Source organism: Pseudohaliea sp., assembly GCF_040217025.1.
Classification (GTDB): domain Bacteria; phylum Pseudomonadota; class Gammaproteobacteria; order Pseudomonadales; family Halieaceae; genus Pseudohaliea.
Genome location: NZ_JAVJOA010000010.1, coordinates 279932 through 335741, shown reverse-complemented (window position 1 = coordinate 335741; position 55810 = coordinate 279932). Strand labels below are relative to the sequence as shown.

The window sequence follows — 55810 nt, the reverse complement described above, 5'->3', positions numbered from 1 at the left end:
CACGGACCGGGTCGCTGCGGCCCTGCGGAACAGCCTGGGCGGGGGCTGGCGGGTGCGTGACTGGCGCGCGCTGAACCCCTTCTACCGGCAGACGGTGCAGCTCTACCGGCAGCAGTTCGGCTTCCTGGTGGTGGTGATCCTGCTCGCGGTGCTGCTCTCCGTCGGCAACGCGGTGAACATGGGCGTGCACGAGCGCGCCGCCGAGTTCGGCACCCTGCGCGCCTGCGGCTCCCGGGGCACACTGGTACGCAACCTGGTGCTGGCGGAGAGTGCGATGCTCGGGCTGGCGGGCGCGCTCCTCGGCGTCGCGCTGGGCAATGGCCTGGCGCTGGCGATCTCGGCGGTGGGGATTCCCATGCCGCCGCCGCCAAATTCGGACATCGCCTATGTGGCGCTGGTGCGCCTGAGCCTGCCGGTCAGCGCCCTGGCGGCGCTCACCGGCTTCCTCGCGCCGGTGCTCGCGGCGCTGGGTCCGGCGCGGCGGGCGGCGCGGCGCGACATCGCCGACGCCCTGCGCCAGGCGGTGTAGGCGCGTCCGGGCCCGGTGCGCCGAGCGCTTACAGGCGCTGCAGGTACTGCTGCGTAAACAGCTTGTCCGGGAACTCCCGCAGCACCATGGTCTCGTACTCCAGCACCGAGTACTCGCCTTCCTTGACGGCGTCCTCGATGACCAGGCGCGTCGGCCGCAGGCGGCCTGCGAGCTCCCGGAACCGGTCGTAGCGGGCGGTTTTCAGCAGCCGCCCGGAAACGGCGTAGAACTCGGCCTTCACCGGGCGGCTGTCGTCGGCGGCGACCCAGTAGCGCACGCGGGCGTAGGTCACGTCCCGGCCCGTGGCCGCCAGGTCGAGCACGTGGCAGGCGACGCCGTCCACGCTTTCCTGCCCGGCCAGGGTCGCGTCGTAGTCGCCGGCGAAGTTTGCGCGGGCCAGGTCGCCGTTGGCCACCTGCCCCGTGAGCCGCTGCGACAGGGACAGGCGCACCGGCTGAGAGACGGCGGGCAGGAAGATCCACAGGTCGCGCTCGCGCATGAGCAGCGCCTGGCCGCGCTCGGCCGCCGGCTCCGCCGTGAGCACCACCGTGTAATCGTTACCCCGGGACATGACGCGGTAGACGCGGGGAATACCGGCCGCTTCGCCCTCGTAGTTGACCACGGTGAGCCGTGTTTCGAAGCTCTCCCGGGGAAAGCGGATGGCGTCGGCCTCGGCGAGCAGGGCAGACGCGTCGGCCGACGGCGCCTCGCTGCCGGCCGTTGCAGCCTCGTCCTGCCCCAGGGCCGTGCCCGGGACCGTGATGCAGGTCAACAACAGTGCCCTGCACAGCGCTCCAATCCAGCGGTACATGTCTGTTATCCTTGAAGATTCCAGTGGATTCTGGCGCGGTGCCATGGCCCTTGTAAAGGTCGAGAACGTCCGCAAGCGATATGCGCTCGGGGCGGCGAGCGTGCTCGCCCTCGACGGTGTCAGTGCCGAAGTCGAGGAGGGCGCCTTTGCCGCCATCGCCGGTCCCTCGGGTAGCGGCAAGTCCACGCTCCTGAACATCATCGGCTGTATCGATACGGCGGACGAGGGCTCGGTGACGATCGACGGTATCGACGTCTCCGGCGAGGACCCGGATGCTCTTGCAGACCTGCGGGCCAGGCGCATCGGCTTCATCTTCCAGACCTTCAACCTGCTGCCGGTGCTCTCGGCGCAGGAGAACGTCGAGTTTCCCCTGCTGCACCTGCCCGAGCTGTCGCGTTCCGAGCGCCGGGAGCGCGCGGCGCACTACCTCGAGGTGGTCGGTCTCGGCGACCGCGCCGGTAGCCGGCCGAACCAGCTCTCCGGCGGCCAGCGCCAGCGGGTCGCCATCGCCCGCGCCCTCGCCACCCGGCCGCGCCTGGTGCTGGCGGATGAACCCACCGCCAACCTCGACCAGGCGACCGGCCGCGAGATCCTGGACCTGATGCAGGGCATCAACCGGGACACGGGCACGACCTTCATCTTTTCGACCCATGACAGCCAGGTGATGGCCATCGCCGACCGGCTCCTGCACATGGTCGACGGCCGCCTCGCGGAAGCATCCAGCGCAGAGGCTGCGTCGTGAACGCCAGGCCGTCGGCGCTGGTCGCCGTGCTCCTCGCCGCGCTTGCCGGGCCGCCCCCGGCCGCCGCGGACCCGGCCGAGGTGCGCGTCGGTCGCGAGCCGGGCAGGACGCGGGTGGTGCTCGACCTCGACGCGCCGCCCCGCTACCGGCATTTCATGCTCAGCGCGCCGGATCGCGCGGTGTTTGACATTGAGGGTGTGGTTCTCGCCGAGCCACCGCCTGCCGCCGAATTCATCGGCTCGCCGGTCGCGCAGCTGCGGGCCGCGCCGCGCGGGGACGGCAGCCTGCGCATCGTGCTCGACCTTGCCCGGGAGGACCTGCGCATCGAGCATTTCACGCTGCGCCCCTACGCCGGGCGCGGCGACCGGCTGGTTATCGACATCTATGAACCGGAGGTTGTCGCCGAGGCAGTGGCCAATGCTGCAGGGGGCGGGACAGAGACCGGGGCGACCCCGTCAGAGGAACCGCCACCGGGCACGAGTGCCGGGGAAGACGTCGTAGCGGCAGCCGCCATGGCGCCGGTTCCCGCCGCGGCATCGGCTCCGACGACGGCGGAAGCCTCCGCCGCAGGGCCTGCCGCCGCTGCAGGCAGCGCAACGCAGGCGGCGGATATCGGCGCAGCGCTGGAACCCCTCCCGGGCCTCGGCGGCGACGAAGCCTTCAGCCTGCGGCCCCGGGGCTACGCGGAATTCTCGGCGGCCAGGACCTGGCCCGGCGAAGACCGCTGGTCCAAGCTGCGGGCGCGGGTCGAGTACGGCGCGGATGGCCGCTTCGACAACGGCGCCCGCTTCCGCCTGGTCGCCCGCGCGGAGACAGATGCCGCCTATTTCATTGAGGACGATTTCTATCCAAAGCCCGTGCGCGATGACCAGGAGGCGGAGGTCACCCTGCGCGAGGCGTACCTGGACCTTCCCCTGGGCGACTGGGAACTCCGCCTGGGCCGGCAGCACGTAGTCTGGGGTGAGATGGTCGGCCTGTTCCTGGCCGACGTGGTGTCCGCCAAGGATACGCGGGAGTTCTACCTGCAGGAATTCGAGGCGATCCGCCTACCGCAGTGGGCGGTCCGCGCCGAACGCTTCGGCGCCAACAGCCACCTCGAGCTGCTCTGGGTCCCCTGGCCGACCTACGACAACGTCGGCAAGCCGGGGGCGAACTTCTATCCCTTTCCCGGGCTCGATGGGCCGGTCCCGGACGTCACGCCGGACCGGGATGACCCCGAGAACCACGGTTTCGGCGCCCGCTACTCGCTGCTCGTCGACGGCTGGGACCTGTCCGGCTTCTACTATCGCAGCACGGACGTGGCGCCCACGCTCTACCTGCCGGCAACGGGGCCGGAGCTGCGTCACGACCGCATCCACCAGCTGGGCGCCACTTTCTCCAAGGACCTGAGAGGTTACGTGCTGAAAGGCGAGGCCGTGTACACCGCGGGCCGGGCCTTTACTTCGCTAGACCCGCTCGCCGAACTCGGCGTCGAGCACAGCGACGCCCTCGATTACATCGTCGGCGTCACCCTGCCGCGCGATGACTGGAACTTCGACTTCCAGCTCTACGGCAGCCATCGCTTCGGCCACGAGGAGGGCATGCTCTACGACGCGCATGAGTTTGGCGCCACGGTGCTCGCCGGCTACCAGTTCGATGAGCGCCTGGAGGCGCAGGTGCTTTACCTGGCCGGCTTCAACCGCAGTGACCGGTCATTCCAGGGCTGGCTGGGCTGGCGTTTCGCGCCGTCCTGGCGGTTGCGTGTCGGGGTGGACTGGTTCGACGGCGAGGAGATCGGCTTCTTCGGTCGTTACGACGACCAGGACCGGGTCTACCTCGAGCTGAAGCGCTGGTTCTGAGCAAGGCCCGGGGGAACTGTGAACTGCGACGCATTTTGTGCCTTGGCCGCCGGGAGGCCATGGCCTAGAGTGATGATGATAAGCCCGCAAGGAGTGCTCTCATGTCCCAATCGCGTTTTGCCGTGACTTTCCGGCGTACCCTGCTTGCCGCAAGTCTTGCGCTGCTTGCCGCGTGCGGTGAGAACCTCAGCCGGGAGGAGCTCCTGGACCGGGCCCGCGAGGCTCTTGCGGAAGGCAGGATGAACGCTGCCGTCGTGGACGTGAAGACGGCTTTACAGGAGTCACCGCGCGATGCGGCAGGCCGGCGCCTATACGGCGAGATCCTCCTGCAGCAGCGCAACCTGCCGCAGGCGGCGGAGGAGTTCCGGCGCTCGCTGGACGCGGCCTTTGACCCACAGGTGGCGGTGCTATACGCAAGCACCCTGGTCGATGCCGGCGAGCCGCAGGAGGTCGTCGATCTCGCGGCCGAAGGCTTCTTCGACGCCGTTGCCGAAGAGCCGGCCTACCTGGCTGCGCGGGCTCGCGCCGAAGCCGGCGACGGCAATTTCTTCGCCGCTGCCGATACTCTCGACCAGGCCGAGGCCATCGACGCGGTCCTTCCGGCCGTTCGCCGCGCCCGCGCGTTGGTGCTGGCACAGCACACGGGGGACCTGGCAGGTGCCGCTGAGCTGCTTGAGGATCTCGTGGCGGAGCACCCGGATGATGCGGATGCGTGGAGCCTCTACGCTTCAATTCTGCAGGCACAAAGCAAACTGCCGGAGGCCGAACAGGCCTTCGCGCGCGCCGGGGAGATCAACCGCTTCCGCTTCCCCGACCGCCTCAATCACATGGTCCTGCTGATCGAGCAGGAGAAGTACGATGAGGCGGAGGCCGTGCTCGCAGAGCTCGACAAGCTGTTGCCGGACAACCCGGGCGTGAACTACGCCCAGGCCCGGCTCGCCATGGCCGGTGGCAACCCCGACAAGGCGGTGGAGGAACTGGACGCGGTGCTCAAGGTGTCGCCGCAGCACACGCCCAGTCTCTATCTCGCCGCCAATGCCAACCTGCGCCGGGGAAACCTGGCCACGGCGCAATCGCAGCTCGAGTCCTTCCTCGCCGTGCGTCCGCGCAATATCAATGCGCGTCTGATGCTGGCGACGATCCACCTGCAGCAGGGACAGGCGGGCAGGGCCCTTGCCACGACCCGGGAGGTACTGGAAGCCCAGCCGGAGAACGAGACCGCGAGGATTCTCTACGCTCGCGCGCTCGCCGCTGAGGGGCGCTACGAGGAGAGTGCCACGGCCTATGCAGACCTCGTCGCCGTAAAGACCGACTCTGCACCCTTGCGTGCCGAGTACGGGGAAGCGCTGCTCCGCGCCGGTGAGGCCGAGCGCGGCGCCGCGGAAATGGCCAGGGCTATCGAACTGGCTCCGGATGACGCCAACCTGCGCAGCCGCCTGGTCAACGCGCGCATCCAGCTAGGGGAGGCCGATGCCGCGCGGGAGGATATCGCTGCCTTCAGTGCCGCTTTCCCGGGAAGCCCCGAGCCCGCGCTGCTGCTGGCCCGGGTCTCCCTCAGCGAACAGGACACCGAGGGTGCCCGCCGGCACCTGCAGGATGCGCTGGATGCCGACCCCGGCAATGCCGCGGCGCGCCGTGGCCTCGCGGGGCTCGCCATGCTCGAGCGTGACCCGGAGAAGGCGGCTGCCGTGCTCAGTGAAGGGCTCGATGAGGAGAGGCCGGACCTGCAGAATCTGCTCAGCCTCGCCGCCGTGGAGGAGAGCCGCGGTGATCTCGCGGCAATGGAGCAGGTGCTGCGCCGGGCCATCAAGGCCTACCCGGATGAGCTGGCGCCGCGCCTCCTGCTGGCAAGACGCGCCTTTCAGGACGACCGCCCGGGCGAGACCGTCGATCTGCTGACCACCGTGCGTGACCGCTACGCGGAGGACCCGCGGCTGCAGCAGCTGCTCGTCGGCGCTTTCCTCAAGCTGGAGCAGCCCGGCGCCGCCGTCAATGCCGGCCGTCAGCTGGCCCGCCTGCTGCCTGACGACCCGCTTGCCCTGCGCCTCGCCGCCCAGGCCGAGCGGCTCGACGAAAACCTGCCCGAGGCGGCGGAACTGCTGCGCAAGGCGGCGAAGCTGGCACCGGACGATATCCAGACACGCAAGCTGCTCATCGAGACCCTGTTCCTGCAGGGCGACCTCGAGGGCACCAGCGAGGAACTCGCGAAGCTGCCGGAATCCTTCTCCGGCGCCGACCTGATCGACTTCGCCCGCGGCCGCCTCGCCCTCAGCCTGGGCGACGCGGAAGCGGCGGAGCGCCTGCTGCGCCGCGCTCACCAGCGCGAGCCGAACAGCGCGAGTATGCTGTTCCTGAGCTCAGCCCTGCTGCAGGCCGGCAAGGGGGATGAGGCCCTGGAGATGCTCGAGAGCTGGGGGAAGGCGAACCCGGAGGACGGCGTGATCCTGAACCAGCTCGGCTCCCTGCGCGCCGTTCGCGGCGAGGACGAGGCCGCGGCGGCTATCTACGGCAAGCTGCTTGAACTCTACCCGGATGATGTTATCTCCATGAACAACCTGGCCTGGTCGCTTCGCGAGCAGGACCCGGACCGGGCCCTGGCGCTGGTGGACAAGGCACTGGAGAAAGCCCCGGGTAACCCGGCGATCCTCGACACGAAGGCGATGGCGCTGATGTATGCCGGTGAGTTTGAAGCGGCGCTCGCCGCGTTAGACGAGGTGGCCGGCAGTGCAGGAGAGGTACCTCCCGTCACCTTCCACCGAGCGCAGGTGCTGGTTGCGGCCGGGCGCAAAGAGGAGGCCAGAGTGCTGCTGGAGAAACTCGTGGCCGGCCAGCCTTTCGCTGAGCAGAAGAAAGCGCAGGCCCTGCTCGAGACGCTTTAGGTAGTAGGTAGCAGAGCCAGGTCGGCTGCTCGGCGGATAATGCTGTGTCAGTCCGTCTCGCACCTGTCGAGAAATTTTACAGGTGATTCGGGTGTTCCGCCGTCCGGCCTCGTAAGGTATTGAAAAATAAGGCATATCACCCCGCCAGTTTGTTGGCACGTGAATTGCAAACGTGTGACTCTAGAGAATGTTTATTGCCGGAAAGCGCGATCAGCCCGGCTCGCACCTTACGGAGAACCTCACCATGCCGTCACACTCCATCCGCAAGAAGCTCCTTACCGGCGTCGCCGCGCTCGCTATCGGCCTGGGCGCTGCGAGTGCCAACGCTGCGCTGCTGGGTGTCAGCTCGATTCTCATCAGCAACGCGGGCGTTCCCGATGGATGGCTGCAGGTGGCCGAGTTCGAGGCTTATCAACTGGGCACAGGTACTAATGCCGCGCTGGCGGCAACGGCCTCGGCGCCAGACTCCTGGAATGCCTTCTCCACACCGGACAAGGCCATTGATGGAAATACCGACGGTAACTTCTTCAACCAGAGCGTGTTCCACGAAGGCAACCCGCGCACCGGCGACACGCTGACGATTACGCTGGCGGCCGTTACCGACCTGAGCGGCTTCGCCATCTACGGGCGTACTGACTGCTGCTCTGCGCGGGATGTCTACAACATCGATTTCCTGGATGCCGCGGGCGCGACGCTGTTCTCGGCTACCGATGTGGATGCCACGGCGGGCAGCGATCATGTGGCGCGTTTCCAGTTTCCCTCCCAGCAGGTTCCTGCGCCGGGTGTGCTGGCTCTGTTCGGCCTGGGTGCCCTTCTTCTCGGTGCGCGGACGGCTCTGCGCCGCGCCCGGCTTTCAGCCTGAGCGACTATCGGCCTGAATTACCGGGGCCCGGCGGCTCGCCGGCCCCGGGCCGAGATAGGGTAGCGCGGGGTAGGGCGGGACGCGCAGCGACTCGCGCGCCTGCCCCCGGTCTCCGCTGCGCAGCTTGATCCCCACGTAGATGTTTCCCACCGCCTGAACGGGCGCCTTTAGTCCCAGCCGCAGTAGCCGGCTTCTGTAGGGCCGGTCGTTATAGAAGGTAACGTCCCTGAGGATGACCCGGTCCCCTGGCTTTGCCTTTCTTGCCTCCGGCAGCTCGAGGCCGTAGCCGATCAGGTCGCCGTTCTCACTGAGCGGGCCCTCGCCCAGCACCGAGCGCTCGATCTGCAACAGGCCTGCCTCCGGCACATCGACCAGCCGGCTGTCGCGGGCATCGAGAGAGGCGATCAGGCTGTCGATGATCAGCGTTCGCGATGCCCGGCTCTTGAGTTCGTGGCCGGCGTTCCGCGCGCGCAGGCTCCAGCTGCGAACAAACTCCAGCTCACCGCTATTGACGTAAACGTTGTGGCCAAGGGTCCCGCTGCCTTCCACGCCGTTGTCGTGGAGGTAGCTGTCGATGATGCGGATACGCCCGCCGGCGTGGCCCGTCAGTACGCCCATCTGCGCATGGTGGAAATGCACGCCGCGGAGGGTCACATCGCCCCGGTCCTGTCGTACGCAGGCACCGTTACCGTCGCTGACCCGGATGCCGTGACACGCGAGCCCGTCGATGGTGACGTCGGCCCGGACGACGATGGCGCCCTTGCCGCCGGTGCTGGTCTCCACCAGCGTCGCCCCTGGCTCTGCGACCAGGGTCAGACCCGGCTTGCCGATCGTCACTGCCTGGCGGTAGTCGCCGCGCCTGAGCAGGATCGTGCCTCCGGGGCGGGACTGGCGCACCGCCTCGGCCAGGCTGTCGGTAGCGCAGCCCTCGTTATCCCCGCTCTGCGGCAGGGTTTCACAGGCGATGACGACGCTCGGTGCTTGCAGCAGCGCGAGCGCCCGGTTGCCCTCGCTGCGGATACCGCGGTCTGCGCTGACTGCGCTCCCACCGACGATGGTCACGCCGTCGAGCAGTGCCGCGGGGTTCGGCGCATCGCCGCCGCGGGTGCTGGCCAGCTGTCGCACGGTTGAGGCAAACACGTTGCTGGCGACGAAGCCGCCCGCGCCCGGGTCGAGTTCGACCGGGGGCGGGCAGGCGCGGCCGGCGCAGCGGGTGCGGATAACCAGGTTGCGCATCGCCCAGTAGGCGCCCTCGACGCTGATAGCGCCGGGAGCGGTGGTCACCAGCACGCTATTGCCCAGGCGCTCGCTGCCGAGTACGACCGGGGCGGCGGCGCTGGCACCGGCTTCTCCCAGGCGCAGAGGCTCGGCAAGGCGATAGCTGCCGGGCGCGAGCAGAATCAGCGTCCCCGGCGTCGCTTCGGCAACGGCACGCCGGAGTGCAGCTGTCGACGCGACGCGCACCTCCCGGGCATGATCCGGCGGCTCGGCGAGCTTCCAGCGGTTCTCGTCCGTGCGTGATAGCGGGCTGCCGTGGCGGTCATAGCGCGGCCCCACGTCCCCGCGGAGGGAGCTGGCGCCCGCGCCGCGCCATGGGGGCAGGATGCGTTGGAGATCGACTGCGTTTGGTTCCGCCTGTCCATTGCTCAGGCTGGCCGGCAGGATGCTGCGCAGGGTGGTGGCGACGTCCACGCCAGCGTGTTGCTCGACGGCTAGGATCAGCTGCTCGCCGTAATAGCTTGGCGTTACACCGGTTGAGCGGAAATGTCCGTAAAGCAGCCCTGCGCCAAGGGCAGGCAACACCAGGAGCGAGGCGACGACGACCCTGGACATCCTCGCAGCCTGGCTAACGCGTGTTGTCACCTGCCTCTGTCGCTGCAGACGCGCGGGTAGGGATGCTGCGGCCGCGCGGGGAAGAAGATCCCCGGCGCGTCAAGCGCCGGGGCGTTTCTCAGATCGTCACCGCTTCAGGCGTGTTAACGAAGGTACACTCCGCGGTCTGCCCCTCGGCCAGCGAGATCGTGATGCTGTTGCCGTTCTGCACGAATTCGACCTCGGTGCCGCAGTCAACGGACTCCAGTTCCCATCCATCGGCCGGGACTTCGCTGATGGTGTAGTCGCCGGGTTCCAGCGGGCTCAGCGTGAATGAGTCCCCGTCCTCGAGGTCTTCGGTCGCCCCGGACGGCTTGGTAAACGTGAACGTGATGCCTTCGAGCTCGGGATCCGGAACGGCATCCTTGGTGATGATGATCGAGCCCGGCGAATCGGGGATGTCGCCAAATACCGCTGTCGTGTGCGAGATTTCCTTGCAGTCACGCCCGGTGCCGCCGCCCGAGATCGTCACGCTCTCGCAGCCCTCGCCCCAGGCGACGGTGTAGCAGCCGTCCGTCACCGGCTCTTGACCGCAGTTCAACGAACCGTCCGGGTTCCCGGCATCGAAGTAGAATCGATCCTGCCCCGCCTTGATGCAGACCTTGGTGATCTCGATCCCGCTGCCCGGATTGTAGGTCTGGTTACCCATGCCCTCGATTTTCTGGTCGCCCTGGCAGACCTGGTCGGGATTGCCTCCGGCACGGTTTTCGGCCTGTGCCCTCTCCGCGCGCTCCGGTTTGCCCTTGGCTGCCTCGGTCACGGCTGTGCCCCCCAGGGCGAGCAGGATAAGGCAGGCGCCCGCCGTCGCCCTGTGCAGGGCCGCCGGCTTTTTCTTCTGTTCACTATTCATTGTCATTGTCGTACTGCTCCCTCGGCTGTTCCTGCTCTGCTGGCAGGAGTAAAGAGGACCAATGCCCGTCGAGCGGGTAGTGGCCCGATCAGCCCTTGTAAGCGCTCGCAGTGATCGGCATGCAACATTCAAGCCTTTGTCAGAAAATCAATGGGTTAGGTGTGTCGTGGCAGCCGGGCAGGGCCCCGTGTGTCAAAAAAGCCGACGCCTGCGCCCGGTTGCAGGCGCAGCCGTCGGCCTGGACACGGGACAGCCGCGGCAGCGGTGCCCCTGCTCAAGGTCAACCGCGGCGGCGCAGAGCCAGCATCACCAGGCCCAGCCCGAGGAGTGAAAGGATCCCCGGCGTCGGAACCTGGCCGACGAGGACCCGGAACTCGCTCGGATAGATCCCGCCATCGACCTGGTAGGGGCCGGTGAGGTCACCCTCGCTCGCAAAAGCCCAATTGGTCATGTTCAGGCTGAAGTCGACGCTGTAGAAGCCCTGGTTGGCCGGGCTGGTCTGGTTCTCCGTGATTTCGAAGATCCCCGTGAAGCTTCCCGTTACACCCGTCGGGTGATTGCCTGCCTCGATAATGTTCGGTGCCGTCATCTGACCCTGCAGCCCGGTCGCGGTCAGGCTGAGGGCGTAGCTGTACCAGGCGCCGCCGTCATTGACGTTGTCATAGGTGCTGAGCCGGGCAAAGTCATCCGCGCCGGCGTTCTCCCCGCTCAGGCTGAGGTTGAAATCGGTGTAGTAGGTGCCGTCAAAGTTGCTGAAAGCCATGGAGACCGCGGTGTCGGTGCTGCCGTCATCATCGAACAGCTGCATGAAGCCGACACCGGTATTGCCGGTCGTGTTGCCCCAGCCGGCGCGCCCCTGCTCGTCGGTGGTGTACCACCAGGAGCCCATCAGGATGTTCGCGTCCGCGTAGTCGCGGTCATCGTGGGTGACGGACAGGGACAGGTCCCGGTTCTCGACCTCGATGCGATCGATGCTGTCGATGCCGTCGCGCGCATCGGCGAGGGTGTCGTAGCGGAGGATCGTGCCGCTGTAGCCAAAGCGGTCCGTGACGGCCGCGCCGCCGCCGAAAGGCATGGCGTGGGCGCTGGCCGCAGCGAGGCTGGAAACCGTGGCGAGGGCGGCGAGTTTGCCGACCGCGGTGAGCGTTCTTGGATACATGCTTATGGTTCCTTGCGTTGCTTGTGGATGCCACTGCGGCCACGCAAGGGTAGTTCCGAAACCGGAAAAAAATGCTCGTTTCAGGGTTTTGGGATATTGCCAGCGGAGCTGCGAGAGCGGATTGTAAAAGCCTTCGACAGCGGGGCGCGGACGCTGCCCCGGTACTAGCCCTCTCCGCCCCCTGGTAGCCGCTCCGGCGGAATCAGCGTCCGCACGCGCTGCCCCGTCGCCGGGTTCGCCCAGGCCGTTATCACCTGCCGGTCGATGGCGTAGTCCATGCGCGCCGCGTCCATCTCCATCCGCCCCTGGCGCAGCCGCACGGCGTTGCGCAGGCGGATCAGCGCCTTCGCCTGGAAGTACTCGATCACCCGCGCCCGGGCGCGGACCAGTTCGCCGCCGGGTTCCGGCAGCTGTTGCATGCGGGCCGGCGCACCGCGGGCCTCGATGAGCATCACGTTGCTGCCGGCCAGCGGGTCGCGGCTGTCGCTGGCGGGGCGGGCGGCGCGGTCGGCCTGGGTGAGCGTGACCTCGTCGGCGTTGATAACCAGCGAGCCCTGCACGATCTCCACGTCGCCGCGGTAGACGGTGGTGCCCTTGGTCTCGTCGCGGATTGCTTCTTGCGTGCGGATCTTGATCGGCTGGCGGTTGTCGTCGGGAAGAGCGGCCGCGTGCGGCGACAGGGCCGCGAGCACCAGTGCTGCCCTTACGGCGGCCGGCAGACGGCGGCCTTGCGCACCGCGTTCGCTCACAGCCGGTGCGCCTTCGGCCAGCGCCGCTTCAGGCAGATCCACTGCCCCGGCGTTTCGCGGATCCAGGCCTCGAACTGCGCGTTCATCTGCCGGGACAGGTCGAGGGCCTTGTCGTCGAGCCCGGCTTCGGCGTCTTCCGCTGTCAGCGGGTCCAGCACCTCCACCCGGTAGCGGGCGCCCCCCAGCCGTTCGCAGTGAATGGGAATGAGCGCGGCGCCGGTGCGCAGGGCCAGCCGGGCGGCGGTGGTGTTGGTCAGCGCCTCGCGGCCGAAAAAGGGCAGCAGTTCACCGGTCTGCAGCCGCGTGTCGGTGGCCAGGCCCACACTGTGCCCGTCTTTCAGCTCCTTGATCAGCGGGCGCACGCCGTCGTCCGTGGGTACCAGGCGCACGCCGAAGGACCGGCGCAGGTCCTGCACCAGCGTATGGACCGCGGGGTTCGACTCCGGCGCGTAGACGGTGCTGATGCGCAGGTCCCGCTCCCGGGCGATGAGGTTGGTCAGCTGCCAGGCGCCGACGTGGGCGCAGACGAACACGGCGGGCCTGCCCGCCTCGATATGCTCGCGGGCAGCGTCCGACCAGTGGAAGGCGATGCGCCGGTCCCGCTCCTGCCACAGCTGCTCCAGCTTCAGCAGCTCCGCCGCGGCCATGCCCAGGGAGCGGAAGACTTCTTTCACGGTACGCTTGCGCCAGGCGGCGTCCCGCTCCGGGAAGGCGATGGATAGATTGGTGTCTGCCTTGCGGGCTTTCTGGGTCCAGGGGCCGACGGTGGCGAAGAGCGCGCCGGCAACGCGGGTCGCCTGTTCCGGCCGCAGCCGCTGCACACACCAGAAAAGTCCCTTCAGTAGCGCCGCCTCCAGGGCCTGGGCGGCGCGGCCGAGCGCCGGGAAGCGCTCGGCGAGGGGCTTGGGGACGAAGTAGTACTGGGCCACGGCGCGCCTCAGCGCCCGGGGCGGGGGCTCTCCGCCGGCCGGGTGCCGAAGACCATGTCCCAGAGCGGGCTGCTGACGCCGTAGCGCCCGCCCTGGCCGGAGAAGTGGTGCTTCAGGTGGTAGTGCTTGAGGTACTTCGCCACCGGGTTGCGCATGGGAAAGTGGTGCGTGGCGTAGTGGATGTAGTCGTACACCAGGTAGCCGACGATAAAGAACGCCGTGAACACCTCGAGCCAGGCCGCCGGCAGCACGGCGCGGAACAGCAGGTAGAGCACCGCCATGATCGGGATCGCCCCGGCCGGCGGCATCACCAGGCGGGTCTTGTCCTTCGGGTCGTCGTGGTGGTTGCCGTGGAACAGGAACACCAGCCACTTGCCGAGGCGGCTCTTCGCGGGAAAGTGGAACAGGAAGCGGTGCAGGCCGTACTCGGTCAGGGACCAGGTGAATACACCGGCGACCGCGAGTGCGGTAACGGTACCCGCCGGCAGGCCGTAAGTGCTGAGCCCGCTCCAGAACAGCCACGCAGCGATCGGCCCCCAGAACACCAGCGGGGTGATCGGGTGCACGTGCGACAGCCGCTCGAGAAGTTCGTTCTCGAACAGGCGGATGGATTCGTGTCGGGTGCTGTCCATGGGATCGCGCTTTCAGCCTAAGTAATTGCTGGGCCAGTATTTTACTCGTCCTGGGGCCAGGAAACGACCGTCTCCCGCCCCGCGCCTTCGGCATTATTGCACGCTGGCCGGGGTGGTCCCGCGTGCGCCGCGTCGCGCTTCCGGCCGTCTTCTGCTGTAATGCTCTGCGAGCAGGCCTGCTACCGGCAGGAAATTCCGTCGGAAAAACAACGGGGAGGGAACTCAGTGCTGGTTTATCGTTTCGCCGGTCGCGGCCGGGAAACCCGGTTGACCTGATGGACGGCGAGATCGTCGCCAAATCCTCCGCGAGCCTGGTCTACACGACCACGCTGTTCATCTTTGCCGCTGCCATGGTGCTCGAGGCGTTTGCCCCGCGGCGGCAGCTCGCTGGCGGGATCGCCTGGCGCTGGGGCAACAACTTCACCCTGGGCCTGCTCAGCTGGTACGGCTCCGCCGTCGGCAGCACGCTGCTTTTCGTCTGGCTGGCGCGCTGGTCCCAGCTGCACCAGGTCGGGCTCCTCGGTAACTGGGGCGCCACGCCGCAGTTCCTGGTGTTACTGGCGTCCACGCAGCTGCTGAGCTACTGGATTCACCGCGCCTTCCACGCCTGGCGCTGGCTCTGGCCTCTGCATGCCGTTCACCATTCGGACACCGACGTGGACGTGTCTACCACCTACCGGCACCACCCCCTGGAGCCGCTGCTTTCGCTGCCCCTGGCGGCACCGCTGGTGCTGCTTCTCGGCGTGTCACCGGCCGCGGCACTGGCCTATCGGCTCTTCGACGTGGGCGCCCAGGTGTTCAGCCACAGCAATATCGCGCTGCCGGCTCCCCTGGAGCGGGCGCTTCGGTACGTCATCCTGACGCCCGACTTCCACCGCGTGCATCACTGCGCCGAGGCCCGCTATACCAACAGCAACTACGGCAGCCTCGTGCCCTGGTTCGACTACCTCTTCGGCACGGCCCGGCATCGCAGCGCGGAAGAGCAGCGCACCATGGAACTCGGCCTCGAGTACCTGCGCGAGCCCCGCGACAGCCGCATCGACCGGCTGCTGCTCGCTCCCGTCAAGGTCTTTCGCCTTGCCGGTCCGCGCCCGGCTGCCGCGGCGCCGCTCGTCGAGGGACGGCCGCTCGCCTAGTCCTGCCCGGCGTTGGCTTCCAATGGGCTGCTGCCCGTCCCCCGAGGCCACAGCCGCTTTGTACACAGCCAGTCCGCCGGCTCTTCGCGGATCCACTCGGCGAAGTGGTCGTGCAACTGCTGCATCATGTCCCGCGCCTGCTCCCGCTCGTCGGCCGCCGGGTCCCTGGGGGTGATCGGCGCATGGAAGCTGACGGCATAGCGGGCATCCTTGAGCCGGCGCACCCGTGCCGGCACCAGCGCGCAGCCCTGCTTGAGGGCGAGCTTCGCCGGCAGCATCGAGCTCGCCTTGGGGTGGCCGAAGAAGTCGATGTCCTCGCCGTCATCCACCCGCCGGTCGACCACGACCCCCACGCTGCGTCCGCCGCGCAGCGCCTTGAGCAGGGCGCGGGCGCTGTTGTCCCGCGGCACCAGCTCGCAGTTGAGCACGGCGCGGGAGCGGAGCAGCATTCGGTCGAGGTAGGGATTGGTGGGCGGGGAGTAGAGCGTGGCATTGGCAATGCCCAGGCGCGTGAGCGCGCTGCCGACCACTTCCCAGCTGGACAGGTGCGCGCAGGCGATGACGCAGGGCTGCAGGTCCACGGGGTCGGCCCCCGTGGTGTCGATGTCGAGCCGCGCGGCCTCCCGGGAGAAGCGGTCGAGGTGCGGGTACTCGGCGAGGATGCGGCCGCCCTGGCGCCAGCAGGCGCGGGCGAGGTGCTCGAGGCTGCCGGCGCCCAGGGTCGGGAACGCGATCGCGAGGTTGTCCCGCACCAGCCGGTGCTTGCTCGCGAGCCGCGGCCCGATCCAGCCGCCCACGCGCGCGCCCAGGCGGGACGCGAGGTCCACCGGGAGCAGCCGGAACCCTTTCAGCAGCAGCCAGACGAACACGAAGTCGATGCGCCAGAGCAGCCGCCGCAGCCAGGGATAGCGGCGGGCCGGTCCCTTGAGCGGGGCGCCGATGATGAACTCGGCCATCAGCCGATCCCCGGCAGGGTCGCGAGCCCGGCTGTCAGGTCGATGGCCGGCTGCCAGCCCGTGGCCGCCGTGATCGCCGCGTTGTCGGCGACCCAGTCCGGGTGCCGCAGCTCGCGCAGCTTGGAGGGGGTGAGCATCGGCGCGCGGCCCAGCAGGCGGGCGCTCGCCAGGTTGCCGGCGGCGACCAGGTCCAGGAGCAGCCGCGGCAGCGGCAGCAGCCGCACCCGGCGGTCGCGCTGCCGCGCCACCACCTCGGCGATGTCCCGCCAGCTGTAGCCGCCCTCGCGGCCATCGTGGAGCGGGAAGGTCTCGCCTATCGCAGCTTCCGACCCCAGGCAGGCGAGGGTGGCGCTCACGGCATCGTCGACGTGCAGCAGCGAGGCGCGTGCCGCAGCGCTGCCGGGCAGCGGCGCGATGCCGCGGGCCATGGTGCGCAACAGCGGCAGCAGTTCCCGGTCCCCGGGGCCGTAGACGGCCGGTGGGCGCAGGATGGTCCAGGGCAGGGCGGTGACCGCCGTTTCGCGGAGTGCATCCTCCGCTTCCTTCTTCGAGCGGCCATACCAGGACAGGCGCGGTTCGCGGGCGGCGAGGGAGGAGAAGAACAGCAGCCTGGGCGGTTCCGGCTGGCCGGCGAGCGCCAGGAAAAGCTTGCGGCTGCCCTCGACATTCACGCGGTGGAAGTCACCGTAGCGCGCACCGCGGACGGCGCCGGCGAGGTGAACCACGTAGCGGCAGTCGTGTACCAGTGCCTGCAGGGCTTCGCGGTCGTCGAGGTCGCCGCGGACCAGTTCGCAGCCCGCCGCAGCCAGCTCGCCGGCAGTCCCCGGGCGCCGGGCGAGGGCGCGCACCGGGTGGCCGCGGTGGCGCAGGGTCAGGGCGAGATTGCGGCCAATGAATCCGGTGGCCCCGGTGAGGGCAATGCGGGCCCCGGGTTCAGGCCCCGGTTCGCCGTTCAGGCCGTGGCGACCCGAACGCGCAGTTCCTCGGCGACCGCGTTCAGGCGCTCCTCGTCGTGGGCGGCAATGAAGTCGAGGCGCGCCTTGGCGCGGGACAGCTTGCCGGAGGAGGTGCGCGGCAGCGAGTGCGGCGGCACCAGCTCGACGTAGCAGTCGAGGCCGAGCTCCGTGCGCACGATGGCCGTCAGCCGGCGCACCAGGCCGTGGCGCTTGTTCGGGTCGCGCTCGCGGCACTGCACGACCAGCACGCACATCTCTTCACCCTCGTGATCCGGGGCGGAGAAGGCGAGGGCGTCGCCCACGCGCACTTCCGGCTGGGTCTCGGCCAGGTGCTCGAGGTCCTGCGGCCAGATGTTGCGGCCGTGGATGATGATGAGGTCTTTCTTGCGGCCGGTGATCGTGAGCACGCCGTCCGCCAGGTAGCCGATGTCGCCGGTGTTCAGCCAGCCGTCACCGCACAGGGCGTGGGCGGTCTCTTCCGGCAGGTTGAAGTAGCCGGACATCACGCTGGGGCCGCGCAGGTGGATCACGCCGCTCTTCCAGTCCGGCAGGGCGTTGCCGTCCTCGTCGCGCACTTCCACCTCGAAGCTCGGCAGCGGGACGCCGCAGTTCACGAAGTGGCGCCCGCGGCCCTCGGTCTCGCCCCGGTCCATGAGCACGGCCTCGTGCTGGTCGGCGAGGTGGTCGCTGTCGATGTAGTGGGTGCTGAAGCCCTCGGAAAGCGGCGAGAAGCTCACTCCGAGGGTGCACTCGGCCATGCCGTAGCAGGCGACGAAAGCGCGGCGGTCGAAACCCGCCGGTTCAAGGATGTCGGCGAAGTGCTCGAGGGTCTGCGGGCGGATCATCTCGGCGCCGATGCCGGCAACGCGCCAGTGGCTGAGGTCGTATTCGGCGATGTCGCCGGGGCGCACGCGGCGGGCGCAGAGGTCGTAGCCGAAGCTCGGGGCGAAGGCGATGGTCGCCTTCGACTGCGTCATCATCTTCAGCCACTGCCGGGGGCGCATGGCGAATTCACGCGTGTCGAGGTAATCGACGGAGATCTGCGCGGCCACCGGTGTCAGCACGAAGCCTACCAGGCCCATGTCGTGGTAGAACGGCAGCCAGGACATGAGGCGGTCTTCGCCGGTGATGTTGAGGCCGTGCGCGACGATGCCGTGCAGGTTGGCCATGGCCGTCTCGTGGCGGATGATCACGCCGCGGGGGAAGCGGGTGCTGCCGGAGGTGTACTGCAGGTAGGCGATGTCGCCGGCGTCGACCTGCGGCAGGTCGATGGCCGGTATGTCCAGGGCATAGAAGGCGTCCGGCGTTGCCACCATGCGCACGGAGAGGCCGTCGCTCGCTTCCTCGAGGAAGCCCAGGTAGCCCTCGGAGGCCACGGCGACGTCGGCGTCGCTGGCCTCGAGCAGGCGGTGCAGCTGGGCGACGTAGGCCTCGTGGGCACCGATCTTCACGGAGGCGGGCAGCGCCACCGGGATCAGGCCGGCATACTGGCAGGCGTAGAAGAAGCGGACGAAGTGGGGGTCGGTCTCGGCGACGAGGGCGACGCGGTCACCCTTGGCGAGGCCCAGGCCCAGCAGCTGGCGCGCAAGCTCCTGCGACTGCTCGCGCAGCTCGCGGTAGGTGAGGCGATCGTAGATGCGGCCGCGGCCGTTGAAAAAGTTGCAGCCCGTGTCCCCCCGCGCGGCGTAGTCCAGCGCCTCCGTCAACGTGGCGAAGTCGGCCGGCCGGAACGGCTGCGTGTTAGCGGTAGGTGTGGCTGAAATGTGCAACGATCCGTCTCCCTTCGGTCCTGACTCCGTCCCGCGGCGCCGTGGTTCGGGGCGCTTGCGGGACGTGCTGCCGCAATATCCTTCTGCCGCTGCTTTCCCGCGGGAAAACAGCGTCACAACACTTCAATACGGGAGCCCATGGTAGCATTCCGCGAAGGCGCGGAAACAGGAAATAATACCAAGCCAGTCAATAACCTATCTCAATCCGGGGAAGCTCTACATGAACTTCTCCGCCGGTTTTTCCACCGGTTCTTCCACGGCTTGGCAGCCCCCTCTCGGACCGCCGCCAGGGGCCAGCGGTCGCGCGATAAGGGCCTCTGACAGCACGGTGGCCGGGAAAGTTCCGGGGGCGGCGGCAATTCGCGCCGCTGGCGGGTATACTCGCCGCCTTCGCCACAGGCAGGGGGCAACCGGGGAGGGCGCGTGAGCGAGCAGGTAGAGGCAGGCGACCGGTCCCTGGCCGTGGTGCCCCTTGCGGGCCGGCGCGACCTCGGCCGCTTCATCGACCTGCCGCGGCAGCTCTACGCCGATGACCCCTGTTTCATTGCCCCCCTGGCCTTCGAGCAGCGCCAGCGCTTCTCGCCGAAGAGTCCCTACGCGGCGCACGCGCGTTGGCAGGGCTGGCTCGCGCTCGACGGCGACCGCCCCGTGGGCCGCATCACCGCGCAGGTGGACAGCCTCGAGCGCGATCCGGCGCTGGGCTACTTCGGCATGTTAGAGGCGGACCGGCCGGATGCGGTCGGCCCGCTGGTTGCGGCGGCGGCGGACTGGCTGCGCGCCGCCGGCAAGACGCGGGTGCGCGGCCCACTCAACCTGCACATCAACGAGGAGGTCGGCCTGCTCGTAGAGGGCTTCGACACGCCCCCGGTCGTGCTCATGGGCCACGCAAAGCCCTGGTACGACGAGGCGCTGCGGGCCGCGGGTTTCAGCGGCGTCAAGGACCTGCTCGCCTACCGCACGCGGCCGGACTTCGAAGCCCCGAAGGTGATGACCCGGCTCGCCGAGCGCGCGTCCCGCCGCATTGCCATCCGCAGCCTGCGCAAGCGCGACCTGGCGCGTGACGCCGAGGCCATGCGCCGCATCTTCGACGATGCCTGGGCCAACAACTGGGGCTTCGCGCCGCTGGACCCCGCCGGCTGGTCCGATACCGTGAGCACGCTGGCGAAGCTGCTGCCCGAGGACTATATCCAGTTCGCCGAGGTCGACGGCGAGCCCATCGCCTTCATCGTCGCCCTGCCCAACCTGAACGAGGCGGCGCGGGACCTCGACGGCCGCCTGCTGCCCTTCGGCTGGCTCCGCTTTCTCTGGCGCCTCAAGGTCAGCGGCGTGTCCTCGGCGCGCATTCCCCTCATGGGGGTGACCCAGGCCTACCAGCACTCCCGGCTGGGGCCCACCGTGGCCTTCATGATCATCGACGCGGTGCGCCGGGCTCTGCAGGGCCGCGGCGTGACCGAGGTGGAGATGGGCTGGATCCTCGAGGACAATGCCGGCATGCGCAACATCATCGAAACGATCGGCGGCCAGGCGTACAAGCGCTACCGCGTCTACGAAAAGGACCTCTGAGCCCCATGCCCTTCGACCCCGGCCAAGACCCCATGACCGCCGTCGTCCTCGCCGGCGACCGCAGCAAGAGCGATGCCCTGGTGGAGCGCTCCGGCGCCGGTGCCAAGGCGCTGCTCGATCTCGGCGGTGAACCCATGGTGCTGCGCGTGCTGCGCGCCCTGGGCGAGGCCCGCGCCATCCGCCGGGTGGTCCTCGCCGGCCCGGAGCGCGAGGCGGTGGACCGGGCGCCGGCCCTGGTGAGCTACCTCGACGGTGCCGCCGTGGAGTGGCAGCCGCCGCGGGTGTCCCCGAGCACGAGTGCCTACGAGGTGATGCAGGACATCCCGCCGGAGGAACCGGTGCTGCTGACCACGGCGGACCACCCGCTGCTCACCGCCGAGATCGTCGATGCGTTCGCCCGGCAGAGCCTGGTGGACGACGTCGACGTCACCGTGGGCCTCGCGCCGCACGCGGTCGTCCTCGAGGGCTACCCGGGTATCCGCAAAACGGTGCTGCGCTTCAGCGACGGCGAATTCTGCGGCTGCAACCTGTTCGCCTTCCTGACGCCCGAGGGGCGGCAGATCGCCGCCTTCTGGCGCAAGATCGAGCAGCAGCGCAAGAAGCCGCTGCGGGTCATCGGCATGCTCGGCTGGTGGGCGGTCATCCGCTACCGGCTCGGGCTCCTGCCGCTGGAGGAGGCGCTCGCCAAGCTCGGCAAGCGCCTCGGTTTGCGTATCCGCGCCGTCGTACTGCCCTACGCCAACGCGGCCATTGACGTCGACTCCATCGCCGACCTCGACCTGGTGCAGACCACCATCGACCGCTGAGACGACCGGGCCGCGCTGCGCCAAGGTGCCCCGCAACCCTCCCCCCGAGTAGTAGTGCCCGCGGACGCTGCCATGCGCTAGGCTTGTGCAACATGCCGATATTTTTGCGGGAGGCCCGCCCATGACCTCGGTACCGAACACGCGCCCGGCCCTGACCCGGGCAGAGCTCGAGGCCCACTGGATGCCCTACACGGGCAACCGCCAGTTCAAGGACGATCCGCGCATGATCGTCGGCGCCGAGGGCATCTACTACATCGATGACAACGGCCGGCGCATCATGGACGGCCTCTCGGGGCTCTGGACCTGCGGCCTCGGCCACAACCGGCCGGAGATCGCCGAGGCCGTGCACCGGCAGTTGAAGACCCTCGACTACTCGCCGGGCTTCCAGTTCGGCCAGCCGCTGTCCTTCGAGCTCGCGAACGTGCTCAAGGGGCTGACGCCGGCGGGCCTCGACTACGTGTTCTTCACCAACTCGGGTTCCGAGTCGGCGGATACGTCCCTGAAGATGGCGCGCGCCTACTGGCGGGCGAGGGGGCGCCCGGAGAAGACCCGGCTCATCGGCCGCATCAAGGGCTACCACGGCGTGAACTTCGGCGGTATCTCCGTGGGCGGTATCGGCGCCAACCGCAAGATGTTCGGCCAGGCGGTCGAGGCGGACCACCTGCGGCACACGCTGCTGCCGGAGAACCGCTTCTCCCGCGGCATGCCGGAACACGGCGCGCAACTCGCGGACGAGCTCGCTGACCTCATCATGCTGCACGACGCCAGCAACATCGCCGCGGTGATCGTCGAGCCCATGGCCGGCTCCGCCGGAGTGATCCCGCCGCCGGTGGGTTACCTCGAGCGCCTGCGCGAACTGTGCACCGCCCACGACATCCTGCTCATCTTCGACGAGGTGATCACCGGCTTCGGCCGCTGCGGCGCCATGACCGGCGCCGAGGCCTACGGCGTGGTGCCGGACATCATGAACGTGGCCAAGCAGATGACCAACGGCGCGGTGCCCATGGGCGCCGTCATCGCGAGCAAGGCCATCTACGACACCTTCATGGCGCAGGACCTGCCGGACCATGCGCTGGAGTTCGCCCACGGCTACACCTACTCAGGCCACCCGGTGGCCTGCGCCGCCGGCCTCGCCGCCCTCGACCTGCTGGTGAAGGAAGAGCTGCCGACGCGGGTCGCCTCGCTGGCGCCGGTACTGGAGGACGCGATCCACGGCCTGAAGGGCAAGCCCGCCGTGGAGGACATCCGCAACTACGGCTTTGCCGCTGCGCTCACCCTGGCGCCGAAGAAGGGCGACCCGACCCGCCGCCCGTTCGAGATCGCCATGCGCATGTGGGAGAAGGGTTTCTACGTGCGCTACGGCGGCGACACCATCCAGCTGGGGTTGCCTTTCGTGATCGAGCCGGAAGAGATCGAGCGCCTGGTCGGGGCCCTGGGCGAGGCGCTCAGCGAGAACGGGTAGGCCCGACGGCGCAGCGGAAGACGGTGCGCCACGCTCTAACTCAGCCATGCTATTGGGCTGGAAATTGCAACCTTCCTGACTCATAATCGATGGTAAAGGGTCACGAAGGTTACATTATGCCCACACCAGCAACCCCACCCAGCGCGGCGCGTCGGGCCCTGCGCAAGCTGGGCGCGGACATCCGTGAAGCGCGCAAGCGGCGGCGGCTGTCGATGGAGTTGCTGGCGGAGCGCGCGTTTACCTCGCGCAAGACCCTGCAGCGCGTCGAGGCCGGTGATCCCATGGTCAGCGTCGGCATCTACGCGTCGGTACTCCATGCCCTCGGTCTGCTCGACGGGCTCGCCATGACGGCAGACCCCGGTACCGATGAGCTTGGCCGGCGCCTTGCCGCGGACGCGCTGCCGAAGCGAATCAGGACCGGCGATGGAGGATGAGGTAGAGGTTCACTGTGACCTGCAGGGTGAGTGCTGGCGCGTGGGCACGCTCTATCGACAGCCCGGCAGGGGCCGGGAGACGGTTGCCTTCCAGTATCACGCGGCATGGCTGGAGCATCCCGCACGCTTCTCGCTCGAACCTGCGCTGGCGCTCGGCCGCGGTACCTTCCATCCAGCGCCCGGTGCCGACGTTTTCGGCTCAATCGGCGATTCCGCACCGGATACCTGGGGGCGCCGCCTGCTGCAGCGCCGTGAGCGGCGCCTCGCTCGGGATGAGGGTCGCGCACCAAGGACCCTGCAGGAAATCGACTACCTCCTGGGGGTGACTGATATTGCGCGGATGGGCGCGCTGCGTTTCAAGCGACCGGGCGATCCCGATTTCCAGGCGCCGTCGATCGGCGGGGTACCCCACCTCGTTCAGCTGGGTGCGTTGATGGACAGCGCGCTACGAGTGGATAGGGAGGATGCTGCTGACGACGCCCTCGACACGATCCTCGCACCGGGGTCCTCCCTGGGAGGGGCGCGGCCGAAGGCGTCGGTGCGCAGCGCGAAGGGGGAACTGGCAATCGCGAAATTTCCCAAGGACAGTGACGGCTACGGTCAGGAGCGCTGGGAGCACATCACGCTCGCTCTCGCTGCAACTTCCGGCATCCGCACACCGCGGCACGAGTTGCTTGACGTGGATGGTCGCGCCGTCCTCCTGTCCTACCGCTTCGATCGTGACGGTGCGCGACGGATCCCTTTTCTCTCCGCCATGGCAATGCTTCAGGCACGCGATGGTGAGCGCGGCAGCTACCCAGAAATCGTGGATGAACTGGGTCGTCATGGCGCACGGGCGCGAGCCGATGCAGCCGAGTTATTCAGGCGCATGGTGTTCAACATCCTGGTGTCCAATGTCGACGACCACCTCCGCAACCACGGCTTTCTCTGGGCCGGCGCAGCGGGATGGATTCTTGCACCGGCCTACGACCTGAACCCGACGCCCACCGACCTGAAGCCGCGCATCCTCTCGACCAACATCAGTCTCGACGAAGGTACCTGTTCCCTGCCGCTTGCGCTGGAGCAGGCCGCGCTGTTCGGGCTCTCGTCCCGCGATGCGCGTGCGATAGCCGCAGAGGTGGGCAGAGCGGTTTCCGGCTGGCGCGAACTGGCCGCCACGCAGGGTGTGTCTGCCAGCGAACTGGAGCGCATGGCAAGCGCCTTTGAGCACGAGGATCTGGCGGCTGCACGCGCGCTTTAGCGGGCGCGGGGCAGTGTGATTGTTTCTTCCCGGAGTGTTGTGACCTCGCCTTCGCCACGGGCAAAGCCCCGAGTTAACACGGCCAGGGCCCAACCCGGCTCCTCCCGAGTAACAAGGAAGCGGTGATAGGCCGCCGCCGGCCGGTCGCCGCGGCCCTCGGCGGAGGCCGAGGGCGCAGCGATCACCGGCGCCACGCCGTCCACGGTTTCCAGTTCGTGCCGCTGGTCGCGGTGGCCGTGGCCGTGCAGGACCAGCTCTGCGCCGCCGGCGGCGAGCGTGCCGGCGACGGCCGCGTGGTTCACCAGGTGCTTGCGCCGCGAGTCCACACCGGCGAGGGGGCAGTGGTGCAGGTAGACCACCCGGAACAGGCCGCGCGCCCGGCACGCCGCGAGCAGCGCCGGCAGGCGGGCGAGCTGCGCGCCGTCGACGCGACCGCTGGCCAGCCCCGGTGCGGTCGCCACGGCGCTGTCGAGGCCGATGAAGGCGATGTCGCCGCGCACGCGCAGCGTGGGGTAGCCGGGGCCGTCGTCCCCGGCGAGGTAGTCGGCCCAGTAGCGCGCCTGGTAGTCGAGGCTGGCGGGCACCGTCGCGTCGTGGTTGCCCGGTACCAGGGCGACCCGTGACGGCGGCGCCAGCGCGGCCAGCCACCCGGCGGCCGCCTGGAACTCCCGCTCCAGGCCGATGTGGGTGAGGTCGCCGGTGATCACGATGTCCGGTGCGCTGTCGTCCGCAAAGTCGGCGACCAGCGCATTCAGGCGTTCCCGCCGGTGCTCCAGGCGCCGGCGGCGGCGCCAGGACAGGTAACCGAGGAAGCGCTTGGAGAATAGCTCCCGCGGCGACACCCCGGCCAGGGAGGTCAGGTGCAGGTCGGAGAGATGAACGAAGTCCCGGGTCACGGCCGCGGCGCGCCGCTCAGTGGATGCGGCGGATGATGCCGCCCAGCGATGCCAGCTTGTCGTCGATGCCGGCGTAGCCGCGATCCAGGTGATAGACCCGGTCGATGGTGGTCTCGCCGTCGGCGGCGAGCGCGGCGATGACCAGGCCCGCGGAGGCGCGCAGGTCCGTCGCCATGACCGGCGCCCCCTGCAGCCGCTCCCGGCCCTGGACGATGGCCGTGTTGCCCTGCAGGTCGATGGCCGCGCCCATGCGCTTCAGCTCCGCCACGTGCATGAAGCGGTTCTCGAAGATGTTCTCCACTACCGTCGCGCTGCCCTCGGCGAGGGCGTTCACCGCCATGAACTGGGCCTGCAGGTCCGTGGGGAAGCCGGGGTAGGGCGCGGTGGAGATATGCATGGCCCGGCAGCGGCGGCCGCCGCTGTCGAGGGTGATCCAGTCGTCGCCCGAGTCGAGCTGCAGGCCGCTGGCCTGCAGCTTGGTGAGCACGTGCTGCAGGAAGGACGAGTCCGTGTTGCGCAGCGTGACGCTGCCGCGCGTCGCGGCGGCCGCGGCGAGGAAGGTACCGGTCTCGATGCGGTCCGGCGGTACCCGGTGGCTGGCGCCGGTCAGCGCGGGCCTGCCCTCGATACGCACGACGCTGGAGCCGGCGCCCTCGATGCGCGCGCCCATGGCCGTGAGCAGCCGCGCGAGATCGCCGATTTCCGGCTCCATGGCCGCGTTCTCGAGCACCGTTTCGCCGTCGGCGAGCGCGGCGGCCATCATCAGGTTCTCAGTGCCCGTGACCGACGGGACGTCGAAGGCGTAGTGACAGCCGCGCAGCCGCGCGGCCTCGGCCTTGATGTAGCCGTTCTCGATACGGATCTCCGCGCCCATGGCGCGCAGGCCCTCGATATGCTCGTTCACCGGCCGCGACCCGATGGCGCAGCCCCCGGGGAGAGAGACGTCCGCGCTGCCGAAGCGGGCGAGCAGCGGGCCGAGGAGGAGAATGGCGCCGCGCATGGTTTTCACCAGCTCGTAGGGCGCGCGCACGCTGTGCACGGCGCCGGCGTCGATATGCACCGTGGCACGGTCGCGCTCGATGCGGCAGCCGAGCAGCTCGAGGAGCTTCAGTGCGGTGTCGATGTCGCGCACCGCGGGCACGTTGCTCACGCTGAGCGGCGAGCTGCCGAGGAGCGCCGCAGCGAGGACCGGGAGGGCGGCGTTCTTGGCGCCGGCGATGGACACCTCGCCGGCGAGGGGGCCGTTCCCGGTGATGAGAAGACGGTCCATCAGGCGGCGTCGGGAGTGACGAGGCCCGCGTCGATGAGGCCGCGGTAGGCCTCGATGATCCGGTCGACCTGCTCGGTGCTGTGCGCCGCACTCATGCTGTTGCGCAGCAGGTAGTTGGTGCTCGGCGAGGCCGGCGGCACCACGAGGTTGACGTAGACGCCGCTGTCGAACAGCTGCTGCCAGGCCGCCATGGCCGCCTCGCGGTCGGCGAACTCCACGGCGACGACCGGGCTCGGCGTAGGCCCCAAGGCGAGACCGAGGGCCTTGAGCCCGCTGTACAGGCGCCGCGCGTTGTCCCAGAGGCGCTCGCGCAGCTGCGGCTCGTCGCGCAGGATCTGCAGCGCCCGGCGGGTCGAGGCGACTACCGAGGGCGTGGGCGAGGCCGTGAAAATGTAGGCGCGGATGCAGTAGCGCACGTCCTCGAGCTCGGGGTGCGGACTGACGCAGTAGCCACCGACGCCGCCGAGGCTCTTGGAGAAAGTGCCGACGGTGAAATCCACCGCGTCTTCCACCCCGGCGGCCTCCGCGGCGCCGCGGCCGCGTTCGCCGAGCACGCCCAGGGAGTGCGCCTCGTCGACCAGCAGCATGGCACCGTATTCGCGCTTGATGTCGGCGATCTCCTGCAGCGGCGCAATGTCGCCGAGCATGCTGTAGATGCCCTCGGCGACGATGAGCGTGTTCGCCGCGCGGTCGCCGAGGCGGCGCAGGCGCTTGGCGAGGTCGGCGGGGTCGCTGTGGCGGTAGCGGATGACCTCGGCGCCGGAGAGCTTCACGCCGGAGTAGATGCTCGAGTGGCTGTCGGCGTCGAGCAGGATCACATCGCCGGGGCCGGCCAGGGTGGCGCAGGTGCCCATGGTGGCGGCATAGCCGGTGGAGAAGGTGATCGCGTGGCCGACGCCGAAGAAGGCCGCCAGCTCCGCCTCCAGCGCCTGGTGCTCGGCGAAGCTGCCGTTGGCGAGCCGCGAGCCGGTGGTGCCCGTGCCCCAGCGGCTGGTCGCCGCGCGGGCGGCTTCGATGCAGCGCGGGTCCGCGGACAGGCCGAGGTAGTTGTTGGTGCCGGCAAGGATGACCCGGCGCCCTTCCACGACGCCCTCCGTGGCGGAGAGGAGCTCGTCGGTGACGGCGCCGAAGGCCTTCAGCCTGCGGTCGCGGAGCTCCGACTGGAACGCCGCCATTTCCTTGAACTTGTCCAGGAGCATGGTGTAGCCCTCGCTGTGGTGCCCTCGATGGCGTGAGGGGGCGCCGGGCGGCTCAGGGGTTGAGGTCGCGGATCTTCTGCGTCAGGTCTGCCACCGTGTTGACGTCGGGCAGGATATTGAGCGGGATCGAGATGTCGTAGTGATCCTCGATCTGCTCGATCACCTCCATGACCTCGAGGGAACTCAGGCCCAGGTCCGCGACCAGGCCGGTGTTCTCGTTGATCATCACGCGCTTCCGGTTGTACTTCTGCAGCAGTTCACACAGGAACGCGAGGCAGCTCTGGTAATCGGCCACGGCCGTCCTCCTTGCGCGGGCGCCGCCCAGGCGCTAGATTCCGGCGCACTATACCCATGGACTCTCCCCAATGCCAGCCGTTTGGTTGATCGACGCTTACCGTGCCGGCGAGCGCGGGCAGGTGCGCGCCCTCGCCGAGGGGGCCGCGTCCGCGCTCGGCTGGCCGCTCGAGACGATCAGCCCGGAGTACCGCTCCTGGGCGGTCTGGCCGCACCTGTTCCGCCAGGCGTCGCTGGCGGGGCTGCGCCGCCGCTCCCGGCGCACCTTCACCGCCCCCTGGCCGGGCCTGGTGATCACCGCCGGCGTGCGCAACGAGCCCCTGGGCCGCTGGCTGCGCCAGGCGTCGGGGGGGGTGACGCGCTACGTGCACGTGGGCAAGCCCTGGGGTCACCTCGACGAGTTCGACCTGCTGGTGACCACGCCGCAGTACCGGGTGCCGGCGCACCCTCGGGTGCTGCACAACGAGCTCACGCTGCACGGCCTGGAGGGCCGGCGCCTGCAGCGCGCCGGCGAGACCTGGGCGGCCCGCTTCGCGCCGCTGCCGCGGCCGTGGATCGGCGTCCTCGTCGGCGGCGACAGTGGGCCCTACACCCTGGGCCGGCGCGCCGCGTCGCGGCTCCTCGAGCAGGCCGTGGCCCGCGCCCGGGACTGCGGCGGTTCGCTGTTGGTGACCACCAGCGCGCGCACGCGCCCGGCGGTGACCGAGGTGCTGGAGCGGGGCCTCGCCGGCAGCGGCGGCGTGCATACCTGCCCGCACCTGCTGCACCGCTACGGCGCCTCCCCGGACAACCCCTACGCGGGCATCCTCGCTCTCGCCGACGCCTTCATCGTCACCGGCGACAGCATCGCCATGCTGTCGGAGGCCTGCGGCACGGGCCGCCCCGTGGCGCTCTTCGACCTCGGGGGCATGCGCCGGGACGCCGGCACGGCGAGCGTTGCTACCGAGACCGTCGACCCGCGCCTTGGCGCCTTCCTCTACCGGCTGCTGATGCGCTGGTTTCCCCAGCCGCTGAGCCGCGATATCTCGCTGGTGCACCGGGCGCTGGTGGCCGCCGGCCGTGCCGAGTGGCTGGAGGATGTCGGTCCGGTGGTCGGGGCGCCGGGCGTGCCGGTGGCGGCGCGCTCGCCCGACCTGGACCGGGCGCTGGCGCGGGTGTGCGCGTTGGTCGCGGAGGCCTGAACCGGCGTCAGTGCGCCGCTCGGCGAGCCCGGCAGGCCAGGTAGCCCAGGGCCACTCCGGCACCGTTCAGGACCCCGTCCAGCAGGGAGGCGTAGCGTCCCGGTACCTGCAGCTGCGCAAGTTCGATCAGTAATCCGAAGGCGAAAACCGCCGCGGCAAGCCTGAAAGGTGCTACCCGGGTGTCCTCCAGGGCCCAGGCCCAGGCTCCATACAGCAGCGCGTAGAAGACCAGGTGCATGACGTTCTGCAGTGCGGGCGGCACGGCCCCCAGGTGCCACTGGAACTGCGTGTCGCCCTCGAGGGGAACGCCCGGTAGCAGCGAGAGCAGCAGCGTGATTGCGGCCATGGCGAGCGCGGCGCCGAGGCGCAGCGGCAACGGCGCCGGGATCACGGCAGGCCGATTTCCGCCCGGCCGTCCTGCAGCCGGTAGACGCGGTCCGCCGCGTCGATCATGGCGCGGTTGTGGGAAATGGCGAGGATGGTCAGCCGGCCCTTCAGCTGCTCCATGGTCTGGCGCACGGCCTGCTCGCTGGCCGGGTCCAGGGCGCTGGTGGCCTCGTCGAGGATCAGCAGCCGCGGGTGGTTGATCAGTGCCCGGGCGATCACGATGCGCTGGCGCTGGCCGCCGGAGAGCTTGCCGCCGCGTTCACCCACGACCGTGTCCATACCCTGCGGCGTCGCCGCCACGAAGTCCCAGGCCCCGGCATCGCGCAGGGCCTGCTCGGCATCCTCGCGGCTCAGGGCCGGGTCGTCGAGGGTGACGTTCTGCAGGATGCTGGCGTGCAGGAGCACCGTGTCCTGCGGCACATAGCCGATCTGCCGGCGCCAGGCGCGGGCGTCCAGCGTTGCCAGCGCCTTGCCGTCGATGCAGACCTCGCCCCGGGACGGCTGCAGCAGGCCGATGGTGAGGTCCACCAGGGTCGTCTTGCCAGTCCCCGACGGGCCCACGAGTGTGGTGAGGGAGCCGGCGGGAATGTCCAGCGACAGCCCGTCGAAGACCGGGTGCCGGTCGTCGTAGGCGAAGACCACGTCGCGGAAGGCGATCCCCTCCGCGAGCGGTGCCGGTGCCTCGCCGCCGCTCGCCTCGGCGGCGGCGCCGGCCTCTGCGATGCTGTCGCGCATGGCCCAGTAGGCGCTCTCGCCCTGCACGAGCTTCTGGTACTGCTTCTGCACCTTGCCGAGGAAGGAGAAGGCGCGGCCGAGGGCCACCACCAGCACCATGACCTTCGGCAGCTCCATCTGGAAGACCTCCAGCGCCGCGTAGATGCCGAGGCAGATGAAGATCGCGAACATCAGCTCCTGCGCCGAATCCAGCAGCGCCGAGGCCAGCACCTGCCGGCGCAGCGCGCGGTTCAGCTGCCGCGTGTCCTCGGCCAGCACCTGGTCGGCGCGCTCCTCCCGGGCCATGGCCTTGATCGGCTTCACGGACTGCAGGATGTCGGTGAGGTTGCCGACCAGCGAGGTCAGCATGCGCGTCTGCTTGCGCCCGGCGCGGCGGGTGATGCGCACAAGGAAATGCGACAGGCCGATCACGATGGCGCCGGCGACGATGGCGACCAGCGAGGCGCGCCAGGACAGGGCGAAGGCGACGCTGCCATAGATCAGCGACTGGATCAGGAAGGTGATCGCCGTGGCGCCGTGGACGAAGGACTGGGAGGAGCGCTCCGCCTCCGTGGCCAGGGCATTGGTGAGCTTGCCCGCCGGCTGGTGCAGGAAGTACTCCCAGCGGCTGCGCAGCACCGCGCGCAGCATCTGCAGGCGCAGGTCCGTGCCCACCTGCGCCGCGGTGTAGCCCACCTGGCGCTGCGCCGCGAGCAGGAACACGCTCTTCAGGAACACGCCGGCGAGGACGATGAGCAGCATGTTGCCGAGCGTCGTGGCAATGCCGAGGCCGTCGAGGGCGTCGAGCACCACCTGCTCATAGCCGGACGGTGGCTCGGCAGCACCGCCGGTGAGGCGGCCGCTGCCGAGGGCAATGTTGAGCAGCGGCAGCAGGGCCGACAGGCCCACGCCCTCGGCGAGCCCGGACAGCAGCAGCGCCAGCAGCATGAGCAGCGTCGGGCCGCGGTAGCTGCGGAAAAAGCTGAACATCAGGCGCATGGCGGGCGGGGGTCCTTCGGCGTGGGCGGGCCAGTCTACCAGTGCATGCGTCGCAAGAGCAGCACGGCACAGGCGGTGATGGCCAGCGCCGGCAGCAGCGCCACCAGCAGCGGAGGCAGGCCGAGCAGCGTGCCCAGGGCGAAGAGGATCTGCGAGCCCAGGTAGAAGCCGATACCGATGAGGGCGCCGACGGCGAGGTTCACCCCCACCGCGCTGCCCCGGCGGGAGCCGAGCTGGGCGCTGACGGGTGTCGCCAGCAGGACCATGGCCGCGGCGGTCAGCGGCAGGGCCAGGCGCTGCCAGAAGGTACTCAGGTAGCTGCGCGCGTCGCGGGCGCTGGCGGCCAGGTAGGTGCCGTAACCGTAGAGCACCGAGAGGCGCATGCTCTCCGGCGACAGCGAGAGCACCGGCAGCTCGCGCCGGGCCCACAGGTTGTCGATCACCAGGCTGTCGCGGCGGTGCGTCTGCAGCTGGCCGTCTTCCAGCACCTTCTCCTGCACGTCCTCGAAGCGCCAGCGGCGGTCGTCGCCGACCGTCGCCGTGGCGGCGTGCACGGCGCGCGCCAGGCGTCCCTCGGCGTCGAATTCATAGAGGGCGATGTTTGCCGGCACGCGTTCCTCGCGCATGGTACCCAGGTGGATGTAGCGCCGGTCGTTGCGGGACCAGACCCCGCCCGCCGGCAGCGTGTGCGGGTTGTCGTAGCGCAGCTTCATGCGCAGCGCCTCGGCGCGCTGGTGCAGGGGCGCGGTCACGGTCTCCATGCCCACCCAGAGCAGCAGCGCCACGACCGCCGTGGGCACGGCGATGGCCAGGAGCAGGCGGCTGATCGGCACGCCGGCGCAGCTGATCACCGTGAGCTCGGAACCCTTCTGCAGGCCGGCCAGCGCGATGATCGTGCCGAGGAGCAGAATCACCGGCGCCAGCGAGAGCAGCTGCTGCGGCAGCACCATGAGCGTATAGCTCGCGACCGCGACAGCGCCGTACTCGCCCTGGGCCGCATCCAGCTCGTCGATGAAGGCGAGCAGCCCGAACACCGCGGCGACTACCAGGAAGGTGATGAGCCAGCCGCGCAACAGCGCCGCGGTGAGGTAGCGGGTGAGGATGCTCATCGGCGCCGGGGCAGCCGCGGCGGGTTGAGCAGCACGGCCAGGAGCACGGCGAACACGGCGTAGGTGCCCCACAGTCCCGGCAGCTCCGGCACGGTACCCTGCTCCATGCCCGTGCGCACGGCGCTGGTGATGGCGAACAGGCAGACGTAGGCGGCGATGGCGACCAGGAAGCTGCGCGTGCGCGACTCCCGCGGCGCCGAGGCCGACAGCGGCACGGCGATGAGGGCGAGGAGCACGGTGGCGAGCGGCGTGGTGACCCGCCACTGGTACTCGGCGATGTCCTTGGGGCGGTCCGAGCGGCGCAAGGCCTCCGTGGGCTCCGCCTTGCGCCGGTAGCGCTCCTGGGCCTCCGTGCCCGGCAGGCGGATGGTGAGCGTGCCGAAGTTCATGGTCACGTCCAGCTGCTCCCGGTTGTCGAGGAGGTAGTGGTAGCCGTCGTAGAAGGTCGCGGTGAGCGGCTCGCTCGGGTTCAGCGTCGGCAGGGCGGCACTGTCCGCGTAGATGAGCTCGGCGCGGGCGCCGTCCTCGTGCGGCTTCTGCAGGAACACGGACTTGTGCAGCCCGCGCTCGAGGTCGAGGTCATCGGCGATGAAGGTGTAGTCGCTGTCGCCCATGGTGACGAACTCGCCGGTGGCCATTTTCTTCAGGTCGAACTCCGCCGCGGCCTGCGCCTGCAGCCGGTAGCTCTCGCGGTAGGCCCAGGGCCGGCCCTCGATGGAGATGAGGCCGGTCAGCCCGGCGATGGCGAGGCCGAGCAGGCAGACCGCGCCGAGCACGCGCCGGCGGCTGACGCCGGCGGCGTAGAGCGCGCTCATCTCGGCGTCCCGGTAGAGCCGGCCCAGGCCGGCGAGCACGGAGAAGAAGAGCGCCGACGGCAGCAGCACCTCGAGGACGATCAGCGTGCGCAGCAGCACCAGCTGCCCGGCGGTGAGCAGGTCGAACTGGCCGGCGGCCGCCATGGTGAGCTGCTGCGCTAGGGAGTAGCCCACGAACACGAGCACCAGCAGGCCCAGGCCGAGGCCGAAGGGATGCAGGATTTCCCGGCTCAGGTAGCGCTCGATGATCATGGCCGCGATTGTAGCCCGTTCCGCGCGCGGGCGGGCGGCCGCGCGGTCTTATTTAACAGGCTCGCCGGTGGCGCGGGCGGTCCTCATCCCGCATAATCCGCGGCTTTTCCGAACACCCTGGCGGCCCCCGGGCCGGGAATCGTCATGCTGAACCTGAGCGACGGCGTCAAGAAGGCGCTGATCATTGCCCCCACGGAACTGCTCCCCGCCGGCGCGCGCGTGGGCCTGCGCCGCAAATACCTGGCGCAGCTCGAGCTGTCCAAGGCGCAGCGGGCGAACTTCCTGATCATCGGCCACCCGAAAAGCGGCAACACCTGGCTGAAGGCCATGATCAGCCGCCTCTATCAGCTCCGCCACAACCTGCCGGAGTCGAAGCTCATCAACACCGACGAGTTCGCCCGCAAGATCCCGGAGATCCCGCGCCTCGCCGCCACCAACGGCTGCTACAGCTACGAGGGTGAGGTCGGCAAGCTCCTCGCCGAGGGCGCACCGGACAACCCGCTGCGCCACAAGCCCGTGGTCTTCCTCGCCCGCCACCCCATCGACATCGCGGTGTCCTGGTACCACCAGTTCACCAAGCGCCAGTCCCGCGCCAAGCAGGAACTCATCAACGCCAGCATCGAACACCCCATCGACCGGCGCAGCGTCGGGCTCTGGGACTTCGTGCGCCATTCGGATATCGGCCTGCCGTTTCTCATCGACTACGAGAACGGCTGGGCCCGCAACGTGCGCGCCCTGCCGCGGGGCCTCATGGTGCGCTACGAGGACCTGCGCGCCGAGCCTGTGGAAACCCTGGGCAGGATCCTCGCGCACGTGGGCGAGAGCTTCAGCGAGGAAGAGATCCGCGAGGCGGTGGAGTGGGGCTCCTTCGACAACCTGCGCAAGCTCGAGACCAGCGGCACCTTCAGCCAGGGCGGCATGAAGCTCGTCAACGCCGAGGACCCGACCACCTACAAGGTGCGCCGGGGCAAGGTCGGCGGCTACCGCGAGGACTTCCCGCCCGAGCAGGTCGCCGAGCTCGATGCCCTCCTCGACGCGCATATCGACCCCGCCCTCGGCTACGGCACCGCCGACCAGGGCTGAGCCATGACGCCGCGCACCTGGGTCATCCTCGGCGACAAGCGGGGGGACAACGGCCAGGTGGAGACGATCGTCGACGCTCTCGGCTGGCCCGTGGAGCACCGCTTCGTGCAGCCGCTGCCGCAGTGGGTCTACGGTAAGCCCCGTTACCGGCCCACCCTCGAGCACCTGGACCCGGCGCGCTCCGACGCCCTCGAGGCGCCGTGGCCGGACCTCATCCTCACCGTCGGCCGCCGTCCGTCCATGGCCGCGCTCTGGGTCAAGGCACAGAGCGGCGGGCGCACGAAGATCGCCCTGGTCGGCAAGCCCTCGGGCCTCCTCGACGCTTTCGACCTGGTGATCGCCAGCGGCGAGAACCAGATGCCGCCATTGCCCAATGTGCTGGTCACCGCGCTGCCCTTCATGCAGGTGGCGGAGGACGCCGTGCGCGAGTCCGCCGAGGCCTGGGCGCCGCGCCTCGCCGGCCTGCCGCGCCCGCTTGTCGCCTTCCTGGTCGGCGGCGAGACCAACCCTTTCGTCATGGACGAGCGCGTGGCTCACGGCCTGGTCGCCGAGGCGAAGCGCGTGGTCGCGGACGGCGGCACGCCCTATATCACCACCAGCCGGCGCACGACCGCCGACGTGGTCGCGGTCCTCGAACGCGACCTGCCCCCCGAGGCACGCCTGTTCACCTGGTCCGCCGACGCCCCGCCGGAAGACAACCCCTACCGCGCGCTCCTCGGCAGCGCCGATGCGTTCGTGGTCACTGGCGACAGTATCTCGATGCAGGTCGAAGTCGCCCGCCTGCGCAAGCCCCTGGCCATCTTCCCGCTCCCCGCCGGCCGTTTCGGCGCCCCGGATCTCTGGCGTCGCCGCTTCGCCAGCTGGCTCAACAACCCCCGCTGCACCACCCCCACCGACCGCTGGCGCCAACGCCTCGCCCGCGCGATCTACCGCATCGACTATTTCAAGCTCTTCTCCGCCACCCGTGATTTCCAGGCGTTTCACCGTTTGCTGATCGATCACGGTTTGGCGGTGTGGGCGGGGGAGCCGCTGACTGAGCCTGCCGGTGAGTTGCCGGGTGACCTCTCTGTGGCGGTAGAACGGGTTCGGGCGTTTTTTCCAGAGGCGGGTTCGGGGACTGCGTAGCTGGTTTTGGTGGCGCCGGCGACCCGGGGGAGGCCCTCACGGACACGCTACAAGCACGTCCATGTGCGCTCGGCGCCGGCCATCCATGGCCGGCGACGGTCCGTGAGGGCCTCCCCCGGCCCGCCGGCTTCAATTTGACCGATGCGACGCTTATCCACCCGCAGTTGGATGTAGCTCCTACCACCCCCGGTTACAGTCGTGCCGGAATGACTGGGAGCCACTTGAGTAGCTAGGACTCGCTGGGTAGGTCATGAAGCCGCCGTCGCTGGGAAAGCCCTGTCGGAACGTCGCGGGCCATGGACGGCCCGCGTCGAGCGCACATGGATGTGCTTGTAGCGGTTCCGACAGGGCTTTCCCAGCGACGGCGGCGCCACCACCGTCAAATCAAAACCGCAAAGCCACCATTGCCAGCTGGACGGGGGACCGTCCAGCCAAGGATCTACCTTAGTCCGAGGACGTTCTTGGCGAAGTGGGTACCGGCGCGGGCTATACGCTGGCTGGCCACGGAGAGGGGGCTGCGGTCGAGGTAGTTGAGTTGGAGCATGCGGCGCTCGCCGACGAAGCGGGTGTGGCCGTGCCAGGAGTGGGGGGTGCGCTTGAAGGCGAGGAGCGTGCCGCCGAGGGGCGGGACCTCCGCGGCGTAGTCCTCGATATCGTGCCTGCCGCGCAGCATGCGCAGCTGGCCTTCGCTGTGCGTCCACTGCTCGTTGAAATAGACCAGGACGGTGATGATCTTGCTCTTGTGGTCCGTGTGGATATTGCCGTCCGTGCGCTCACAGAACTTGCGCACCGTGATCGTGGACGGCAGGCCCGTGAGGGCCATGTCGAAGCGCTCGCCGAGCAGGCGGGCGAAGGCGTCGCTCTCGAGATCCTCGATGAAGCGGGCGAAAGCCGGGCCGTAGCTCAGGTCCTCCAGGGCGTGATTCGCCGCTGAATCGATCGCCGGGTAGTCCGCGTTGACCGTGGCGAGGTCCGCCGGGGAAAGGAAGCCGGGGGCCACCAGGAAGGGGAACGGGTCCGTGTTTAGGGGCGCCGCGCGCAGCGTTTCGAGGTTCGCGTAGTTCATGGGCGTATGATACTCCGCGCTGCGCCGGAGCGGCAGGGCAGGGCGCGCGTGCGAAACGTGAAAAATGCCGTCCGGCTGCGGCGGGGCGTCCAATCGGGTATGATCGCCGCCGTCTGTCCCAACCGCACTCCGAAGGCCCGCACCGCATGGCCGACAAGGCTCGCGTCGCCGCACGCTTCGTCATTCTCACGCTGCTGTTCTGGCTGCCCGCGCGCAAGCGCAAGGGGCTGGAGCGCTGGCTGCGCGGGCGCGAGGAGTACAAGAAGCTTGAGCGCGCGGATTGGGTGCTCATGAGCTGGGGCAAGAGCGGTCGCACCTGGCTGCGGGTCATGCTGTCGCGGGCCTACACCCAGCTCGGCAACCTGCCGGCGAGCGAGCTGCTGGACTTCGACAACCTCAAGGCCGTCGATCCGCGGCTGCCGGCGGTGTTCTTCACCCACAACAACTACCTGCGCGACTACACCGGCAACTGGCAGAGCAAGGCGCATTTCGCCGGCAAGCGCATGGTGCTGCTGGTGCGCGATCCAAGAGACGTGGCCGTGTCGCAGTTCTTCCAGTGGCAGTACCGCATGCGGCCGGTGAAGAAGTTCATCAACGACTACCCGCCCCACGGTGCCGACATCGACGTCTGGCAGTTCGTGCAGGACCCGGCGGTCGGCGTGCCGCGCATCGTCGACTACTTCAACGACTGGGCGGCATCAAGGGACCAGCTCGACGACCTGCTGGTGGTCCGCTACGAGGACATGCGCGCGGACCCGGGCGCGGTGCTCCGGCAGATTCTCGACTTCACCGGCACGGCGGTCAGCGACGAGCAGGTGGCCGAGGCGGTACAGTTCGCCGCCTACGACAACATGAAGAAGATGGAGCAGGAACAGTACTTCAAGGGCTCCGGCGCGCGGGTGAAGCCCGGTGACAGGGATAATCCGGCGTCCTTCAAGGTGCGCAAGGCCAAGGTCGGCGGCTACCGCGAACACTTCGACGACGCCCAGTGCGCGGCCCTCGACGCCATGGTGGCGAAGCTCGACCCGCAGTTCGGTTACGGGCCGCAGGCGGAGCAGGCTTCGGCGTGAAATACGCCCTGCAGCAGCTGCGCCACGCCGCCAACACGCTGCGCAAGAAGGCCGCCCGGCGCGTCCTCAACTGGCGCAACCGCAACCGGCCGCAGGCCGAGGTCATCGCCGAGGAGCGGCGGCTGCGCGGCCGGGAACAGCTCGCCCGCCTGCGCGAAGCGGACATCGTCATCGTCTCCTTCGGCAAGAGCGGCCGCACCTGGCTGCGGGTGATGCTGTCGCACCTGTTCCGCATCCGCCACGATCTGCCGGAGAACGCGCTGCTCGGTTTCGACAATTTCCACCAGATGAATCGCGCCGTGCCGAAGATCTTCTTCACGCACGACAACTACATCAAGGACTACACCGGCGAGCCGGCCAGCAAGGCGCCGTTCTACGACAAGCCGGTGGTACTCATGGCCCGGGATCCGCGCGATGTGGCGGTTTCGCAGTTCTTCCAGTGGAAGTTCCGCCTGAAGCCGAACAAGGTCGTGCTCAACAACTACCCGTCGCGCGATGACGACATCAGCGTTTTCGACTTCGTCACCGGCGACAACGACGGCGGCAGCCTGCGCGCGGTAGTCGACTACCTGAACACCTGGGCCGCCGAGCGCGAGCACGTGCAGCGTTTCCACCTGCTGCGCTACGAGGACCTGCGCGCCGAGCCGCACGGGGAACTGGCGAAGCTCGTCGCCTTCATGGGGGTGGAGGCCACGCCGGAGGAGCAGGCCGCCGCCATCGAGCATGCGTCCTTCGAGAACATGAAGAAGATGGAGAGCTCGGACACCTTCCGCTTCGCCGGCCGCATGCGCGCCCGCGATAAGGACAACCCGGATTCCTACAAGGTCCGCCGCGCCAAGGTCGGCGGTTATCGCGATTACTTCAATGACGAGGAAGTCGAGGCCATCGATCGTCAGCTTGCTGACTCCCTCGATCCAATTTACGACTATCACTGACGTGCGCTAGCTATACCCGCCGGCAGTGCGAGGGAAGCCGCCGTGGCCGGAGGTCCGGTCGGGACCGTCGCCGGCCAGGGACGGCCGGCGCCGAGCGCACAGGGACGTGCTTGTAGCGTGTCCCGACCGGACCTCCGGGCGCGGCGGCGCCACCTCAGGTCGACAGGTCCACATCGGGTCAGGAAGAGCCCCCGTTAGGCCCCCACCAGCTGCAGCGCATCCTCCCGCACGTGCCCCTGCCGGATCTCGTCCCGCAGCTGGTCTTCCGTGAGCACGCCGTCCTCGAGGCACTCGCGCACCAGGTCGAAGAAGAACTTCTCCTGCGCCGGGTCCGGGTGCTTCGCGTAGCGGCCGGCGAACTTGTAGTCGCCGAAGAGGGCGCGGCGGGCGCGGCGCAGCCAGTGCCGGGGCGGGAACAGCTGGAAGGTGTCCGCCGGGCGGTAGTCGATGGGCAGGCCCGTCTTCCAGGGCTGGGTCTTGCGCTTGGTGTTGTGCAGCAGCTTGGTGTGCTCGTCGAGGTGGTCGAAGTCGTTCCAGCAGTGCTCGAGCAAGCCGATGGTGGCCGGGTCCTCGAGCTTCAGCGAGACCCAGTCCATGTAGTCGCGCTGTGCCGGGATGAACATCTCGTTGAACTCGCGCTCGAACTCCCAGTGCGTGAGCTTTGCGCAGTCCAGCAGCATCACGCTGGAGGCCCAGGCCCCCTTGCGCGCCTTGGCGCCGGACTTCGGGCGGCAGACGATGGCCTTGCCGTCCATGTCGCGGCCGAGGAGCTCGTTGATGTCGCCGACGGCGAAGATGTCAGGGTCCATGACCACGGCGCGGCCCTGGTAGCCCATGAGCTGGGGCGGGGCGAAGCGCAGCGGCGTGAACGACTGCAGGTCGTTGTTCAGCCAGGGCCGCTTGTCGCCGTCGCGCAGGTAGAGGTCGCCCTCGCGCGCGGCCATGCACGGGAAATCGCTGACCTCGATGAAGCGCACGTCGAAGGCGTCGGGGTTTGCCGAGCGCTTTTTCAGCGAGTGGCGGCTGACGATGGCGCCGAGCATCTGCTTGTGGTTGGTGTGGATGAAAACGGTCGGTTTCACGGTGTCTTGCCCCGTTAATGTCGCGATCGTGATAGTTTACGCGCGCTGGCGCCGCACTTGAACGGCGCCCGCTGGCAATATTCCTGACCCGGGGAGCCCACCTTGCCCGCCGCTGAAACGCCGCCGCAGTCCGCCCCGCGCACCTGGTGCCTGCTCGGCCGCAAGGCCGGCGACAATGCGCAGGTGACGGCGCTCGCCGATGCGCTCGGCTGGCCCTGGGAAGCGCGGCACATCGCCGCCCGCGCCTGGGAGCTGCTGCCCCACCTCGCCCTGCGCGTGACCCTCGCCGGCATCGACCGCCGCGCCTCGTCGCCGCTGGCGCCGCCGTGGCCGGACCTGGTGCTGACCGCCGGGCGGCGCAACGAGCCGGTGGCGCGCTGGATCCGCCGCCAGGCCGGCGGCGCGACGCGGCTCGTGCACGTCGGCCGGCCCTGGGCACCGCTGGACAGCTGGGACCTGGTGGTGACCACCCCGCAGTACTTCCTGCCCGCGGCGTCGAATATCCGCCACAACACGCTGCCGCTCTGCGACCTGCGGCCCGAGGCGCTCGCTGCGGCCGGTGAAGCGCTGGCGCCGGCCCTGGAAGCGCTGCCGCGCCCGTGGATCGCCGTGCTGGTGGGTGGCGATAGCGGCAAGTACGTCTACACCGCCGCCAAGGGGCGGCGTCTCGGCGCGCTGGCGCAGCGTCTCGCTGCCGGCAACGGGGGTTCGCTGCTGGTCACGGGCAGCCCGCGCACGCCGCCCGCGGCTCTCGATGCGCTCGCCGGCGAGCTCGCCGTGCCGCGCCTGGTGCACCGCTGGGGTGAAGGGGAGAACCCCTACCGCGGGCTGCTGGCGCTGGCCGACGCCTTCGTGGTCTCCGGGGAATCCATGTCCATGCTGGCCGAGGCGCAGACCCGCGGCCGGCCCGTTTATATTTTCGATCCCGGCGACGGGGCCACGCCCTGGTGGCGGCTGAGCCACGGCTGGCGCTACAAGCCGCTGAGCCACCGGCTGGCGATGTGCCTCGGGCCGCGGCGCATGCGCCGGGAGATCGGGCGGATCCAGGATGCGCTGGTGCTGTCGGGTGCGGCCCGCTGGCTGGACGAGAGCAGCGCGGAGGCGCCGCTGCCGGCCGCCGGCGCTGCAGGGTCCGGTGTCTGTGACGCCGAGCTCGCCGCGTCGGCGGCGGCGGTGCGATCGCTGTTTCAGGACGCCGTGCCGGCGGCGCGGTAGACCCTGAGACGGTTGTAAAGCGTCCTCACGCTGATCCCGAGCCGCTCCGCGGCGCGCTTGCGGTCGCCGTTCTCCGCCTCCAGCGTGGCGAGAATCAGGCGCCGCTCCGCTTCCGCCACCGTCATGCCCGGGCCGATGCCCAGCCCCTCCTGCGGCGTCGCCGGCGCCGGCTGCAGCGCCGGCAGGTGGGCCGGGGTGATCACGCTGCGGCAGACCCGGCAGGCGCTCAGCACCACGTGGCGCAGCTCGCGGACGTTGCCCGGCCAGTGATAGCGCCGCAGCAGCGCTTCGGCGTCCCCGCCCAGGCGCACCGGGCGGCCGCTGCGCTCGGCATACTCGGCCATGAAACAGCGCGCCAGCGCGACTGCGTCCTCGCCGCGCTCGCGCAGCGGGGGTACGTGCACGGTCAGCTGGCGGATCCGGTAGTAGAGGTCTTCGCGCGGCCGCCCCCTGGCCACGGCCTCGTCCGGGTCGCGGTTGGTGGCGGTGATCAGCCGCGCGTGCCAGCCCTGGTCCGTTTCGCCGCCGACGCGCCGGAAACGCCCGCTCTCGAGCACCCGCAGCAGCTTGACCTGCGTGTCCTCCGGCATCTCGGTGATCTCGTCGAGGAGTACCGTGCCGCGCCCGGCGCGCTCGAACAGGCCGGCGTGCCGGCGTTCCGCGCCGGAGAAGCTGCCGCGCTCGTGGCCGAAGAGCTCGCTCTCCACCAGCTCCGAGGGGATGGCGCCGCAGTTGATGGCGCAGAAGGGCTCTTCGCTGCGCGGGGAGAAGGCGTGGATGGAGCGCGCGGCGAGCTCCTTGCCGGTGCCGCTCTCGCCGTGGATACAGACGCTGGCATCCGTGGCCGCCGCCTTGCGCAGCAGGCGGTAGAGTTCGCGCATGGGGCCGGAGCTGCCGAGAAGCAGGCCGAACTGGTCCAGAGCCACCGGCGCGACGTCCGGCGCCCGCCCCGTGGGTATCTCGCCCTGGATGTCGCGCAGCAGCGCCTCGAGGTAGTCGCCGGCGACGGGCCGGCGCAGGAAGATGGCGTCGCCCGAGCGCACCCAGGCGCTCCAGGCGGGCTGTTCGCTGGCGTTTCCGAGCAGGAAGACCTGGCTGCCGGCGGTGCGGAAGCTGTCCAGCAGGCGCGCCGCGCTGTCGGCATCCGCTGCGCAGTCGGCGTCGATGAGCAGGAGCTGCGGGGCCTCCGGCCCCACCGGGGCCTCGGTGGGATGGACCACCGCGACTTCGAAGCGGCACCGTCGGACCACGTCGACCACTTCCGGGTCCCGGTCCCGGGTGACATAGCAGGCCCCGCGCCGCGCTGTGCTCGCCGGGTCCATGGCTCGAGTCTACCACCCCGGCACGCACCGGCTGCAAGTTGCAGATTTTGCAGCGGTCAGAGGCAGCTCTTGCACCCGCAGCCGGTTGTCTACCCGGAGCGGTACGCCCGGCGATCCGGCCGAAAAGCTGCAGCCTCGGGGGCTCTCGCCGATGCTGGCGCCCCTCGCACGGGGCTTGCCATCTACCGGGTGACAGCGCGGCACGGGCCGCGTGAAGCAACCGCAAGTCGTAAACAGCGAGCAATGGAAAGGAGGTAAACCATGTGGAAGCATCCGACAGCAAAACCGACCGTCCTTGCCATCGCGATCGCCGGTGCCCTCGGCGTTACCGGGGCGCAGGCCGCCCAGCCGTACCAGAAGCCCGACGACAGCTTCGTCAGCATCAGCGGTACGGTGACCTCGCCGACTGCTGACGACCCTGTCCTCGACTACGGCATGATGGACTACGAGTTCATGGACGGCCGGGTGATCAAGGCCGACGCCGTGACCACCCTCGTCGATGAGCAGCAGTCCTGACGAAAGCGCTGACCCCGGGGCAGCTCCCGGGGTCCGTTCTCTAAACCCATCCCGATACACAATCCCCAGCGGAGGACAGCACAATGGACATGAAGACCAACGATACCTACGGCCTCTTCATGGAGGCACTGGACGTCGTGAATACGGCGATCAGCGAGCACAAGGACGGACAGCTTATGGGCGGCTTGCTCACCGCCGCGGACAAGACCATCGGCGGCAAGCACCTCGGTGTGGCGGTCTACCGCGACGACCCCGACACGCCTTTCGACTACTTTACGTTGCGCTTCACCAACGGCCGGTTCGAGCTGCTTGCCCGCGGCAAAGACGAGCCGGAGATCGCCTGGAAAGTTTCCCAGGACTACCTGCGCGACCTGGTGGACAACCCGAGAGACTACATCGACAACCCGGCCCGGCTGGACCTGGACTGGTTGCGGGATCGCGTGGGGGTCTGAGTCCGGGTCAGGCGGCCCGGGAAAGGCCGGCTAACGGATGCGTGGGCGCCGGCGGCAGGTCGGGCGTGCGCTCAAGCACCTCGAAAGCGTCGTGGCGCACGTGGTTCTTCTCCATCTCCTCGCGCAGGAAGGTCTCGCTGATCTTGCCCTCCGCGAGGCACTCCTTCAGCAGCCCGAAGAAGAAGCGCTCCTGGTTCGGATCGGGGTGCTGCTTGTAGTTGCCGAGGAAGGCGTACTCGCCGAACAGCTTGCGCCTTGCGCGGAGGATCCAGGCCGCCGGCGGAAACAGGCGGAAGCGCTCCGCCGGCCGCCAGTCCGTGGGCAGGCCGGTCTTCCAGGGCTGCGTGCGGCGGCGGGTGGTGTGCAGCATCTTCGTATCGGTGGTGAACTTGTCGAAGTCGTTCCACTCGGCCTCGAAGAAGTCGATGCTGTCGCGGGGCTCGTCCTTCAGGCAGATCCAGGGCTGGTAGTCCTGCTCGAAGGTGAACATCCTGCGGAAGGTGGTTTCCGGGTCCCAGTGCGTCAGCTTGGCGCAGTCTAGGAGCATCACGCTGGAGGCCATGCACTTGTCGACCAGCCCCTTGGGGCCCGAGCGCATGCGGCACATGATCGCCTTGCCGTGCATGTCGCGGGAGAGCAGTTCCCAGATATCGGCGGCGGCGAAAATGTCGGGGTCGATGACCACGGCGCGGCCCTCGTAGCCCATGAGCTGCGGAGGCAGGAAGCGTGTCGGCGTGAAGGATTGCAGGTCGTCGTTGAGCCAGACGCGGTGAACGCCGTCGCGCAGGTACTCCCTGCCCTCGTGCTCGGCAAAGAACGGGTAGTCGCGCATGTCCATGATGGTGACGTCGAACTTGTCGTTGTTCGACGAGTAGCGGCGCAGCGCGTGCTCGGCGACGACGGCGCCGGTGATCTGCTTGTGGTTCGTCTGGATGAAGACGCCGGCTTTCATGGGGACTCCGGGCTGGTTAGCTCGCGGCGAGGATAAAGCAAGGCGGTGCGCTTTTCTATGTAGCAAGTCACAGCCTCGGGCTCGCGTAGGCCGCTCAGGGGCGGCAATAGTACCGGTAGCTGGCCAGGGGGCCGGCCGCGAGGAAGACCCAGTAGCGGAAGTCCCAGTTGAGCAGGCGGACGTTGGTCAGGGTGCTCGCCAGCAGCAGGGCCATGATGCAGCCGAGGAAGAGCGCCGTGTCTCCACCGAGGGCGCCGGCGCGCCAGCCGCGGTGGAAACCGCGGAGGGTCAGCACCACGGCCGCCGTGAACAGGCCGAGGCCGACGACGCCATAGCGCACGAGTAGGTCGACCTGCACGTTGTGGTAGTCGTTGAAGCGGGAGAGCAGGAAAACCTCGCTGTCGCGCAGCGTGAGCTTTGCGGCGGCGGGGCCGTGGCCGAAGAGCGGCGCCTCCCGCCAGCGGGCCAGGCCCTCCCGGAGCATGACGATTCGGATGCCGACGCTGTTCTGACGCGCCCGGCCGCTGCCGGTACGCACGGTGTCGAGGTTCCCGGCGAGCAGCGCGCTCCAGGTCTGTCGCTCGCTGGCGAGGCGTTCGCCCACGGCGGGCAGGTTGCCGGCGATGACGGCACCGAGCAGGGCGACCGCCAGCAACGCGGCGATGGCGGCACGCCGTTCGCCGCGGCGCCAGCCCGCCCACAGGCCCGCCGCGAAGACAAGCAGGAGCAGCGGCGCCAGGGCGACCCAGGCGGCGCGGGTCTGTGACAGGATCACCCCCTCGAGGAGGACGGCCGCCAGGAGCAGCAGCGCCCCGATCACCGTCCAGCGATAGCGGCGGGGCGCGAGCCGGGCCAGGCGCGGCGCGAAGACCAGCGCGCCGAGGAGCAGCGTGCCCGCGTAGTAGGCGAAGGAGATCGGCTCCAGCCCGAGACCCAGGCGGGCCTCCCACCACGGGCCGTCCAGGTCGGAAAGTTCGCCGAGAAAGGCGAGGCGGGCGAGGAGGAAGCCCGCCGCGGCGACCGCCCAGGTTCTCAGCACGCGGCCCTCGTCGCCGCGGAGGTACCAGGCGACGGGCACCAGGCCGGCGTAGTAGGCCACCCGCGCCGCGTGCTTGACCTGCTGCTGCCAGGAGTCCGGCTCGCCCAGGGCCGCCACCGGCGCGTAGAGGACGGCGTAGCCTGCGATCGCCAGCAGGACCCAGGTCAGCGGATCCCGGCGCAGCTGGGGCCAGCATGCCGCCCGGTCAGCCCACAGGGCCCAGAGCATGAGCAGGCAGCCGACCACGGCGAGAGGGCGCAGGGACCAGGCCGAGAAGGCGAACAGGTACAGGCCCGCCGTCCCGACGGCGTCCCGCTGCTCCGCGGGGGCTGCTGACGGCATCGGGGACACTAACGAAAAATTCCCCGGCGGTAGAGGCGCCAGAAGAACCCCCAGCTGAACAGCAGCGGGTGTCGCCGCACCCGGGGCGGTACCTCGATGCGTTCACCGGAGTGACGCTCGAGCTTCCAGGCGATGTAGTCGAGGCCCCCGGTGAAGGTGAACAGGGCCTTGACCAGGCGGGCCACGGACAGCGCCTTGCCCTGGGCGCGGCGCAGGCCCCAGGCGAAGGGTGCCAGGCGCCGCCGGCCCGGTGCCACGCTCGCCCGGTAGCGGCAACGCTCGCCGCTGCCCGTGAGCTCGAGGCCGTGCGGCAACCCGGTGGCGACGAGCCGGGTCACCGCCTCGTAGAAGGGCAGGGCGGCGCTGACCAGTTCGCGCGCGCGTCCCGGGCGCTCGGTGCGCAGCTCGGTGCCGTAGCTCAGCGCCAGGGCCTGCTCCCACAGCCCGCCGAGGCTGCCGCTCGCCGGCAGTGCCGGCAGGGCGCGACCGAGCAGCGTGGCCGCCGCCTGCCGGAAAGCACCGGTGACCGCCGCCGCCGTGTCCGCGTCGCGCGCGTAGACGATGCGCACGGGCTGGCTGAAGCGGCCCCAGAGGTAGGACTGGTACCAGCGCCGGCTGCAACCGCGGCGGAAATCGTCGAGGGACACGACCGTGACCTTGCTGCGCAGCACCCGTCCGTCCAGCTCGCACTGGGCGTAGAACACGTTGGGCGGCAGCACCCGGTTCGCCAGCGCCAGCCAGCCCCCGCCGTAGGCGCCGCGGTAGCTGTCCACGACGAGGTAGAGGTCCACCAGGCCGTCGAAGAGGTCACCGCTGCGCAGGCAGGAGCCGTAGAGCAGCACGGCCTGAACGGCGTCCCGGTGGCTGCCGCGCAGCCGCCCGGTGAGCTCTGCCAGTGCAGGCTCCGTGGCCGGCGACGGGCCGGCGACCTCCGGCCAGGCGCTCACGGTCTCAGGAAGACGAGGGGCGGGCTGGCGGCCAGGCGGGCGCGCTGCGCCACCGTGAGCAGTTCGCCATCCAGGTTGAGCTCGCCGGCAAGCGCCAGCTCCACGTTCCGCGCATTGTGGCTGTGGTAGTGCTCCCCGGCCCGCGCCCGGCGCGAGGGGCGGCCGGCGATGATGGACAGGAAGGTCGGCAGGAAGCGCGGCGCGTGCTGCTCGATGAGGGTGACGCGCAGGGGGCCCGCGCCGCTGCCCCAGAACGGCCGCATGCCGAAGGCGAGGCGATCGAGGGTGGAAACGGCGAGGATCAGCGTGTCCGCCGCGCCGGCGGCGCGCCCGTCGAGGCTGAGGCCGAGGCGTGTCGGTGCGGTGAACGCCTCCTCGCCGCGCACCACGCCCCAGGCGGTGCGCAGGGTGCCGAGGAACAGGCTGAAGTCATCGCGAAGGCCCCGGGCGTGGATCTCCCGGTGGGCGTACTCGGTGCCGTGGACCACGGCGCCGGCGCCGAGGAACATGCCGTAGTAGGGCGTGGCCTCGTCGTCCAGGGTGACGCGTATGAGATGGCGCACCAGCCGTTCGGCGGGGCGGGACGGATCCTCGGCCCAGCGCCGGAAGCGGCCGACGGCGCGGCGCAGGCTGCCGCGGACGCCGACGTCGCCCGCGTTCATGTTCGCGGTGCCGGCGGGCAGCAGCGTCACCAGCGGCTGGCGCACGAACGGTCCCTGCTCCAGCAGCTGGCCGAGGATGTTCGAGGCGGTGCCGTCGCCGCCGTTGATGACCAGCAGGCCGACGCCCGCATCGGCGAACTCGCGAAGCACGGCCGGCACGTCGGCGGGGCTCTCCGTCACCCGGTGCAGGGCGCCCGGGCAGCGGTCCAGCTCCCGCCGCAGGGCGGGGAAGTGGTCCCGGTTGTGGCCGCTGGCGGGGTTGCTGATGATGCCGATCCCCGCGCCGGCGCCCCTCATGGTGTGGTGGCGGCCGGCGCCGCCTTCGCCGGTGCCGGCCGCGAGTGCGCCTCGACCAGGTTGAGTTCCGCGCCGCCGATGCGCGGCGCCTCGCCGCGGATGCGCAGCGGCAGGCCCGTGGTCCGGTCGACGAGGAACTCGATGTCGCCGGAAAGCCCCATGAGCTCGAAGTCCCGCCCTTCCGGGTTGCCGGCGAGGGGCTCGGCGCGCAGCCTGAGGACGCGGGTACCGCGGCGGCCCTCGACACGGCCCTCGTCGAGGCGGAAATCGGCCTCGATGGTTTCGCTGCCGCCGGGGCTGGCAATCAGCCGGTAGAAGTTGAGATCCGTGTGTACCAGGTAGTCGCCGGCGCGGCCCGGGTCATCGAGGAGCCCGGGCAGCAGCAGGAACAGCGCGTGGGGCGTGATGATGGTCCGGCCCTCGGCAGCGGCTGGCAGGTCGATGCGGGTCACGCCGGAGGAGACCCAGCCGCCGTCGCCGGCGCTCAGCGCCGTCCGGCCATCGCTACCGGCGCTGCCGTCCGCGGGCTCGCGGCGCTCGCGGATAATGCTGTCGCCGAGGTAGCGGTGGGTCTTCAGGCGCTGGTCCCGGCCGCGGCTCAGGCGCCAGCGGGCGAGGCTCGCCGCGTCGGCAGGGGCGAGGTCGACGACGATGGACTCGATGGAACTGCCGACGGTGTTCTGGATCTCGAGGCGGACGAAGGGTTCGGTCCCGCTCTCCGGGAACAGCGGCGCCACGCCCTTCTTCAGGTTCAGCTCGCCGCGCGCGGTCGCCCAGAAATTGCGCTGTTCGAACACCAGCTGCTGCCAGGGCGGCAGGTCGAACGCCGGCGCGGCCGGGGCCAGGGTGGCCGCCAGCAGGCAGAGCAGGGCCGGCAGGAGTCGGGGCATGCGCAGGGTCACAGTTGTCGACACGGCCGCCGAAATTACCACAGAGCGCGGCCGATCGCTGCCGGTGAACCTGCCCCGGGGCCCGGGGAGTGCAATAATGCCCGCATTTCTTCTTGCTGGGGCAGGAATGAACGTCGAGGTGAGACTCTGTCGGGCGCGCGAGCTGGATCCGGCGCTGGCCCGCCGCTACTACGCTGCGCTCGACGGCGCCGACCGCGAACGGGTGGACCGGCTGCCGGCCGGGCGCCGGGCGCCGATGCTGCTGGCCCGTGGCCTCCTGCGCATCGAGCTCGCCCGCGTTCTCGGTACCGCGCCGGGCGCGCTCCGCTTCGAGCGCGGTCCCAGCGGCAAGCCGTCCGTGGCCGGGGCGCCGCAGCTGTGTTTCAACCTGAGCCATGCGGGCGACTGGGCGGCCCTGGCCTGGCTGGCGCAGCCGGCGCCGACGCCGGCCTTCGGCCTCGGTGTCGATCTCGAGTGCGCCCAGCCGGCGCGGGACGTGGTGCGCCTGGCGACGCGCTGTTTCGGCAAGGGCGAGGGGGCGCGGGTCGCGGCGCTGCCGGCGCCCGAGGCGGCCGCGCGCTTCCGTGATCGCTGGACCCTCGCCGAAGCCTGGGTCAAGGCGCAGGGCGGCAGCCTGGCGCGGGTGCTGGGCACCCCGGCGCTGCCGCAGCCGCCTGTGGGAGCGCGCCGTGGCAGCCGGGCGGCGGCGGACGGCGAGGCAGCGGCGAGCTGGCTGCTGCTCGCGCCGGCGCCTGAGCTCACCCTGGCGCTCTGGCTCGAGGGGGCCGGCAGCCTTCGCCCCCGGCTGTCGCAGGGGCTGCCGCTGCGGCAGTGGCGCCCGGTGGCGGGCTGAAATCCTCGACGGGGGCAGCTCAGACGTTGAAGCGGAAGTGGATGACGTCGCCGTCCTGGACCACGTAATCCTTGCCTTCGAGGCGCCAGCGGCCCGCGTCGCGCGCGCCCTGCTCACCGCCGTGGCTGATGAAGTCGTCGTAGCTGACGACCTCGGCGCGGATGAAGCCTTTCTGGAAGTCCGTGTGGATGACGCCGGCAGCCTCCGGCGCGGTGGCGCCGACACGCACGGTCCAGGCGCGGACCTCCTTTTCGCCGGCGGTGAAGAACGTGTGCAGATTGAGCAGCCGGTAGCCGGCGCGGATCACCCGGTTGAGGCCCGGCTCCTCCATGCCCAGCTCGGCGAGGAACTCGGCGCGCTCCTCGTCCTCGAGCTCCACGATCTCCGACTCGAGCTTGTTGCAGATGGCGACCACCTGGGCGTTCTCCGCCGCCGCGATCGCCTCGACGGCCGCCAGGTGCGGGTTGTCCCCGAAGCCGTCCTCGTCGACGTTGGCGATGTACAGCGTGGGCTTGGCGGTGAGCAGGAACAGGGTCCGCAATAGCGCCTGCTCCGCCGCATCGAAGTCCAGGGCGCGCACCGGCTTCGCCTCGTTGAGCTGGGGCAGGAGGCGGTTCTCGAGCAGCGCCTTCAGGGCCACGGCCTCCTTGTCGCCGCTCTTCGCGGTGCGGGTGACCTTCTGCAGCTGCTTTTCGCAGCTCTCGAGGTCGGCCAGCGCCAGCTCGGTGTTGATCACCTCGATGTCCGCCGCCGGGTCCACGGTGTTCGACACATGAATCACGTTGTCGTTGTCGAAACAGCGCACCACGTGGGCGATGGCGTCCGTCTCGCGGATGTTGGCCAGGAACTGGTTGCCGAGGCCCTCGCCGCGGCTCGCGCCGGCCACCAGCCCGGCGATGTCGACGAACTCCATGGTCGTCGGCACTTCCCGCTGGGGCTTGACGATCGCCGTGATGCGCGCCTGCCGCGGGTCCGGCACGGGCACGACGCCGGCGTTCGGCTCGATGGTGCAGAAGGGAAAGTTCTCGGCATCGATGCCGGCCCGGGTAAGGGCGTTGAACAGCGTCGATTTGCCCACGTTCGGCAGACCGACGATACCGCATTTAAAGCCCATGCTCTGTGCCTCCGCTGCCCCCGCCGTTCAGGGGGCCGTGAAACTGTGCAGCTGCGTCTGCGCCTTCACCAGGTCGCCGGCGAAGAGCAGGGGCAGTGCGTCCAGGGCGGCATCGATCGCCGCCGCGGTGCGCGCCGCCTCGGCGGCCGGCGCCCGGCCGAGCACGTAGCCGCTGACCGCGGCGGCGCTGCCGGGGTGGCCGATGCCGATCCGCAGCCGATAGAAGTCACTGTCGTTGCCAAGCGCCGGGATGATGTCGCGCAGGCCGTTGTGGCCGCCGTGGCCGCCCCCGCGCTTGAAGCGGGCGCAGCCGGCGGGAATGTCCAGCTCGTCGTGGGCGATGAGGATGTCCGCCGGCGGGATCTTGTAGAACGTGGCCAGTGCCGCAACGGCCTTGCCGCTCCGGTTCATCCAGGTCGTCGGGATGAGCAGGCGCAGGTCCTGGCCGGCCACGCTGGCCCGGCCCGTCTCGCCGAAGAACTTGCTCTCGTCCGCCAGGGTCGCCCCGTGGCGGCGAGCCAGGGCCGACACAAAATCGGCCCCGGCGTTGTGCCGGGTGCCGCGGTAGGCGTCACCCGGGTTGCCGAGGCCGACGATGAGGCGGATGCTGCTGCCCACGGCGACGTTCCGCTGTGACGGTGCCGCGCGGGGATCAGTCCTCGCCGGCTTCGTCCTCGCCTTCGTCCTGTGCCGACGGGACATCGTCCGCGGCCGGCGCCTCGGCGGCTTCCTCGTCCTCTTCCTCGTCGGACTTGAGGCCGCGCGGCTGGATGACCGAGGCGATGACTTCATCGTGGTCTTCGCCGTAGGACAGGGCCACGGACTCCACGCCCTCGGGGAGGGTCACGTCGGAGAGGTGCACGCTGTCACCGAGGCCGATGTCCGCCATGTCCACCTCGAGGTACTCGGGGATGGCCGACGGCAGGCAGAGGACCTCGATTTCCAGCGCCTGGTGCTCGATGATGCCGCCCTCGAGCCTGACGCCGCGACAGCTCTCCTCGTTCACGAAGTGAATGGGGATGTTCACCTTGAGCGCGACCTTCTCGTCGATGCGCAGGAAGTCCGCGTGCATGACGCGGTCCTTCGCGGGGTGGCGCTGCAGGTCCTTGAGGATGGCCTTCTGCACGTCGCCGCCGATTTTCACGGCGATGACCTGGGAGAAGAACGCCTCGGTCTCCAGGCACTTCTCGATGTCCTTGCGGACGATGGACAGGGGCTGGGGATCCTTGCCGGCCCCGTAGATGATGGCCGGGATCATGTCCGCGTTACGACGCAGGCGGCGGCTCGCACCTTTCCCCAGGTCGTCGCGGGCGATCGCGGCGATTTCAAGCTGGTCAGACATTGTCTTGACTCCTTTTCGTCAACAAAACGCGGCACGGCTTGCGACCGGCCGTACCGCGCGTTCCCTGTGCGCCGTCGTCATGAGAGCCCCGGGGTCGTTCCCGGAAGCTGCTCAGGAGAACAGCGCGCTGATCGATTCCTCGTTGGACACGCGGCGGATGGACTCCGCGAGCAGGTCCGAGATCGTGAGCTGGCGGATCTTGTCGATACCGCGCGCTTCCTCACCCAGGGGAATCGTGTCGGTCACCACGAGCTCGTCGAGCTCGGAGGACCGGATATTGTCCAGCGCCCGTCCGGAGAGCACCGCGTGGGTGCAGTAGGCGACCACCTTGGTCGCGCCCCGTTCCTTGAGCGCATCGGCGGCATTGCAGAGCGTGCCCGCCGTGTCGACCATGTCGTCGACGAGAATACAGGTGCGCCCGTCGACGCTGCCGATCAGGTTCATGACCTGCGCCTCGCCCGGGCGGGGCCGGCGCTTGTCGATGATCGCCAGCTCCGCGTCGTCGAGCTGCTTGGCGATGGCCCGGGCCCGCACCACGCCGCCGATGTCCGGCGACACCACCACGAGGTCCCGGTAGGCGCAGGCGACGATATCGTCGTTCAGCACCGGGGATCCGTACACGTTGTCCACCGGGCACGCGAAGAAGCCCTGGATCTGCTCGGCATGCAGGTCCACGGTCAGCACCCGGTCCACGCCCACACCGACCATCATGTCCGCCACCACCTTCGCCGAAATCGGCACCCGCGAGGAGCGGACCCGGCGATCCTGGCGGGCGTAGCCGAAGTAGGGCACCACCGCCGTGATCCGGGCCGCCGATGCACGGCGCAGGCCGTCGATCATCAGCAGCAGTTCCATCAGGTTGTCGTTCGTCGGTGCACAGGTGGACTGCAGGACGAACACGTCCTTGCCGCGGACGTTCTCATTCAACTCGACGGCGATCTCACCGTCGCTGAAGCGGCCGACGTCGGCCTTGCCGAGGGAGAGATACAGGCGACTCGCCACCTTGCGTGCCAACTCTGGGTTGGCATTGCCTGTGAACACCATCATTTTCGAAGACACGGCGAGTTCCCCAGGAGCACGTGATCAGATTCCGGAAGATGGCTGGGGTGGCAGGATTCGAACCTGCGAATGCCGGGATCAAAACCCGGTGCCTTGCCACTTGGCGACACCCCAGGAACTGGTCAGGTCTCTGCCTCTTGTTCCAGTGCAGGAGAACGGTTGACGCCGGCGGCCACGATAGCACGCCAGGGTGCCGGGACCTCCGCCGCAATGGCCCGTGCTGACGCCTCGTCGGTGCAGCGGCAGAACACGCATGCACCGGTACCGGTCAGCCTCGCCGCCCCGAAATTCCCGAGCCAATTCAATGCCTTGTCGACCTCAGGGTAGAGGTCGCGCACCACCGGCTCGCAGTCGTTCCGGGAACCCCCCGCGAAAAAGGCGGCCATTGTGATTGGCGGGCTGTCACGTGTCAATTCCCGCCGGGAAAATATTTGCCCGGTGTCGACGTGCACGCCGGGGTGGATGACCAGGAACCAGGCCGGCGGCAGTTCGAGGGGCTCGAGCTCCTCGCCGATGCCCTCGGCCCAGGCGCTGTGGCCGCGGACGAAGACGGGGACGTCGGCGCCGAGGGTGGCGCCGATGGCCGCGAGCCGGTCCGGGGTGACATCGAGGTTCCAGAGGCGGACGAGACCCAGCAGCGTACTGGCGGCGTCGGAGCTGCCGCCGCCGAGGCCACCGCCGGTGGGGATCCGCTTGTCCAGGATGATGTGCACTCCCGCGTCCGCGCCCGTGCCAGGCAGCGCCTTCAGCGCGCGCGCGGCGCGCACCGCCAGGTTGGCGTCGCTGGCGATGCCGAGGTCCGGGCCGGCCAGGGTGATGGCACCGTCGTCCCGCGCCTCGAGGGTGACCGTGTCTCCCCAGTCGAGCAGCTGGAAGACGGTCTGCAGCGTGTGGTAGCCGTCATCGCGGCGGCCGGTCACGTGGAGGAACAGGTTGAGCTTGGCCGGCGCCGCCAGCGCGAGCACGCGGCCGGTCACTCGCCGGCTCCCGCCTGCCACTGCGCCGCGGCGAGGCGCAGCTCCAGCGCCCCGGCCGGGTAGCGGAGGGTCAACGCCAGTGGCAGCAGCAGGCCGTCCACGCGGCCGAAGCGGCCATAGCTCACCGTCCAGCCCCCCTGCTCGAGGCGCTGCGGAAGCCCCTCGTCGTAGCGGAGCCGCGCCCGCGGGCCCGCGGGGTCCGGCAGACCGCGCAGCCACCAGGCGAGTGCCTCGACAGGCACCGGCCAGCCGGTGGCGGCGGCGAGGGCGTCGGGGTCATCGGCCGGGAGCGTGCGCCGGCTGTCGCCATCGCGGACCTCGAGCCTTGCGCCGCGGCGCTCGATCGCCACGGCGCCGGCGCCGAAGGGGCCGGCCAGGGTGAGGTCCGTATCCTCGCCGCGCTGCTCCCAGGAAAGGCGCGCCGTCTCGGCACCCTCGGGCCAGCGCAGGGCGACCTTGGCCTGCAGGCGGAAGCGTTCGAACTGCTCGAGCTGGGGCCGCTGTTCCGCCCAGGCCCCGGGCGGCGGGCGCAGCCCGGGGCCGGCACAGGCGGCCAGGCACAGGCAGAGCGCGATGCTGGCGGCCCGGAGGGACACGGCGTCAGGGCTGTTCGTCGACGCCGAGGCGCTCGAGCGTCGCGCGCAGTACCGGGTGCTCCGGGTCTTCGTCGAGGGCGCCCTGCCAGATGCGACGGGCGCCCTCCCGGTCGCCGGAGGCCCAGAGCACCTCGCCGAGGTGGGCCGCCACTTCCGGGTCCGGGAAGGCCGCGTAGGCGCGGGTCAGGTAGTCCAGGGCCTGCTCGTACTCGCCCTGGTGGTAGAGCACCCAGCCCATGCTGTCGAGGATGGCCGGCTCCCCGGGCTCCAGCGCGAGGGCGCGGGCGATGAGTTCGCGGGCTTCATCGTAGCGGTTGGTGCGGTTGGCCAGGGTGTAGCCCAGGGCATTGAGTGCCGTCGCGTTGTCCGGCTCGCGCTCGAGGATGGCGCGCAGGTCCCGCTCCGCCGCGGCGATGTCGCCGCTGCGCTCGTACGCCACGGAGCGGCTGTAGAGCAGCGACGTGGAACCCGGGTGCGCGTCGAGGCCCTCGCCGAGGACCTCGAGCACCGTTTCCGTCCGCCCGGCGGCATTGAGGACATTGGCCTGGAGCGCGTAGAGCTGCTCGCTGCGCGGGGGGTAGCTCTGGCGCAGGGTGGCGAAGTGCCCGAGGAAACGCGGCAGCTCCCCGGCGCGCAGCAGCAGCTCGCCGATGCGGGCGTTAGCGGCGACGAACTCGGCGCCGTCGCCCACCTGCATGTAGTGCTGGATCGCCGTGGCCAGGTCGCCCTCCTCCTCCGCCATGCGGCCGAGGGCGAAGTAGACGTCGTCCGGCCGCTGGCCCAGGGCCAGCACCTGGCGCAGGTAGGCCTTGGCCGCGACGCGGTCCTCGAGTTCCTCGTTGATCAGGGCGAGGGAATAGAGAATGTCGCCGTCCCGGGGGTTGTTCACCGACAGGATCTCGAACTGTTCCCGCGCTGCGGTCATGTCGTTCCGCGCCAGCAGCCGCGCATACTGCAGGCGCAGGCGGTCGTTGTCCGGCTCGGCGTCGAGGACCGCCTCGATGCGCGCCAGCGGCTTGCGCTCGCCGGCGTCCATGCGCAGCCGCGCCTCGAGGAGCAGGGCCTGGTGCTGCTGCGGGTCGAGGTCGAAGACCTCGTCGAGCCGCGCCCGGGCCCGGGCCGGGTCGTCCCGCTCGGCGGCGATCAGCGCGGCGGTGAGATGCAGCGGCACGCTGTCCGGGAGCTCCGGCAGCAGCGCGGTCACGGCATCATCCAGCGCGGCCTGCTCGGTGGGCGGCAGTTCGTCGAAGCGGTTGAGCAGGGCGGGGAAGCGGGCGTCGCCCTCCAGCCGGGCGACGGCGGCGAGCTGCGGCAGCGCCTCGGGCGTGCGCCCCTGGCGGATCAGCAGCGTGGCCAGCGTATCCCGGGCTTCGCTCGAGCCGGGCTCGATCTCCGCCCAGAGCGTGGCTGCCTCCAGGGCTGCGTTCTCGCGCTGCAGGTACTGCGCGAGGCGCGTGGCGTGGGCGCTCACTGCCGGGTCGCGCAGCAGCGGTGCCTGCTCGAGGTAGATCTGCAGGGCGCGCGGGTAGTCCCTCTGGCGCAGGGCGAACTCGGCGGCAAGGAGCGGGTAGACGCTGGCCTCCG

53 protein-coding genes and 1 tRNA gene (2 of these 54 cut by a window edge) are annotated in these 55810 nt (G+C 69.7%); 20 read left to right on the top strand and 34 right to left on the bottom strand.

Features of this window, described 5'->3' with window-relative positions; genetic code table 11:
- Nucleotides 1-529: the final stretch of an ABC transporter permease gene (locus RKE50_RS12955; protein WP_350036929.1), read on the top strand. The gene continues 698 nt to the left of window position 1, outside the view; 529 of the gene's 1227 nt are visible here — the last part of the coding sequence; the start codon falls outside the window, past its left edge; the stop codon is at nt 527-529.
- Nucleotides 530-557: 28 nt separating this feature from the next.
- On the opposite strand, the gene RKE50_RS12950 is transcribed toward RKE50_RS12955, so the two are convergent.
- Entirely contained in the window at nt 558-1340 is a 783-nt protein-coding gene (locus RKE50_RS12950; RefSeq protein ID WP_350036927.1) for an outer membrane lipoprotein-sorting protein, read from the bottom strand.
- 43 nt (nt 1341-1383) lie between these two features.
- Here RKE50_RS12950 and RKE50_RS12945 point away from each other — a divergent pair, with 43 nt between their 5' ends.
- The 4 genes from RKE50_RS12945 to RKE50_RS12930 all read left to right on the top strand — a co-directional run bounded on the left by RKE50_RS12945 (nt 1384) and on the right by RKE50_RS12930 (nt 7661).
- A complete protein-coding gene (locus RKE50_RS12945) occupies nt 1384-2082 on the top strand; it encodes an ABC transporter ATP-binding protein (protein WP_350036925.1) in 699 nt (232 codons plus the stop codon).
- On the top strand, nt 2079-3920 hold the full coding sequence (locus tag RKE50_RS12940; RefSeq protein ID WP_350036923.1) for a DUF1302 family protein: 1842 nt from the start codon (nt 2079-2081) through the stop codon (nt 3918-3920). The genes RKE50_RS12945 and RKE50_RS12940 overlap by 4 nt, the downstream gene beginning before the upstream one ends.
- A gap of 101 nt (nt 3921-4021) precedes the next feature.
- The gene (prsT, locus tag RKE50_RS12935) at nt 4022-6799 is read left to right on the top strand and encodes an XrtA/PEP-CTERM system TPR-repeat protein PrsT (protein WP_350036921.1); all 2778 of its coding nucleotides are present in this window, start codon (nt 4022-4024) and stop codon (nt 6797-6799) included.
- Nucleotides 6800-6986: 187 nt separating this feature from the next.
- Nucleotides 6987-7661, top strand: a complete 675-nt coding sequence (locus RKE50_RS12930; RefSeq protein WP_350036919.1) for a hypothetical protein — start codon at nt 6987-6989, stop codon at nt 7659-7661.
- On the opposite strand, the gene RKE50_RS12925 is transcribed toward RKE50_RS12930, so the two are convergent.
- The 6 genes from RKE50_RS12925 to RKE50_RS12900 form a co-directional block, all read right to left on the bottom strand.
- Nucleotides 7653-9494, bottom strand: coding sequence for a right-handed parallel beta-helix repeat-containing protein (locus RKE50_RS12925; protein ID WP_350036917.1), 1842 nt, complete (start codon nt 9492-9494; stop codon nt 7653-7655). The genes RKE50_RS12930 and RKE50_RS12925 overlap by 9 nt on opposite strands.
- 118 nt (nt 9495-9612) lie before the next feature.
- Nucleotides 9613-10383 (bottom strand): prealbumin-like fold domain-containing protein, encoded by a 771-nt coding sequence (locus RKE50_RS12920; protein ID WP_350036915.1) that lies wholly within the window; start codon nt 10381-10383, stop codon nt 9613-9615.
- A gap of 280 nt (nt 10384-10663) precedes the next feature.
- Nucleotides 10664-11542: a hypothetical protein gene (locus RKE50_RS12915; protein WP_350036914.1), complete on the bottom strand. Its 879-nt coding sequence runs from the start codon at nt 11540-11542 to the stop codon at nt 10664-10666.
- 164 nt (nt 11543-11706) lie between these two features.
- Complete coding sequence (lptA, locus tag RKE50_RS12910) at nt 11707-12291, bottom strand: lipopolysaccharide transport periplasmic protein LptA (RefSeq protein WP_350036912.1); 585 nt, start codon at nt 12289-12291, stop codon at nt 11707-11709.
- Nucleotides 12288-13220 carry a lysophospholipid acyltransferase family protein gene (locus tag RKE50_RS12905; protein ID WP_350036910.1) on the bottom strand — a complete coding sequence of 311 codons (933 nt, stop codon included), beginning with the start codon at nt 13218-13220 and terminating at the stop codon, nt 12288-12290. Before RKE50_RS12905 ends, lptA begins: the two co-directional genes overlap by 4 nt.
- A gap of 8 nt (nt 13221-13228) precedes the next feature.
- Complete coding sequence (locus RKE50_RS12900; RefSeq protein ID WP_350036908.1) at nt 13229-13852, bottom strand: sterol desaturase family protein; 624 nt, start codon at nt 13850-13852, stop codon at nt 13229-13231.
- Between the two features lie 275 nt (nt 13853-14127).
- On the opposite strand from RKE50_RS12900, the gene RKE50_RS12895 reads away from it, so the two are divergent.
- Complete coding sequence (locus RKE50_RS12895) at nt 14128-14988, top strand: sterol desaturase family protein (RefSeq protein ID WP_350036906.1); 861 nt, start codon at nt 14128-14130, stop codon at nt 14986-14988.
- Here RKE50_RS12895 and RKE50_RS12890 read toward each other — a convergent pair.
- From RKE50_RS12890 to RKE50_RS12880, 3 genes are read right to left on the bottom strand one after another with little or no spacing between them, the layout of a single operon-like run.
- On the bottom strand, nt 14985-15944 hold the full coding sequence (locus RKE50_RS12890; protein ID WP_350036904.1) for a lysophospholipid acyltransferase family protein: 960 nt from the start codon (nt 15942-15944) through the stop codon (nt 14985-14987). The two genes, RKE50_RS12895 and RKE50_RS12890, sit on opposite strands and share 4 nt — an antisense overlap.
- On the bottom strand, nt 15944-16864 hold the full coding sequence (locus tag RKE50_RS12885; RefSeq protein ID WP_350037863.1) for an NAD-dependent epimerase/dehydratase family protein: 921 nt from the start codon (nt 16862-16864) through the stop codon (nt 15944-15946). Before RKE50_RS12885 ends, RKE50_RS12890 begins: the two co-directional genes overlap by 1 nt.
- 32 nt (nt 16865-16896) lie before the next feature.
- Nucleotides 16897-18669 (bottom strand): fatty acyl-AMP ligase, encoded by a 1773-nt coding sequence (locus RKE50_RS12880; protein WP_350036902.1) that lies wholly within the window; start codon nt 18667-18669, stop codon nt 16897-16899.
- A 423-nt stretch (nt 18670-19092) separates the two neighbouring features.
- Here RKE50_RS12880 and RKE50_RS12875 point away from each other — a divergent pair, with 423 nt between their 5' ends.
- The 5 genes from RKE50_RS12875 to RKE50_RS12855 all read left to right on the top strand — a co-directional run bounded on the left by RKE50_RS12875 (nt 19093) and on the right by RKE50_RS12855 (nt 24174).
- Nucleotides 19093-20232 (top strand): hypothetical protein, encoded by a 1140-nt coding sequence (locus tag RKE50_RS12875; protein ID WP_350036900.1) that lies wholly within the window; start codon nt 19093-19095, stop codon nt 20230-20232.
- 32 nt (nt 20233-20264) lie between these two features.
- Nucleotides 20265-21038 carry a nucleotidyltransferase family protein gene (locus RKE50_RS12870; protein WP_350036898.1) on the top strand — a complete coding sequence of 258 codons (774 nt, stop codon included), beginning with the start codon at nt 20265-20267 and terminating at the stop codon, nt 21036-21038.
- A gap of 121 nt (nt 21039-21159) precedes the next feature.
- Nucleotides 21160-22500, top strand: a complete 1341-nt coding sequence (aptA, locus tag RKE50_RS12865; protein ID WP_350036896.1) for an omega-aminotransferase AptA — start codon at nt 21160-21162, stop codon at nt 22498-22500.
- Nucleotides 22501-22616: 116 nt separating this feature from the next.
- Nucleotides 22617-22934 (top strand): helix-turn-helix domain-containing protein, encoded by a 318-nt coding sequence (locus RKE50_RS12860; protein WP_350036894.1) that lies wholly within the window; start codon nt 22617-22619, stop codon nt 22932-22934.
- The gene (locus tag RKE50_RS12855; protein WP_350036893.1) at nt 22924-24174 is read left to right on the top strand and encodes a type II toxin-antitoxin system HipA family toxin; all 1251 of its coding nucleotides are present in this window, start codon (nt 22924-22926) and stop codon (nt 24172-24174) included. Before RKE50_RS12860 ends, RKE50_RS12855 begins: the two co-directional genes overlap by 11 nt.
- Here the strand turns inward: RKE50_RS12855 and RKE50_RS12850 are convergent.
- The 4 genes from RKE50_RS12850 to RKE50_RS12835 are packed head-to-tail and all read right to left on the bottom strand — an operon-like array spanning nt 24171 to nt 27834.
- Nucleotides 24171-25070 (bottom strand): metallophosphoesterase family protein, encoded by a 900-nt coding sequence (locus RKE50_RS12850; protein ID WP_350036891.1) that lies wholly within the window; start codon nt 25068-25070, stop codon nt 24171-24173. The genes RKE50_RS12855 and RKE50_RS12850 overlap by 4 nt on opposite strands.
- 16 nt (nt 25071-25086) lie before the next feature.
- A complete protein-coding gene (gene murA / locus RKE50_RS12845; RefSeq protein ID WP_350036890.1) occupies nt 25087-26340 on the bottom strand; it encodes a UDP-N-acetylglucosamine 1-carboxyvinyltransferase in 1254 nt (417 codons plus the stop codon).
- Nucleotides 26340-27539 (bottom strand): serine palmitoyltransferase, encoded by a 1200-nt coding sequence (spt, locus tag RKE50_RS12840; protein WP_350036888.1) that lies wholly within the window; start codon nt 27537-27539, stop codon nt 26340-26342. The genes murA and spt overlap by 1 nt, the downstream gene beginning before the upstream one ends.
- A gap of 52 nt (nt 27540-27591) precedes the next feature.
- Nucleotides 27592-27834, bottom strand: coding sequence for an acyl carrier protein (locus tag RKE50_RS12835; protein WP_350036886.1), 243 nt, complete (start codon nt 27832-27834; stop codon nt 27592-27594).
- Between the two features lie 70 nt (nt 27835-27904).
- Between RKE50_RS12835 and RKE50_RS12830 the strand changes: the two genes are divergently transcribed.
- Nucleotides 27905-29014: a mitochondrial fission ELM1 family protein gene (locus RKE50_RS12830; protein ID WP_350036884.1), complete on the top strand. Its 1110-nt coding sequence runs from the start codon at nt 27905-27907 to the stop codon at nt 29012-29014.
- A 7-nt stretch (nt 29015-29021) separates the two neighbouring features.
- On the opposite strand, the gene RKE50_RS12825 is transcribed toward RKE50_RS12830, so the two are convergent.
- Genes RKE50_RS12825 through lptF form a run of 4 tightly spaced genes read right to left on the bottom strand, consistent with a single transcriptional unit; the run spans nt 29022 to nt 33290 of the window.
- Nucleotides 29022-29405 carry a VanZ family protein gene (locus tag RKE50_RS12825; RefSeq protein ID WP_350036882.1) on the bottom strand — a complete coding sequence of 128 codons (384 nt, stop codon included), beginning with the start codon at nt 29403-29405 and terminating at the stop codon, nt 29022-29024.
- Complete coding sequence (locus RKE50_RS12820) at nt 29402-31114, bottom strand: ABC transporter ATP-binding protein (RefSeq protein ID WP_350036880.1); 1713 nt, start codon at nt 31112-31114, stop codon at nt 29402-29404. The genes RKE50_RS12825 and RKE50_RS12820 overlap by 4 nt, the downstream gene beginning before the upstream one ends.
- A gap of 35 nt (nt 31115-31149) precedes the next feature.
- Nucleotides 31150-32223, bottom strand: coding sequence for an LPS export ABC transporter permease LptG (gene lptG / locus RKE50_RS12815; protein ID WP_350036878.1), 1074 nt, complete (start codon nt 32221-32223; stop codon nt 31150-31152).
- Entirely contained in the window at nt 32220-33290 is a 1071-nt protein-coding gene (gene lptF, locus RKE50_RS12810) for an LPS export ABC transporter permease LptF (protein ID WP_350036876.1), read from the bottom strand. The genes lptG and lptF overlap by 4 nt, the downstream gene beginning before the upstream one ends.
- A 144-nt stretch (nt 33291-33434) precedes the next feature.
- Here lptF and RKE50_RS12805 point away from each other — a divergent pair, with 144 nt between their 5' ends.
- A complete protein-coding gene (locus RKE50_RS12805; protein WP_350036874.1) occupies nt 33435-34373 on the top strand; it encodes a sulfotransferase domain-containing protein in 939 nt (312 codons plus the stop codon).
- Between the two features lie 3 nt (nt 34374-34376).
- Complete coding sequence (locus tag RKE50_RS12800; RefSeq protein WP_350036873.1) at nt 34377-35498, top strand: mitochondrial fission ELM1 family protein; 1122 nt, start codon at nt 34377-34379, stop codon at nt 35496-35498.
- Between the two features lie 439 nt (nt 35499-35937).
- On the opposite strand, the gene RKE50_RS12795 is transcribed toward RKE50_RS12800, so the two are convergent.
- On the bottom strand, nt 35938-36564 hold the full coding sequence (locus RKE50_RS12795; RefSeq protein WP_350036871.1) for a 2OG-Fe(II) oxygenase: 627 nt from the start codon (nt 36562-36564) through the stop codon (nt 35938-35940).
- Nucleotides 36565-36710: 146 nt separating this feature from the next.
- Here RKE50_RS12795 and RKE50_RS12790 point away from each other — a divergent pair, with 146 nt between their 5' ends.
- Both RKE50_RS12790 and RKE50_RS12785 read left to right on the top strand, forming a co-directional pair.
- Nucleotides 36711-37634, top strand: coding sequence for a sulfotransferase domain-containing protein (locus RKE50_RS12790; RefSeq protein WP_350036869.1), 924 nt, complete (start codon nt 36711-36713; stop codon nt 37632-37634).
- Nucleotides 37631-38569 carry a sulfotransferase domain-containing protein gene (locus RKE50_RS12785; RefSeq protein WP_350036867.1) on the top strand — a complete coding sequence of 313 codons (939 nt, stop codon included), beginning with the start codon at nt 37631-37633 and terminating at the stop codon, nt 38567-38569. The genes RKE50_RS12790 and RKE50_RS12785 overlap by 4 nt, the downstream gene beginning before the upstream one ends.
- Before the next feature lie 194 nt (nt 38570-38763).
- On the opposite strand, the gene RKE50_RS12780 is transcribed toward RKE50_RS12785, so the two are convergent.
- Complete coding sequence (locus RKE50_RS12780; RefSeq protein WP_350036865.1) at nt 38764-39651, bottom strand: glycosyltransferase family protein; 888 nt, start codon at nt 39649-39651, stop codon at nt 38764-38766.
- 102 nt (nt 39652-39753) lie between these two features.
- Here RKE50_RS12780 and RKE50_RS12775 point away from each other — a divergent pair, with 102 nt between their 5' ends.
- Nucleotides 39754-40866 carry a mitochondrial fission ELM1 family protein gene (locus RKE50_RS12775; RefSeq protein ID WP_350036863.1) on the top strand — a complete coding sequence of 371 codons (1113 nt, stop codon included), beginning with the start codon at nt 39754-39756 and terminating at the stop codon, nt 40864-40866.
- On the opposite strand, the gene RKE50_RS12770 is transcribed toward RKE50_RS12775, so the two are convergent.
- A complete protein-coding gene (locus tag RKE50_RS12770) occupies nt 40839-42188 on the bottom strand; it encodes a sigma-54 interaction domain-containing protein (RefSeq protein WP_350036861.1) in 1350 nt (449 codons plus the stop codon). The genes RKE50_RS12775 and RKE50_RS12770 overlap by 28 nt on opposite strands.
- A 261-nt stretch (nt 42189-42449) precedes the next feature.
- Between RKE50_RS12770 and RKE50_RS12765 the strand changes: the two genes are divergently transcribed.
- Both RKE50_RS12765 and RKE50_RS12760 read left to right on the top strand, forming a co-directional pair.
- Nucleotides 42450-42704 (top strand): hypothetical protein, encoded by a 255-nt coding sequence (locus RKE50_RS12765; RefSeq protein ID WP_350036859.1) that lies wholly within the window; start codon nt 42450-42452, stop codon nt 42702-42704.
- Nucleotides 42705-42787: 83 nt separating this feature from the next.
- Nucleotides 42788-43156: a hypothetical protein gene (locus RKE50_RS12760; RefSeq protein WP_350036857.1), complete on the top strand. Its 369-nt coding sequence runs from the start codon at nt 42788-42790 to the stop codon at nt 43154-43156.
- Between the two features lie 7 nt (nt 43157-43163).
- Here RKE50_RS12760 and RKE50_RS12755 read toward each other — a convergent pair whose 3' ends face one another.
- The 5 genes from RKE50_RS12755 to RKE50_RS12735 all read right to left on the bottom strand — a co-directional run bounded on the left by RKE50_RS12755 (nt 43164) and on the right by RKE50_RS12735 (nt 48285).
- A complete protein-coding gene (locus tag RKE50_RS12755; protein WP_350036855.1) occupies nt 43164-44108 on the bottom strand; it encodes a hypothetical protein in 945 nt (314 codons plus the stop codon).
- Nucleotides 44109-44202: 94 nt separating this feature from the next.
- Entirely contained in the window at nt 44203-45489 is a 1287-nt protein-coding gene (locus RKE50_RS12750; protein WP_350036853.1) for an O-antigen ligase family protein, read from the bottom strand.
- Nucleotides 45490-45497: 8 nt separating this feature from the next.
- The gene (locus RKE50_RS12745; protein WP_350036851.1) at nt 45498-46436 is read right to left on the bottom strand and encodes a hypothetical protein; all 939 of its coding nucleotides are present in this window, start codon (nt 46434-46436) and stop codon (nt 45498-45500) included.
- A complete protein-coding gene (locus RKE50_RS12740) occupies nt 46433-47395 on the bottom strand; it encodes a diacylglycerol/lipid kinase family protein (RefSeq protein ID WP_350036849.1) in 963 nt (320 codons plus the stop codon). The genes RKE50_RS12745 and RKE50_RS12740 overlap by 4 nt, the downstream gene beginning before the upstream one ends.
- Complete coding sequence (locus RKE50_RS12735) at nt 47392-48285, bottom strand: hypothetical protein (RefSeq protein ID WP_350036847.1); 894 nt, start codon at nt 48283-48285, stop codon at nt 47392-47394. The genes RKE50_RS12740 and RKE50_RS12735 overlap by 4 nt, the downstream gene beginning before the upstream one ends.
- A 139-nt stretch (nt 48286-48424) precedes the next feature.
- Here RKE50_RS12735 and RKE50_RS12730 point away from each other — a divergent pair, with 139 nt between their 5' ends.
- Nucleotides 48425-49138, top strand: coding sequence for a 4'-phosphopantetheinyl transferase family protein (locus tag RKE50_RS12730; protein WP_350036845.1), 714 nt, complete (start codon nt 48425-48427; stop codon nt 49136-49138).
- Nucleotides 49139-49157: 19 nt separating this feature from the next.
- Here the strand turns inward: RKE50_RS12730 and ychF are convergent, their stop codons facing one another.
- From ychF to RKE50_RS12690, 8 genes are all read right to left on the bottom strand, one after another.
- The gene (gene ychF, locus RKE50_RS12725) at nt 49158-50252 is read right to left on the bottom strand and encodes a redox-regulated ATPase YchF (protein WP_350036843.1); all 1095 of its coding nucleotides are present in this window, start codon (nt 50250-50252) and stop codon (nt 49158-49160) included.
- A gap of 27 nt (nt 50253-50279) precedes the next feature.
- The gene (gene pth, locus RKE50_RS12720) at nt 50280-50870 is read right to left on the bottom strand and encodes an aminoacyl-tRNA hydrolase (protein WP_350036841.1); all 591 of its coding nucleotides are present in this window, start codon (nt 50868-50870) and stop codon (nt 50280-50282) included.
- A 34-nt stretch (nt 50871-50904) separates the two neighbouring features.
- Nucleotides 50905-51594: a 50S ribosomal protein L25/general stress protein Ctc gene (locus tag RKE50_RS12715; RefSeq protein ID WP_350036838.1), complete on the bottom strand. Its 690-nt coding sequence runs from the start codon at nt 51592-51594 to the stop codon at nt 50905-50907.
- 111 nt (nt 51595-51705) lie between these two features.
- The gene (locus RKE50_RS12710) at nt 51706-52638 is read right to left on the bottom strand and encodes a ribose-phosphate pyrophosphokinase (protein WP_350037861.1); all 933 of its coding nucleotides are present in this window, start codon (nt 52636-52638) and stop codon (nt 51706-51708) included.
- A 54-nt stretch (nt 52639-52692) separates the two neighbouring features.
- Nucleotides 52693-52767 (bottom strand) — tRNA-Gln (locus tag RKE50_RS12705).
- 8 nt (nt 52768-52775) lie between these two features.
- The gene (ispE, locus tag RKE50_RS12700) at nt 52776-53630 is read right to left on the bottom strand and encodes a 4-(cytidine 5'-diphospho)-2-C-methyl-D-erythritol kinase (RefSeq protein WP_350036836.1); all 855 of its coding nucleotides are present in this window, start codon (nt 53628-53630) and stop codon (nt 52776-52778) included.
- On the bottom strand, nt 53627-54226 hold the full coding sequence (gene lolB, locus RKE50_RS12695) for a lipoprotein insertase outer membrane protein LolB (RefSeq protein ID WP_350036834.1): 600 nt from the start codon (nt 54224-54226) through the stop codon (nt 53627-53629). The genes ispE and lolB overlap by 4 nt, the downstream gene beginning before the upstream one ends.
- A gap of 4 nt (nt 54227-54230) precedes the next feature.
- A protein-coding gene (locus RKE50_RS12690) for a tetratricopeptide repeat protein (protein ID WP_350036832.1) crosses the window boundary here: on the bottom strand, nt 54231-55810 show its 3' portion. It continues 163 nt past the right edge of the window; only the last 1580 of its 1743 coding nucleotides appear in the window; its start codon lies off the right edge, out of view — the gene reads right to left on this strand; the stop codon is at nt 54231-54233.

Bases quoted from the DNA above. Each gene is read 5' to 3' on its own strand.
- RKE50_RS12950 (WP_350036927.1), bottom strand. From the start codon at position 1,340: ATGTACCGCTGGATTGGAGCGCTGTGCAGGGCACTGTTGTTGACCTGC.
- RKE50_RS12945 (WP_350036925.1), top strand. From the start codon at position 1,384: ATGGCCCTTGTAAAGGTCGAGAACGTCCGCAAGCGATATGCGCTCGGG.
- prsT (WP_350036921.1), top strand. From the start codon at position 4,022: ATGTCCCAATCGCGTTTTGCCGTGACTTTCCGGCGTACCCTGCTTGCC.
- RKE50_RS12930 (WP_350036919.1), top strand. From the start codon at position 6,987: ATGTTTATTGCCGGAAAGCGCGATCAGCCCGGCTCGCACCTTACGGAG.
- RKE50_RS12925 (WP_350036917.1), bottom strand. From the start codon at position 9,494: ATGTCCAGGGTCGTCGTCGCCTCGCTCCTGGTGTTGCCTGCCCTTGGC.
- RKE50_RS12920 (WP_350036915.1), bottom strand. From the start codon at position 10,383: ATGAATAGTGAACAGAAGAAAAAGCCGGCGGCCCTGCACAGGGCGACG.
- RKE50_RS12915 (WP_350036914.1), bottom strand. From the start codon at position 11,542: ATGTATCCAAGAACGCTCACCGCGGTCGGCAAACTCGCCGCCCTCGCC.
- RKE50_RS12900 (WP_350036908.1), bottom strand. From the start codon at position 13,852: ATGGACAGCACCCGACACGAATCCATCCGCCTGTTCGAGAACGAACTT.
- RKE50_RS12895 (WP_350036906.1), top strand. From the start codon at position 14,128: ATGGACGGCGAGATCGTCGCCAAATCCTCCGCGAGCCTGGTCTACACG.
- RKE50_RS12890 (WP_350036904.1), bottom strand. From the start codon at position 15,944: ATGGCCGAGTTCATCATCGGCGCCCCGCTCAAGGGACCGGCCCGCCGC.
- RKE50_RS12870 (WP_350036898.1), top strand. From the start codon at position 20,265: ATGACCGCCGTCGTCCTCGCCGGCGACCGCAGCAAGAGCGATGCCCTG.
- aptA (WP_350036896.1), top strand. From the start codon at position 21,160: ATGACCTCGGTACCGAACACGCGCCCGGCCCTGACCCGGGCAGAGCTC.
- RKE50_RS12860 (WP_350036894.1), top strand. From the start codon at position 22,617: ATGCCCACACCAGCAACCCCACCCAGCGCGGCGCGTCGGGCCCTGCGC.
- RKE50_RS12855 (WP_350036893.1), top strand. From the start codon at position 22,924: ATGGAGGATGAGGTAGAGGTTCACTGTGACCTGCAGGGTGAGTGCTGG.
- murA (WP_350036890.1), bottom strand. From the start codon at position 26,340: ATGGACCGTCTTCTCATCACCGGGAACGGCCCCCTCGCCGGCGAGGTG.
- spt (WP_350036888.1), bottom strand. From the start codon at position 27,539: ATGCTCCTGGACAAGTTCAAGGAAATGGCGGCGTTCCAGTCGGAGCTC.
- RKE50_RS12830 (WP_350036884.1), top strand. From the start codon at position 27,905: ATGCCAGCCGTTTGGTTGATCGACGCTTACCGTGCCGGCGAGCGCGGG.
- RKE50_RS12820 (WP_350036880.1), bottom strand. From the start codon at position 31,114: ATGCGCCTGATGTTCAGCTTTTTCCGCAGCTACCGCGGCCCGACGCTG.
- lptG (WP_350036878.1), bottom strand. From the start codon at position 32,223: ATGAGCATCCTCACCCGCTACCTCACCGCGGCGCTGTTGCGCGGCTGG.
- lptF (WP_350036876.1), bottom strand. From the start codon at position 33,290: ATGATCATCGAGCGCTACCTGAGCCGGGAAATCCTGCATCCCTTCGGC.
- RKE50_RS12805 (WP_350036874.1), top strand. From the start codon at position 33,435: ATGCTGAACCTGAGCGACGGCGTCAAGAAGGCGCTGATCATTGCCCCC.
- RKE50_RS12800 (WP_350036873.1), top strand. From the start codon at position 34,377: ATGACGCCGCGCACCTGGGTCATCCTCGGCGACAAGCGGGGGGACAAC.
- RKE50_RS12795 (WP_350036871.1), bottom strand. From the start codon at position 36,564: ATGAACTACGCGAACCTCGAAACGCTGCGCGCGGCGCCCCTAAACACG.
- RKE50_RS12790 (WP_350036869.1), top strand. From the start codon at position 36,711: ATGGCCGACAAGGCTCGCGTCGCCGCACGCTTCGTCATTCTCACGCTG.
- RKE50_RS12770 (WP_350036861.1), bottom strand. From the start codon at position 42,188: ATGGACCCGGCGAGCACAGCGCGGCGCGGGGCCTGCTATGTCACCCGG.
- RKE50_RS12765 (WP_350036859.1), top strand. From the start codon at position 42,450: ATGTGGAAGCATCCGACAGCAAAACCGACCGTCCTTGCCATCGCGATC.
- RKE50_RS12760 (WP_350036857.1), top strand. From the start codon at position 42,788: ATGGACATGAAGACCAACGATACCTACGGCCTCTTCATGGAGGCACTG.
- RKE50_RS12755 (WP_350036855.1), bottom strand. From the start codon at position 44,108: ATGAAAGCCGGCGTCTTCATCCAGACGAACCACAAGCAGATCACCGGC.
- RKE50_RS12750 (WP_350036853.1), bottom strand. From the start codon at position 45,489: ATGCCGTCAGCAGCCCCCGCGGAGCAGCGGGACGCCGTCGGGACGGCG.
- RKE50_RS12740 (WP_350036849.1), bottom strand. From the start codon at position 47,395: ATGAGGGGCGCCGGCGCGGGGATCGGCATCATCAGCAACCCCGCCAGC.
- RKE50_RS12735 (WP_350036847.1), bottom strand. From the start codon at position 48,285: ATGCCCCGACTCCTGCCGGCCCTGCTCTGCCTGCTGGCGGCCACCCTG.
- ychF (WP_350036843.1), bottom strand. From the start codon at position 50,252: ATGGGCTTTAAATGCGGTATCGTCGGTCTGCCGAACGTGGGCAAATCG.
- RKE50_RS12715 (WP_350036838.1), bottom strand. From the start codon at position 51,594: ATGTCTGACCAGCTTGAAATCGCCGCGATCGCCCGCGACGACCTGGGG.
- RKE50_RS12710 (WP_350037861.1), bottom strand. From the start codon at position 52,638: ATGGTGTTCACAGGCAATGCCAACCCAGAGTTGGCACGCAAGGTGGCG.